At 66.9% G+C, this 56,770-nt stretch carries 49 protein-coding genes; 25 read left to right on the forward strand and 24 right to left on the reverse strand.

Features of this window, described 5'->3' with window-relative positions:
- Positions 1-123: 123 nt before the first annotated feature.
- Entirely contained in the window at positions 124-603 is a 480-nt protein-coding gene (locus tag GL279_RS05110) for an Lrp/AsnC family transcriptional regulator (protein ID WP_211371254.1), read from the reverse strand.
- A 226-nt stretch (positions 604-829) separates the two neighbouring features.
- Here GL279_RS05110 and GL279_RS05115 point away from each other — a divergent pair, with 226 nt between their 5' ends.
- The 5 genes from GL279_RS05115 to GL279_RS05135 all read left to right on the forward strand — a co-directional run bounded on the left by GL279_RS05115 (position 830) and on the right by GL279_RS05135 (position 4,654).
- On the forward strand, positions 830-1,507 hold the full coding sequence (locus GL279_RS05115; RefSeq protein WP_170293923.1) for a 4'-phosphopantetheinyl transferase family protein: 678 nt from the start codon (positions 830-832) through the stop codon (positions 1,505-1,507).
- Positions 1,508-1,761: 254 nt separating this feature from the next.
- Positions 1,762-1,974: a hypothetical protein gene (locus GL279_RS05120; protein WP_155063540.1), complete on the forward strand. Its 213-nt coding sequence runs from the start codon at positions 1,762-1,764 to the stop codon at positions 1,972-1,974.
- A 314-nt stretch (positions 1,975-2,288) separates the two neighbouring features.
- On the forward strand, positions 2,289-2,726 hold the full coding sequence (locus GL279_RS05125; protein ID WP_155063541.1) for a hypothetical protein: 438 nt from the start codon (positions 2,289-2,291) through the stop codon (positions 2,724-2,726).
- A gap of 51 nt (positions 2,727-2,777) precedes the next feature.
- Positions 2,778-3,284 (forward strand): copper chaperone PCu(A)C, encoded by a 507-nt coding sequence (locus GL279_RS05130; protein WP_155063542.1) that lies wholly within the window; start codon positions 2,778-2,780, stop codon positions 3,282-3,284.
- A gap of 23 nt (positions 3,285-3,307) precedes the next feature.
- Positions 3,308-4,654, forward strand: a complete 1,347-nt coding sequence (locus GL279_RS05135; RefSeq protein ID WP_246175177.1) for a PepSY-associated TM helix domain-containing protein — start codon at positions 3,308-3,310, stop codon at positions 4,652-4,654.
- Positions 4,655-4,706: 52 nt separating this feature from the next.
- Here the strand turns inward: GL279_RS05135 and GL279_RS05140 are convergent, their stop codons facing one another.
- Entirely contained in the window at positions 4,707-5,984 is a 1,278-nt protein-coding gene (locus tag GL279_RS05140; protein WP_155063544.1) for a solute carrier family 23 protein, read from the reverse strand.
- 410 nt (positions 5,985-6,394) lie between these two features.
- Here GL279_RS05140 and ahpC point away from each other — a divergent pair, with 410 nt between their 5' ends.
- From ahpC to GL279_RS05155, 3 genes are all read left to right on the forward strand, one after another.
- Positions 6,395-6,958, forward strand: a complete 564-nt coding sequence (gene ahpC, locus GL279_RS05145; protein WP_155063545.1) for an alkyl hydroperoxide reductase subunit C — start codon at positions 6,395-6,397, stop codon at positions 6,956-6,958.
- Positions 6,959-7,036: 78 nt separating this feature from the next.
- Positions 7,037-8,602, forward strand: a complete 1,566-nt coding sequence (ahpF, locus tag GL279_RS05150; RefSeq protein WP_155063546.1) for an alkyl hydroperoxide reductase subunit F — start codon at positions 7,037-7,039, stop codon at positions 8,600-8,602.
- 10 nt (positions 8,603-8,612) lie between these two features.
- Positions 8,613-9,536, forward strand: coding sequence for a LysR substrate-binding domain-containing protein (locus GL279_RS05155; protein WP_211371255.1), 924 nt, complete (start codon positions 8,613-8,615; stop codon positions 9,534-9,536).
- Here the strand turns inward: GL279_RS05155 and GL279_RS05160 are convergent.
- The gene (locus GL279_RS05160) at positions 9,533-10,042 is read right to left on the reverse strand and encodes an Lrp/AsnC family transcriptional regulator (RefSeq protein ID WP_155063548.1); all 510 of its coding nucleotides are present in this window, start codon (positions 10,040-10,042) and stop codon (positions 9,533-9,535) included. The two genes, GL279_RS05155 and GL279_RS05160, sit on opposite strands and share 4 nt — an antisense overlap.
- A 221-nt stretch (positions 10,043-10,263) precedes the next feature.
- On the opposite strand from GL279_RS05160, the gene GL279_RS05165 reads away from it, so the two are divergent.
- The 6 genes from GL279_RS05165 (at position 10,264) to GL279_RS05190 (ending at position 18,967) form a co-directional block, all read left to right on the forward strand.
- Positions 10,264-11,721, forward strand: a complete 1,458-nt coding sequence (locus GL279_RS05165; protein WP_155063549.1) for an amino acid permease — start codon at positions 10,264-10,266, stop codon at positions 11,719-11,721.
- Complete coding sequence (locus tag GL279_RS05170) at positions 11,721-12,599, forward strand: universal stress protein (RefSeq protein ID WP_155063550.1); 879 nt, start codon at positions 11,721-11,723, stop codon at positions 12,597-12,599. The genes GL279_RS05165 and GL279_RS05170 overlap by 1 nt, the downstream gene beginning before the upstream one ends.
- Positions 12,600-12,668: 69 nt before the next feature.
- The gene (gene cphA / locus GL279_RS05175) at positions 12,669-15,395 is read left to right on the forward strand and encodes a cyanophycin synthetase (RefSeq protein WP_155063551.1); all 2,727 of its coding nucleotides are present in this window, start codon (positions 12,669-12,671) and stop codon (positions 15,393-15,395) included.
- A gap of 2 nt (positions 15,396-15,397) precedes the next feature.
- Entirely contained in the window at positions 15,398-17,572 is a 2,175-nt protein-coding gene (locus GL279_RS05180; protein ID WP_155063552.1) for a cyanophycinase, read from the forward strand.
- A gap of 17 nt (positions 17,573-17,589) precedes the next feature.
- A complete protein-coding gene (locus GL279_RS05185) occupies positions 17,590-17,880 on the forward strand; it encodes a hypothetical protein (RefSeq protein WP_155063553.1) in 291 nt (96 codons plus the stop codon).
- 1 nt (position 17,881) lies between these two features.
- On the forward strand, positions 17,882-18,967 hold the full coding sequence (locus GL279_RS05190; RefSeq protein WP_155063554.1) for a succinylglutamate desuccinylase/aspartoacylase domain-containing protein: 1,086 nt from the start codon (positions 17,882-17,884) through the stop codon (positions 18,965-18,967).
- Between the two features lie 99 nt (positions 18,968-19,066).
- Here the strand turns inward: GL279_RS05190 and GL279_RS05195 are convergent, their stop codons facing one another.
- Positions 19,067-19,492, reverse strand: a complete 426-nt coding sequence (locus GL279_RS05195) for an Lrp/AsnC family transcriptional regulator (RefSeq protein ID WP_343039710.1) — start codon at positions 19,490-19,492, stop codon at positions 19,067-19,069.
- 110 nt (positions 19,493-19,602) lie between these two features.
- Between GL279_RS05195 and rocF the strand changes: the two genes are divergently transcribed.
- Both rocF and GL279_RS05205 read left to right on the forward strand, forming a co-directional pair.
- Positions 19,603-20,526, forward strand: a complete 924-nt coding sequence (gene rocF / locus GL279_RS05200; protein ID WP_170293929.1) for an arginase — start codon at positions 19,603-19,605, stop codon at positions 20,524-20,526.
- Positions 20,526-21,569, forward strand: a complete 1,044-nt coding sequence (locus GL279_RS05205; protein ID WP_155063556.1) for an ornithine cyclodeaminase — start codon at positions 20,526-20,528, stop codon at positions 21,567-21,569. Before rocF ends, GL279_RS05205 begins: the two co-directional genes overlap by 1 nt.
- A 240-nt stretch (positions 21,570-21,809) precedes the next feature.
- On the opposite strand, the gene GL279_RS05210 is transcribed toward GL279_RS05205, so the two are convergent.
- The 18 genes from GL279_RS05210 to GL279_RS05295 all read right to left on the reverse strand — a co-directional run bounded on the left by GL279_RS05210 (position 21,810) and on the right by GL279_RS05295 (position 46,600).
- Positions 21,810-22,100 carry a hypothetical protein gene (locus GL279_RS05210; RefSeq protein WP_155063557.1) on the reverse strand — a complete coding sequence of 97 codons (291 nt, stop codon included), beginning with the start codon at positions 22,098-22,100 and terminating at the stop codon, positions 21,810-21,812.
- Positions 22,101-22,337: 237 nt separating this feature from the next.
- Complete coding sequence (locus GL279_RS05215) at positions 22,338-23,690, reverse strand: calcium-binding protein (RefSeq protein WP_246175178.1); 1,353 nt, start codon at positions 23,688-23,690, stop codon at positions 22,338-22,340.
- A gap of 91 nt (positions 23,691-23,781) precedes the next feature.
- Complete coding sequence (locus GL279_RS05220; RefSeq protein ID WP_155063559.1) at positions 23,782-25,116, reverse strand: GGDEF domain-containing response regulator; 1,335 nt, start codon at positions 25,114-25,116, stop codon at positions 23,782-23,784.
- The gene (locus GL279_RS05225; RefSeq protein ID WP_155063560.1) at positions 25,113-25,973 is read right to left on the reverse strand and encodes a CheR family methyltransferase; all 861 of its coding nucleotides are present in this window, start codon (positions 25,971-25,973) and stop codon (positions 25,113-25,115) included. The genes GL279_RS05220 and GL279_RS05225 overlap by 4 nt, the downstream gene beginning before the upstream one ends.
- Entirely contained in the window at positions 25,963-29,013 is a 3,051-nt protein-coding gene (locus tag GL279_RS05230; RefSeq protein ID WP_170293924.1) for a response regulator, read from the reverse strand. Before GL279_RS05230 ends, GL279_RS05225 begins: the two co-directional genes overlap by 11 nt.
- 82 nt (positions 29,014-29,095) lie before the next feature.
- Positions 29,096-30,484 carry a tetratricopeptide repeat protein gene (locus GL279_RS05235; RefSeq protein WP_155063562.1) on the reverse strand — a complete coding sequence of 463 codons (1,389 nt, stop codon included), beginning with the start codon at positions 30,482-30,484 and terminating at the stop codon, positions 29,096-29,098.
- Positions 30,481-31,560: a family 8 glycosyl hydrolase gene (locus GL279_RS05240; protein WP_155063563.1), complete on the reverse strand. Its 1,080-nt coding sequence runs from the start codon at positions 31,558-31,560 to the stop codon at positions 30,481-30,483. Before GL279_RS05240 ends, GL279_RS05235 begins: the two co-directional genes overlap by 4 nt.
- Positions 31,560-33,806 (reverse strand): cellulose biosynthesis cyclic di-GMP-binding regulatory protein BcsB, encoded by a 2,247-nt coding sequence (locus tag GL279_RS05245; protein ID WP_155063564.1) that lies wholly within the window; start codon positions 33,804-33,806, stop codon positions 31,560-31,562. The genes GL279_RS05240 and GL279_RS05245 overlap by 1 nt, the downstream gene beginning before the upstream one ends.
- The gene (gene bcsA, locus GL279_RS05250; protein WP_155063565.1) at positions 33,803-36,139 is read right to left on the reverse strand and encodes a UDP-forming cellulose synthase catalytic subunit; all 2,337 of its coding nucleotides are present in this window, start codon (positions 36,137-36,139) and stop codon (positions 33,803-33,805) included. The genes GL279_RS05245 and bcsA overlap by 4 nt, the downstream gene beginning before the upstream one ends.
- Positions 36,136-36,858 carry a hypothetical protein gene (locus GL279_RS05255; protein WP_155063566.1) on the reverse strand — a complete coding sequence of 241 codons (723 nt, stop codon included), beginning with the start codon at positions 36,856-36,858 and terminating at the stop codon, positions 36,136-36,138. Before GL279_RS05255 ends, bcsA begins: the two co-directional genes overlap by 4 nt.
- A gap of 442 nt (positions 36,859-37,300) precedes the next feature.
- Entirely contained in the window at positions 37,301-38,107 is an 807-nt protein-coding gene (gene iolB / locus GL279_RS05260) for a 5-deoxy-glucuronate isomerase (RefSeq protein WP_155063567.1), read from the reverse strand.
- Positions 38,108-38,129: 22 nt separating this feature from the next.
- The gene (gene iolE, locus GL279_RS05265) at positions 38,130-39,026 is read right to left on the reverse strand and encodes a myo-inosose-2 dehydratase (RefSeq protein ID WP_155063568.1); all 897 of its coding nucleotides are present in this window, start codon (positions 39,024-39,026) and stop codon (positions 38,130-38,132) included.
- 3 nt (positions 39,027-39,029) lie between these two features.
- On the reverse strand, positions 39,030-40,850 hold the full coding sequence (gene iolD, locus GL279_RS05270) for a 3D-(3,5/4)-trihydroxycyclohexane-1,2-dione acylhydrolase (decyclizing) (RefSeq protein WP_155063569.1): 1,821 nt from the start codon (positions 40,848-40,850) through the stop codon (positions 39,030-39,032).
- The gene (locus tag GL279_RS05275; RefSeq protein WP_343039711.1) at positions 40,847-42,757 is read right to left on the reverse strand and encodes a bifunctional 5-dehydro-2-deoxygluconokinase/5-dehydro-2-deoxyphosphogluconate aldolase; all 1,911 of its coding nucleotides are present in this window, start codon (positions 42,755-42,757) and stop codon (positions 40,847-40,849) included. Before GL279_RS05275 ends, iolD begins: the two co-directional genes overlap by 4 nt.
- Entirely contained in the window at positions 42,754-43,545 is a 792-nt protein-coding gene (locus GL279_RS05280) for an ATP-binding cassette domain-containing protein (protein ID WP_155063570.1), read from the reverse strand. Before GL279_RS05280 ends, GL279_RS05275 begins: the two co-directional genes overlap by 4 nt.
- Entirely contained in the window at positions 43,545-44,642 is a 1,098-nt protein-coding gene (locus GL279_RS05285; RefSeq protein WP_155063571.1) for an ABC transporter permease, read from the reverse strand. The genes GL279_RS05280 and GL279_RS05285 overlap by 1 nt, the downstream gene beginning before the upstream one ends.
- Before the next feature lie 77 nt (positions 44,643-44,719).
- A complete protein-coding gene (locus GL279_RS05290) occupies positions 44,720-45,655 on the reverse strand; it encodes a sugar ABC transporter substrate-binding protein (protein WP_155063572.1) in 936 nt (311 codons plus the stop codon).
- Positions 45,656-45,778: 123 nt separating this feature from the next.
- Positions 45,779-46,600 (reverse strand): MurR/RpiR family transcriptional regulator, encoded by an 822-nt coding sequence (locus GL279_RS05295; protein ID WP_155063573.1) that lies wholly within the window; start codon positions 46,598-46,600, stop codon positions 45,779-45,781.
- 102 nt (positions 46,601-46,702) lie between these two features.
- Between GL279_RS05295 and GL279_RS05300 the strand changes: the two genes are divergently transcribed.
- The 5 genes from GL279_RS05300 to GL279_RS05320 all read left to right on the forward strand — a co-directional run bounded on the left by GL279_RS05300 (position 46,703) and on the right by GL279_RS05320 (position 51,619).
- Positions 46,703-47,821 (forward strand): Gfo/Idh/MocA family protein, encoded by a 1,119-nt coding sequence (locus GL279_RS05300; RefSeq protein WP_155063574.1) that lies wholly within the window; start codon positions 46,703-46,705, stop codon positions 47,819-47,821.
- Between the two features lie 11 nt (positions 47,822-47,832).
- On the forward strand, positions 47,833-48,822 hold the full coding sequence (iolG, locus tag GL279_RS05305) for an inositol 2-dehydrogenase (RefSeq protein ID WP_155063575.1): 990 nt from the start codon (positions 47,833-47,835) through the stop codon (positions 48,820-48,822).
- Between the two features lie 80 nt (positions 48,823-48,902).
- The gene (locus GL279_RS05310; protein ID WP_155063576.1) at positions 48,903-49,763 is read left to right on the forward strand and encodes a MurR/RpiR family transcriptional regulator; all 861 of its coding nucleotides are present in this window, start codon (positions 48,903-48,905) and stop codon (positions 49,761-49,763) included.
- A 39-nt stretch (positions 49,764-49,802) separates the two neighbouring features.
- Positions 49,803-50,927: an o-succinylbenzoate synthase gene (menC, locus tag GL279_RS05315; protein WP_155063577.1), complete on the forward strand. Its 1,125-nt coding sequence runs from the start codon at positions 49,803-49,805 to the stop codon at positions 50,925-50,927.
- The gene (locus tag GL279_RS05320) at positions 50,924-51,619 is read left to right on the forward strand and encodes a GNAT family N-acetyltransferase (protein ID WP_155063578.1); all 696 of its coding nucleotides are present in this window, start codon (positions 50,924-50,926) and stop codon (positions 51,617-51,619) included. Before menC ends, GL279_RS05320 begins: the two co-directional genes overlap by 4 nt.
- 37 nt (positions 51,620-51,656) lie before the next feature.
- Here GL279_RS05320 and GL279_RS05325 read toward each other — a convergent pair whose 3' ends face one another.
- Positions 51,657-52,265, reverse strand: a complete 609-nt coding sequence (locus GL279_RS05325) for a calcium-binding protein (protein WP_155063579.1) — start codon at positions 52,263-52,265, stop codon at positions 51,657-51,659.
- A 141-nt stretch (positions 52,266-52,406) separates the two neighbouring features.
- Here GL279_RS05325 and GL279_RS05330 point away from each other — a divergent pair, with 141 nt between their 5' ends.
- From GL279_RS05330 to GL279_RS05340, 3 genes are read left to right on the forward strand one after another with little or no spacing between them, the layout of a single operon-like run.
- Positions 52,407-52,739, forward strand: a complete 333-nt coding sequence (locus GL279_RS05330; protein ID WP_246175179.1) for a PepSY domain-containing protein — start codon at positions 52,407-52,409, stop codon at positions 52,737-52,739.
- Between the two features lie 5 nt (positions 52,740-52,744).
- Positions 52,745-53,407, forward strand: a complete 663-nt coding sequence (locus GL279_RS05335) for a response regulator transcription factor (protein WP_155063580.1) — start codon at positions 52,745-52,747, stop codon at positions 53,405-53,407.
- 2 nt (positions 53,408-53,409) lie between these two features.
- Positions 53,410-54,753, forward strand: coding sequence for a sensor histidine kinase (locus GL279_RS05340; RefSeq protein WP_343039712.1), 1,344 nt, complete (start codon positions 53,410-53,412; stop codon positions 54,751-54,753).
- Here GL279_RS05340 and GL279_RS05345 read toward each other — a convergent pair.
- A complete protein-coding gene (locus GL279_RS05345; protein WP_155063581.1) occupies positions 54,723-55,631 on the reverse strand; it encodes a LysR substrate-binding domain-containing protein in 909 nt (302 codons plus the stop codon). The two genes, GL279_RS05340 and GL279_RS05345, sit on opposite strands and share 31 nt — an antisense overlap.
- 93 nt (positions 55,632-55,724) lie before the next feature.
- On the opposite strand from GL279_RS05345, the gene GL279_RS05350 reads away from it, so the two are divergent.
- Positions 55,725-56,741 carry a YeiH family protein gene (locus GL279_RS05350; protein WP_343039713.1) on the forward strand — a complete coding sequence of 339 codons (1,017 nt, stop codon included), beginning with the start codon at positions 55,725-55,727 and terminating at the stop codon, positions 56,739-56,741.
- The last annotated feature ends 29 nt before the right edge of the window (positions 56,742-56,770 follow it).

Genomic DNA, 56,770 nt, shown 5'->3' on the forward strand with positions numbered 1-56,770 from the left:
GAAGCCCTCGAAGAAGGCCCACTCATCGTCGGATATCAGGTTGCGCGCCAAGCCCATCTCCCAAGCAGAGATGAGCTTGAATCATAGGACGACTGCCAACGGAACCCCTTTTGTCAACACGGCCTAGACCTGAAAGATCGTCTTCAGCGGCAGATGGGTTTTCACAAAGGGCGATTTCATCACCACGAAGCTGAAATACTTGTCGATGCCGATCTCGCGGTCGATCAGCCATTCCATGATCGCCTGATATTCGGTGATCCCCGCGGTGACGAACTTCAAGAGATAGTCGTAACCACCTGAAATCAGGTGGCATTCGATACATTCCTCGACCTTTCCCAGCACCTCCTGGAAACGGGCAAAGTCGATCTGGCGGTGGTTCTTCAGCGTGACTTCGGTAAAGACGGTCAGCGTCGGGCCCAGCTTGGCCACGTCGATCTGGGCCGAATAGCCGGTGATGAACCCCGCCTGCTGCAGCTTCTTGACCCGCATCAGGCAGGGGCTGGGCGACAGATGCACCAGCTCGGCCAGCTCGACATTGGTGATGCGCCCGTTGCGTTGCAGCTCGTGCAGGATGCGGATGTCGATACGGTCGAGTTTCAGCATGGAATGGGCCCCCGGATTGCGGCACAAGCTACGCAGAAAATGCCGCGCCGGCAAGGTTGGGACGGCTCGGCCCGGCCAATCTTGCCGGCATGCCCTGAAATTACGCGCCAGGGCGGCATTGACGCTGCAGCATAAAATTTTGCCCGCCCCCATCCGGCGGCGACTGCATCGCGGTGCGCCCAAGGCGGGGCTTGCGTCACAGGCCGGATCTGCCGCAGATTTGGTCATGCGCCGCCCCGCCGAGACCACGATCCTTGCCGCCCCCCTGCCCGCCGTCATGGCCGCCGGGGCCAGTCCGGCTGCGCTGTCGCCCGAGGAACGGCAGCGGTTGCATGATTTCCTGCGCCCCGCCGACCGCCAACGCAGTCTGGCGGCGCATTGGCTGAAGCGACAGGCCTTGGCGCGGATGACCAAAGAGGCGCCAACCGCGCTGCGCTTTCGCACCGATGACCGGGGCAAGCCGCATCTTTGTGCCGAACCCGGCGGGCTGGGGATCGGCTTCAACATCAGCCATGCCGGGGATTGGGTGGCGCTGGCCGTCAGCCGCGGCGGTGCCGTCGGTGTCGATGTCGAACAGTCCCGGCCCGAGGCGCTGTGGAACGAGGTGCTGCCCGCGATCTCGGCACCGGGGGACGAGGCGCTGGCCGGCCTGTGGCTTTGGACCGCGAAAGAGGCGGTGCTGAAACAGCGCGGCTCGGGCTTTCTGGGCGATCCGCAGGGCGTCGGCATCCGGGCGCGGCATGCGGCGGGCTTTGTCGCCGATCTGCCCGAGGGGCGGTTGCGCGGGGCATGGCGCGCGGCCGATGCCGGCCATCTGCTGGCCGTGGCCAGCGAATCGCCCTGTCGCTGGCGAATCTGTCGCGATGGTGCGATGCTGCGGCAGGCGCTGGCCGCACTGGTCTGAGGGCATCGATCCGGCCAAATTCGCGGCCCGGTTGATGCAGAGCGGCCAGCAAAATCACGAACAAGACATTTTGTTGCATAATTCTAGGTGCAGCTTGCCGAATGTTCTGCATTATCGACATATCGGCGGCCGCTCAGCCGCAGGCAGAACGCAGACAGGGGGGTCAACCGTGACCGATCACCACCTTGCCCTGATCCGGGACCCGATGCGGCGCCTGCCGTATGCCTGTCTGCGCTTCGGCGGGGGGTGGTGACATGACGCTGAGCCTTGATCCCGATGGGCTGACGCGGCTGCTGTGCGGCCTGATCTGGTTTACAATGTCACTGGCCTTCAGTGTCGAGGTCTGCGCCCTGCTGGGCTGGCTGATCGGCGAGGCCGAGCGCGGCGGTTATGTCGGCGCCGTGCTGAACATGATCTTCTGGTGCTGGATCCTGCGGCAGCAATGCCAGCACCCGCGCGATGAATGAGGCGTGATCGCTGCTCCGATTGCGGCGCCGGCCCCCGCGCCCCGGCCGGGGACACTACAACCGGTCGGGGGTCATCACCTGGGCAAATGACGACTTATGGGGTCTATCGGCATGATAGCGCCGTCAGTATTGCGCAGAGCCGGCAGCGAAGCAAACGATTTCAAGTGCATGGCGCAGCACCTTTCGCGCCCCGCCCACGGCCGCGCGCGTTCGCAAATTGAAGGCCAGCGGTCCCGGACCGTCCTTGGGCAGAATTGTCGCAGCCTCTTGCCGGGATCTGGCCGGGCTTGGCCCGTCGCGCTATGGCTGACGGCATGAGCGCACGCCGACCGGCCAGATTCGCTTCGCAGTTCCCGGCGCCGCTGCGCCGGGCGATGGCGCTGGTTCTGGCCCTGCCCTTCGTGCTGCTGTCGCTGCTGGCGCAGGGCACCATGGTGGCCGCCGGGCCGACGCCCGACAGTTTCATGGTCGTGCTTTGCGGCGATCACCGCCCGGTCGAGATGGTGCTGGACGACAGCGGCGATCTTGTGCCCATCGACGAATATCGCGGCACGCATCCGTCCACCCCGCCGCAGGGGGCGCCGGTCTGTGACTGGGCGCTGCATGCCCAGCCGGTGCTGGACGCCGCACCACCGCCGGTCCTGCCGGGGCAGAGGCTTGCCCGCCCCCTTTCCCGCCTGACGGCGCTCCCGCAGCGCGCCGCGCTGGCCGAGACGCCGGCGGCTCTGGCGCGCGGGCCGCCGCTGCTCTGAACCCTGCCGCCGTCCGCCCGGACGAACCCAGCTTCAGAGACGAGAGATATCATGTTTGCATTCCGACCCGCTGCGCCGCTGTTCAGCGCGCTTTTCCTTGGGCTTGCGCTGGCCGCGCCCGCCGTGGCCGATCCCGTGCATCAGGGCGATCTGACCCTTTCCGATGCCTATATGCGCGCCATGCCGCCGCATGCGCCGGTGGCCGGCGCCTATGTCACGATCGCCAATGCCGGCAGCGCACCCGACCGGCTGATCTCGGCCAGCTCGCCGCGCGCCGGGCAGGTCCGCATCGACGAGATGATCATGCAGGGCGAGGTGATGAAGATGCGCGCGCTGCCCGATGGCCTGCCGATCCCGGCGGGCGAAACGGTGACGCTGCAACCGGGCGGCTATCACCTCATGTTCCTTGAGGTGCCGCAATCATTCACCGAGGGTGATACGGTCGAGGCGACGCTGGTCTTTGAACGGGCCGGTCGCGTCACCCTGCCCTTCGAGGTGCGTGCCCGTGCCGCCACCTCCGCCGGCCATGGCGCCGAAACCGGGCATTCGGGTCACTGACGCCCCTTCCCATGCGAGGACATATGTCGGTTTCTGCGAAATCCGCGCCGCCTGCGGTCGGCGATCTTTACCGTGCCGTCTGGCGCTGGCACTTCTATGCCGGGCTGCTGGTGCTGCCCTTCATGATCACGCTGGCGCTGACCGGCGGGTTGTATCTGTTCCATAATGAACTGGACGATTGGTATCACGCCGATCTCAGGCGGGTGCAGGTCCGGCAGGCGCCGCATCTGCCGCCGACCGCGCTGGTCGCCTCGGCTCAGGATGCGGTGCCGGGCACGGCGCTGAAATATCTGGACCCGGTCGATGCCGGCGCCTCGGCCGAAATCACCATCGGCACAGATCGCGGCAAGACCGTGGTCTATGTCGATCCCTATGACGGCACGGTGCTGGGCGCCATGCCCGACCGATCGACGCTGATGTGGACGGTGCGCAAGCTGCACAGCTTCAAGTATTTTGGCACATATGCACGATACCTGATTGAAATAACGGCTGGATGGGCGATCATTCTGGTTGCAAGCGGCATCTGGCTGTGGTGGCCGCGCGGCCAGCAGGGCGGCGTGATCTCCGTCCGGGGCACGCCGCAGCGGCGGGTGTTCTGGCGCGACCTGCATGCGGTGACGGGGCTCTTTGCCGGCGCCTTCATCCTGTTTCTGGCGGTCACCGGCATGCCGTGGTCGGGCGTCTGGGGCGCCAAGGTCAACGAATGGGCCAATGGCACCAATTTCGGCTATCCCGATGGGCTGCGGGTCAACCTGCCGATGTCGGGGCAAAAGCTGAACGATGTCTCGAAAACCACATGGTCGCTGGAGCAGGCGCAGATCCCCGAAAGCACCGGCACCGGGCAGCCGATCTCGCTGGACGAGGCGGTGGCGATCTTTGACCGGCTGGGCCTGCACCGGGGCTATGCCGTGGCCCTGCCCGGCACGCCGCAGGGGGTGTTCACCGGCTCGGTCTATCCCGATGATCTGAGCCAGCAGCGCGTCGTGCATCTGGACCAATACAGCGGCCAGCCGCTTCTGGACATGAGCTATGCCGATTACGGGCCGCTGGGCCGGGCGCTGGAATGGGGCATCAACACGCATATGGGCCAGACCTTTGGCCTGACGAACCAGTTGGTGCTGCTGGCGGTCTGTGCCGCGATCGTGCTGATCGCGGTCTCGGGTGCGGTGATGTGGTGGAAGCGGCGTCCCTCCGGCGCGCTGGGGGTGCCGCCGCTGCCGCAGGACCGCCGGGTGTTTCGCGGCCTGCTGGCAATCCTCGCCATCGGCGGGGTGCTGTTCCCGCTGGTCGGGGTATCGCTTTTGGTGATGCTGGCGCTGGACATGATCTGGATCCGCAGCGCCGGCCGGGTGCAGCCGAGCAAGGCTTAGGCTTGCCCCGGTCCCGGCGTCCGCGCGGGGCGCCGGGGTTCGTCAGCCGGCCTTAGCCGCGCCGGCCAAGGCCCAGCAGCTGATACAGCACCAGCGCGGCCAGCGTCGCCGTGCCGATCCCGCCCATGGCAAAGCTGCCCAGCGTGACCGAGAAATTGCCCGCCCCAAAGATCAGCGTCACGCCGACGGTAAAGAGGTTGCGCGGATCCGAGAAATCGACCTTGTTGTCGACCCACAGCCGGATCATCGCCGCCGCGATCAGGCCAAAGACCGCAATCGCCAGCCCGCCCAGCACCGGCGCCGGGATGGTGCGCAAAAGCGCGCCGAACTTGGGCGAGAACCCCAGCGCGATCGCCACCAGCGCCGCGATGACGAAAACCAGCGTCGAGAACACCCGCGTCACCGCCATCACGCCCATGTTCTCGACATAGGTGGTGACGCCGGTGCCGCCGCCCGCCCCCGATACCATGGTGGCGATGCCGTCGCCCAGAAAACCCCGGCCGATATAGCGGTTCATGTCCTGCCCGGTCATACCGCTGATCGCCTTGATATGGCCAAGGTTTTCGGCCACGAGGATCAGCGCCACCGGCGCGATCAGCGCCATGGCCGAGGCGTGGAACTCGGGCCCGTGCAGCACCGGCACCCCGAACCAGGGCGCGGCGGCCAGCGCGGCAAAGTCGATGCCCGGCAGCAGGCCCAGACCATTGCCCAGCACCAGCACGGCGACATAGCCGATAACGATGCCGATCAGGATCGACACCCGCCGCGTCGCGACCGAGCCATAGGTCGACAGTAGCGCCACCGACAGCAGCGTCAGCAGCGCCACCACCATATGCGGGGTGCTGCCCTGAATGCCCTGCACGCCCACCGGCGCAAGGTTCAGCCCGATGGCCGCGCCGACCGCGCCGGTGACGGCGGGCGGCATCAGCCGCTCAATCCAGCCGGTGCCGGTGGCCATGACGATCAGCCCGATCAGCGCATAAAGCGCGCCGGCCGCAATGATGCCGCCAAGCGCCGACCCGATATTGGCGTTGACGCCGCTGCCGGAATAATCGCTGGCCGCGATCACCACTGCGATAAAGGCAAAGGACGACCCCAGATAGCTGGGCACCCGCCCCGCCGTCAGCACGAAGAAGATCAGCGTGCCGATGCCCGAAAACAGGATCGCAAGGTTCGGATCAAAGCCCATCAGCAAGGGCGCAAGGATGGTCGAGCCCGACATCGCCAAAAGATGCTGCACCCCCATCGGCAGCGCCTGCGGCCATGGCAGACGCTCATCGGGCAGGACGGTGGCCGAGCGGGCGATGGGCCAGCGCGGGAAATAGGACATTCAGGGGCACTCCTTGCGCAAGTCTGGCGGGATGCCTTTTGCCCGGAACGGCCCGGAAACCATTCCGAATCAGGGACATCGGCATAACCGTGTCGCATGTGGTAAAGCCTGCCCCGTCAGCGCGCCAGTCCGCCGTTGCGCCGGTCCCGGGGGCCAGCCAGACGCGTCCTGCGCCCCTGTCTGCGGCCCGAATCCATGCGCCAGGTGCAAAGCTGCCATGCGCCAAGGGGCCAGCAGAACCACGCCCGGATCGACCGCTTTGAAAACAGAAACGATTTCAAAGCGTTCTGGCGGTGTCAGATCCGACCCCGACTCCCATAGGCTAGACCTATCGAATCCTTAGGTCGAATTGATTTCACATATGGCGCCCCGCCGCCTAGTGCTGCGGCCATAAAGCAAGGAGAGCACAGATGGCTGCAATCAACACCAAGATCCTGCCGTTCAAGGCGCAGGCGTTCCGCCAGGGCAAATTCGTCGAAGTGACGGAATCCGACGTGGTCGGGCAATGGGCGGTCTTCTTCTTCTACCCCGCCGACTTTACCTTCGTCTGCCCGACCGAGCTGGGCGATGTGGCCGACCATTACGAAGAGCTGCAAAAGCGCGGTGTGGAAGTGTTCTCGGTCTCGACCGACACGCATTTCACCCATAAGGCCTGGCACGACAGCTCGGACACCATCGGCAAGATCAAATACACCATGGTCGGCGACCCGACGCATGAGATCAGCCGCAACTTCGGCGTGCTGCGCGAAGGACAGGGTCTGGCCGACCGCGCCACTTTCATCGTCGATCCGGATGGCGTGATCCAGGCCATGGAAGTCACCGCCGAAGGCATCGGCCGCAATGCCGAAGACCTGCTGCGCAAGATCAAGGCCGCGCAATATGTCCGCGCGCATCCGGGCGAAGTCTGCCCCGCCAAATGGCAAGAGGGCGAAGAGACGCTGGCCCCCTCGCTGGACCTCGTCGGCAAGATCTGAGCCACAGGACGCGATTTCCGGGGGCGGCTGCCCTGCCCCCGGACCCAGATCCCAAGACCCGACCGGAAAGGACCCGCCATGCTTGACGCGAACATGAAGAGCCAGTTGAAATCCTATCTGCAACGCCTTGAGCGTCCGGTCGAAATTACCGCTTTTGCCGATGATGGCGCGAAATCGCGCGAGATGCTGGCGCTGCTTGACGATATCCGCAGCCTCTCGGACAAGATCACCGTCACCCGCGCCGATGGCGGCGAGCGCATCCCCTCGTTCGCGCTGACCTCGCCCGGGCATGACATCCACCTGACGTTCGCCGGCCTGCCGATGGGGCATGAGTTCACCTCGCTGGTGCTGGCGCTGCTGCAGGTGGGCGGCTACCCGCCCAAGGTCGAACAGGCGCTGCAGGACCAGATCCGCGCGCTGAAAGGCAGCTTCCGGTTCGAGACCTACTTCTCGCTGTCCTGCCAGAACTGCCCGGATGTGGTGCAGGCGCTGAACCTGATGGCGGTGCTGAACCGCGGCATCGAACATGTCGCCATCGACGGCGCGCTGTTCCAGCCCGAGGTCGAGGCGCGTCAGGTCATGTCAGTGCCGACGATCTTCCTGAACGGGGAGGTGTTCGGCGCCGGTCGCATGGGCCCCGAGGAAATTCTGGCCAAGATCGACACCGGCGCGGCGGATCGCGCGGCGCAGGCGATCAACGAACAGGCACCCTTCGAGGTGCTGGTCGTGGGCGGTGGCCCGGCCGGTGCGGCGGCGGCGGTCTATGCCGCGCGCAAGGGCATCCGCACTGGCGTGGTGGCCGAACGGTTTGGCGGTCAGGTGCTGGACACCATGGCCATTGAGAACCTGATCTCGGTTCCCCATACCGAAGGGCCGAAACTGGCCCGCGCGCTGGAAACCCATGTCCGCGAATATGACGTCGAGATCATGAACAATCAGGTCGCGACCAGGCTGGAAGAGGTCGGCGACGGCTTCCGCATCACTCTGGCCTCGGGGGCGGCGTTGAGCGCGGCTTCGGTCATCCTGTCGACCGGCGCGCGGTGGCGGCGCATGGGTGTGCCGGGCGAGGAACAGTATCTGAACAAGGGCGTGGCCTTCTGCCCCCATTGCGACGGCCCGCTGTTCAAGGGCAAGCGCATCGCGGTGATCGGCGGCGGCAATTCCGGCGTCGAGGCGGCGATCGACCTTGCCGGGCTTGCCGCGCATGTCACGCTGATCGAATTCGACAAGATCCTGCGCGCCGATGACGTGCTGCAACGCAAGCTGCGTGGCCTCTCGAACGTCACCGTGCTGACCCAGGCGCGCACCACCGAGGTCAAGGGCGACGGCGCCCGCGTCACCGGCCTTGCCTATGAGGACCGCACCAGTGGCGAGACGCGCGAGCTGGCGCTGGACGGGATCTTTGTCCAGATCGGGCTGGTGCCGAACACCGATTGGCTCAAGGGCACGCTGGCCCTGTCGCCGCGTGGCGAGATCGAGGTCGACCGCTATGGCGCGACCTCGATCCCCGGTGTCTTTGCCGCCGGCGATTGCACGGTCGCGCCTTACAAGCAGATCGTCATCGCCATGGGCGAGGGCGCCAAGGCCAGCCTTGCGGCCTTTGACCACCTGATCCGGCTGCCTGCCGCCGAAAAGGCGGCCTGAGGCGCGGCCGGTGAATCTGCGCGACCTTGCCTATCTGATCGCGCTGGCCGATCATCGCAGCTTTCGTCTGGCGGCCGAGGTCTGCAACGTCAGCCAGCCGACGCTGTCGACACAGATCCGCCGGCTGGAAGAGGAACTGGGCGTCGCGCTGTTCGAGCGCGCGCCGCGCAACCTGATCCTGACCCCGGCAGGCGAGGCGGCAGTGCGCCGCGCGCGGCGCATCCATGACGAGCTGCGCCAGATGCGCGACGAGGCTAGCGGCCATGGTGCCGAGGGCCTGACCCAGCTGCATCTGGGCGTGTTCCCGACGCTGGGCCCCTATCTGTTGCCGCATATCCTGCCGGGGCTGACCGCGCGCTTTCCCAAGCTGGCGCTGAAGCTGACCGAGGAAAAAAGCGCCGAGCTGCTGGCGCAGCTGATCGACGGCCGGCTGGACGCGGTGATCCTTGGCCAGCGGGTCGAGGATGCGCATGTCACCGGCACGCCGCTGTTTCGTGAACCGTTCCGGCTGGCCGTGCCCGCCGCGCATCCGCTGGCCGGCCAGCCCCGCGTCGCGGCCAGCGATCTGGCCGGGCAAAAGCTGATGCTGCTGGAGGAAGGCCATTGCCTGCGCGATCAGGCACTGGACCTGTGCCGCCAGTCGGGGGCCGAGGAATATGACGGGTTTCGCGGCACCAGTCTGGAAACCCTGCGCCATATGGTCATGGCCGGCATGGGGCTGACGCTGATGCCGGCTCTGGCCTGTCTGCACCCGCTGGGACAGCCGCAGATCGCGGCACCGGCCTTTGCCGAGCCGGATCTGGGCCGCGACATCGGGCTTTACTGGCGCAAATCGACGACGCATGGCGCCTTGATGCAGGACATCGCCGGGCTGATGCGGGCGCAGATCCGCGACCTGCTGGCCCCCGCCGCCCCGCCCGCCGGCAAGGCCTAGCGCACCGGCTGTTCCAGCAGCCCGTCAAGGGCAAAGCCCTGATTGGGCTTGACCGTCTTGAGCACGATATAGCTTGACAGGTTGCCGACCTTGGGCCCCATCAGCAGCAATTCGTCCGACAGCATCTGATAGGCCGAGATATCGGGACAGACGAAATGCACCAGATAGTCGATGGGGCCGCTGACCTTGGTGCATTCGGTGACGAAGCGCATGGCAATGACCATGTTCTCGAACAGTTCGAAATCCTCGGGGCCATGCGCCTTCAGCGTGACCGCCGCCACCACATCGACATGACGACAGATCCGTGACAGCGCGATCTGCGTATTATAGCCGGTGATGACGCCCGCCCGCTCCATCCGGCGCACGCGGCTAAGGCAGGGGCTGGCCGACAGCCCGACCGCATCGGCCAATTCCTGATTGGTCATCCGGCCATTGGCCTGCAGGCGTTCCAGAATTTTCAGGTCGATCCGGTCCAGGGCCACGGCGCCGCCGTCATTGTCTTTCATGCTGTTCCGTGTCCGTTGGCGAGCAGGGGTTGGCGCCAAGGGTGAGCGGTCGGCCCGGCAAGGTCAATTGTTTCCCGTTCTCCGGCAAGATCTGCCGCAAGATTTTTCAGCACCGCAGTATTTCGCGTCATGTGTGACAACTACGGCAGGACTCATGGCGGCAGGTTGCGCTAACAATTATTAAAAATCGCCGCACTGCGGCATAATGACAGGGACGTGACATGACAACACCCAGCCTGGGGCAGCGGCTGCTGCGCAAGAAACCCGTTCGGACCTATGTCGCCGAGACCTCTGCCCCCGGAACCGAAGGCGGGCTGCAACGCTCGATCACCCTGTTCCAGCTGACCATGTTCGGCGTCGGCGCCACCATCGGCACCGGGATCTTCTTCGTGCTCAGCGAACAGGTGCCGGTCGCGGGGCCGGCGGTGCTGATCTCGTTTCTGATCGCGGCCTTTGCCGCCGGGCTGACGGCGCTGTGCTATGCCGAGATGAGCTCGATGATCCCGGTCTCGGGCTCGTCCTATTCCTATGCCTATGCCACGCTGGGCGAAGGCGTGGCCTTTCTGGTCGCGGCCTGCCTGATCCTTGAATATGGCATCTCGGCGGCGGCGGTCAGCGTGGGCTGGGCGGAATATCTGCACAACCTGATCTGGAACGTCACCGGGCTGGAACTGCCAAGGCAGCTTTTGACCGCGCCTCTGGTGGCCGAGGGCTATGCCATCCGCTTTGGCGGCGAGGGCTGGATCAACCTGCCTGCCGCCTGTCTGGTGTTCCTGTGCTGCCTGCTGTTGTCGCGCGGCTCCAAGGAATCGGCCAAGGCCAATGCGATCATGGTCTGCATCAAGCTGGGCGTGCTGGCGATGTTCATCATCATCGCGATGACCGCCTTCAAATCAGACAACCTGACCCCCTTTGCCCCGCATGGCTTTACCGGCGTGTCGATGGCGGCGGGCTCGATCTTTTTCACTTTCATCGGGCTTGACGCGGTATCGACCGCCGGCGACGAGGTCGAGAACCCGCGCCGCAACCTGCCGCTGGCCATCGGACTGGCGCTGGTGATCGTCACCGGCTTTTACATCCTTGTCGCGATTGCGGCGCTGGGGGCGCAGGCGCAGGCCAGTTTCGACGGGCAAGAGGCGGGGCTGGCCACCATCTTGCAAAACATCACCGGCTCGCGCCTGCCGGCGATCATGCTGGCGGGCGGGGCGGTGATCTCGGTGTTCTCGGTGACGCTGGTGGTGCTTTACGGCCAGACCCGGATCCTGTTCGCCATGGCCCGCGACGGCATGCTGCCGCGCATCTTCGAGCGGGTGAACCCGCATACGATGACGCCCACGGCCAATACCTTCATTGTTGCGGCCTTCGTCGCCACCATCGCCGCCTTCGTGCCCTCGGGCGTGTTGTGGGATCTGACCTCGATGGGGACGCTGGTGGCCTTTACCGTGGTGTCGATCGGCGTCATCATTCTGCGCTATACCCGGCCCGATGCGCCGCGCGGGTTCAAGGTGCCGCTGTTTCCGGCAGTGCCGATCCTCAGCATCCTGCTGTGCCTTTACCTGATCTCCAGCCTGTCGGCGATCGTGTTCAAATTGACGGGGGTCTGGGTTATTCTGGCGGCGACGCTGTATTTTACCTATTCGATGCGCCACTCGCGGCTCGAAAAAGACGGGGAAGCCTGATGCGCCTGCTTGTCGGTTTCTCGGTGGACAAGGGCGGGCGCGAGGCGCTGCATCTTGCCGCCACGCTGGCGCGATCCTCGGGCGGCTCGCTCGTGGTTGCGACCATCCAGCCCGAGGGCTGGGACCATCCCTCGCCGGCCCGCGTCGATGCCGAATACGTGCAATACCTTGAACGCTTCGCCGCCAAGGCCATGGCGACAGCCAAGGCCGAACTGCCCGGCGACATCGCGGCCGAGGTGGTAATCCGCCATGCCAATTCAGCCGGGACCGGGCTTTGCCGCGCCGCCGAAGAGCTGGGCGTCGATGGCGTCGTGCTGGGCTCGGCCCGCTCGGCGCTGCTGGGGCGCTTTCACGAAGGCACCACCGCGACCGAGATCCTGCACAGCGCCCGCCAGCCGGTGATCCTTGCGCCGCGCGGCTATGTCGCGGCACCGCAGGCGCGGGTCACGCGCGTCACCTGTGCGGTGGCGGCGCAAAGCGATTGTTCGGCGGTGGCAAGCCGCGCGCGCGAATTCGCCAGCGCCCTGGGCGTGCCCTTGCGGCTGGCGACCTTTATCGTGCGCGACAAGCAGATGTATCCGACCGGCGCCGGCTATGACGTGGAAAATCTGGTGTCGAACCAGTTCCGCAGCGCCGCCCTGCAGGCGCATGAGCGCATGTTCGCGGCCCTGCCCGGCGAACGACCGCAAAGCGTGCTGGGTGACGGCCCGACCTGGAAGGCGGCCATCGACAGTCTGGAATGGATGCCCGATGAGCTGCTGGTGATCGGCTCAAGCCATCTCGGGCCGGTGCTGCAGGTCTTTCTGGGGTCGAATTCGGGCAAGATCGCCCGCTTTGCCCCGGTGCCGCGCATGATCGTGCCGCGGCCGCACGACTGATCCCCGGGGCGCATGCCCCCGCCTCTTGCTTTCCCCACATCACGGCCCAAGTGCCAACGGGAGTTCTGAATGAACATCGAATCCACCTCTGTCTATGTCGGTCCCAACGTCCACGCCAATCAGCCGCTGGTGCGGCTGGGGCTGGACGTCAAGCCCGCCTATGCCGAGGCGCTAGAGCGTCAGGGCGTCAAGGTGCTGGACCAGCTGGCCGGGGCGCTGCCGGGGCTGGCACGCGATCAGGCCGACTGGATCGCCGCGCTGCGCGACGGCGCCCCGCTTTCGGTGGGCGATCTGGTCGCCCGGCTGGCGCTTGCGCTGCAACACGCCGCTGGCGTCGACGGCGCGCTGGCATGGTCCAGCCCGACGGACGACCCGGATTTCGTCGAGGTGTTTTACAGCTACGACAATGAGGACATCGGCCTTGAGGCCGGCGAGGTCGCCTGCGACATGCTGGCCGCCATCGCCCGCGCCGAGGGCGACGCCCCGGCGCTGGCCGAGGATGTCGAGGATTTCCTGACCTATGCCGACAAACGCTCGCTGGGCCCTTCGGCGATGGAGCTGGTGCGGGCGGCGCGGGCGCGCGATATTCCGGTTTATCGCCTGAACGACGCCAGCCTGATCCAGGTCGGGCAGGGCAAGTATCAGCAGCGTATCGAGGCCGCTCTGACCTCGAAAACCCCGCATATCGCGGTCGAGATCGCCTCGGACAAGAACCTGTGCAACCAGATCCTGACCGATCTGGGCCTGCCGGTGCCGAAACAGCGGCTGGTCTATGATGCCGACGAGGCGCTGTCGGCGGCCGACCGCATCGGCTATCCCGTGGTCATCAAGCCCCTGGACGGCAATCATGGCCGTGGCGTCACCGTCAATATCACCTCCCCCGAGGGCGTGGCGCCCGCCTTTGACATCGCCGATGCCGAGGGCTCGGCCGTGGTGGTCGAAACCATGCTGCAAGGCGATGATCACCGCCTGCTGGTGGTCGATGGCAAGCTGGTCGCCGCCGCGCGCCGGGTGCCGGGCCATGTCAGGGGCGACGGGCGCCATAGCATCGCCGAACTGGTCGGCATCGTGAATCAGGACCCGCGCCGGGGCGTCGGCCATGAAAACGTGCTGACCCGGCTGGAGCTGGACGAACAGGCCCTGCGCCTTCTGGACGAACGCGGCTATACCCCCGACAGCACCCCCCCCGAGGGCGAAGAGGTCTATCTGCGCAAGACCGCCAATATCTCGACCGGCGGCACCGCAGTGGACTGCACCGATACCATCCATCCCGACAACCGGTTGATGGCCGAACGCGCGATCCGCGCCATCGGGCTGGACGTGGGCGCGGTCGATTTCCTGACCACCGACATCACCCGCAGCTATCGCGAGACCGGCGGCGGCATCTGCGAGATCAACGCCGGCCCCGGCCTGCGCATGCATATTGCCCCCTCCGAGGGCACGCCGCGCGACGTGGGCGGCGCGATCATGGACATGCTGTTCCCGCAAGGCTCGCAGGCGCGCGTGCCGATTGCGGCGCTGACCGGCACCAATGGCAAGACCACCTGCTCGCGCATGCTGGCCCATATCCTGAAGATGGCGGGCCATGTCGTCGGCCAGACCTCGACCGATGCGGTGATGATCGACGGCAATGTGACCGTGAAGGGCGACATGACCGGCCCGGTTTCCGCCCGCATGGTGCTGCGCGACCCGACCGTGGATATCGCCGTCCTTGAAACCGCGCGCGGCGGCATCGTGCGTTCGGGGCTGGGCTATAACTTCTGCGACGTGGGCGCGGTGCTGAACGTCACCTCGGACCACCTTGGGCTGGGCGGCGTCGATACGCTGGACGGGCTTGCCAAGGTCAAGCAGGTGATTGCGCAGATCACGCGCGGCACCGTGGTGCTGAATGCCGATGACGAGCACACGCTGAAGATGGCGGCGGTTTCGCCGGCGCAGCGCATCATGTATGTCACCCGCAACCCCGAACATGAGCTGGTGCGCGAACATATCCGGCTGGGCCAGCCCGCCATGGTGCTGGAACAGGGGCTGAACGGCGATCAGATCGTGATCTATGACAAGGGGCTGCAACTGCCGCTGATCTGGACGCATCTGATCCCGGCGACGCTGGAGGGCAAGGCGCTGCACAACGTGGAAAACGCCATGTTCGCCGCCGGCATGGCCTATGCGCTTGGCAAGACGCTGGACCAGATCCGTTCGGGCCTGCGCACCTTTGACAATACCTTCTTCCAGTCGCCCGGCCGGATGAACGTGTTCGACGAGCATGGCTTCCGCGTCATTCTGGATTATGGCCACAATGAGGCGGCGGTGGGCGCCATGGTCGATCTGGTCGACCGGCTGAAGCCGCGCGGCCAGCGCATCGTCTGCGTCACCTGCCCCGGCGATCGCCGCGACGAGGATGTGACCGCCATCGCCCGCAAGGTCGCCGGCCATTTCGACAGCTATATCTGTCACCGCGACGACAACCTGCGCAACCGCGCCCCCGACGAGATGCCGCGCCTGATGCGGGCCGCGCTGATCGCCGAGGGCGTCGATCCCGCCGCCATCACCATCATCGAGGAAGAGGAACTGGCCCTGGGCGCGGCGCTGGACCGGGCCGGGCGCGACGATCTGATCCTGTTCTTTTGCGAGAACATCACCCGGTCATGGAAACAGATCATCCACTTTACGCCCGCCTTCGGCGCGCCCGAACCCGAGCCGGTCTCCAGCCGGCTGGCCGCCAGCGGCTTTGACGTGCCGGCGGGCTATGTGGTCAGCGCCGATGCGCGCGGCGTCCTGATCGTGCCGCAAGCCTGATCATGGAAAACGTGACGACCCCTCGGCTGGCTGTCATCGGCGGCCGGCTCGAGGATGACAATGCCGCCATCTATGCCCAGATGCACCGCCTGTCGGGCGGGCGCATTCTGGTGTTCCCCACCGCCTCGTCCGAGCCCGTCGAGGTCGGGCAGGAAACCGTCGAGGTGTTCCGCGCCCATGGCTTTGACGCGGCGCTGTCGGCGGTGCATGGCCCGGACGCGGCCAGCGCCGCCCGCGACAAGGCGCAGGTCCAGCTGGTGCAGGACTATGGCAGCGTCTATTTCACCGGCGGCGATCAGGCGCTGATCACCGGCGCGCTGGCGCCCGGCGGTCAGGACAGCCCGGTGCTGACAGCGATCCGCGAGGCGCTGGCCCGGGGCGGGCTGGTCGCCGGCTCCAGCGCGGGGGCGGCGATCATGTCGGGGGCGATGGTTTCGGGCGGGACCTCGCTTGAGGCGGCGACCTGGGGCGTGGTCGAAACGGCCGACGATCCGGGCCTGTTGCTGGCGCGGGGTCTGGGCTTTTTCCCATGGGGCATGGTCGATCAGCATTTCATCAAGCGCGGCCGCTTTGGCCGGCTGGTGGTGGCGATGCAGGCCAGCGGCACCGCCCGCGGCTTTGGCATCGACGAGAACACCGCCCTGATCGTCGAGGGCGACAAGGCCCGCGTGGTCGGCGAATACGGCGTCTTTGTGCTGGACCTGTCGGCGGCGCATGTCGACCGCCGCCGCAAGCTGATCGAGAATATCGGCTTCAGCTATATCGACGATGGCGACGGCTATGACCTGACCACGGGCGAGGTGATCCCGGCCCCGGACAAGCGCCCGGTGCTGGCGCGCGACATCGCCTATCGCGCCCCGGCGCGGTCGCTGCGCAATGTCTTTGGCGCCTATACGCTTTACGACATGATGGCGCGGCTGGTGCTGGGCGACCCCGAGCTTTACCCCGCCGACCGCGCCCGCGCCGTCGAGCCGCGCGCGGGCTATGCCACCAGCGTCGAGATCAGCCGCCCCGGCGGCGCGGCCTTGGCCTTCATGCTGAGCCGCGACCGCGACTTTCGCATGACGGCGGTGGATTTCCGCGCCGCCATGCAGACGCGCAAGCTGAACGCGGCGCAGCTGGCCGCCAACCGCCGCACCGCCCTGTCGCGCGATTACGCGGTCCGGCCGGGCAAGCAGGCGCGGCTGATGATGCTGGGCTCGGCGCCGCTGGCACGCGACAGCCTGCTGTTGACGGAACTGGCCGGCCAATGTCAGGGCCCGGTTGGCGTGCTGGCCGCCGCCTCGTCCGAGCCGCGCCAGACCGCCGAGGATTACGTCCGCAGCCTGCGCGCTCAGGGCGTCGAGGCCATCGACCTGCGCATCACCATCGACAATGTCGACCGCCTTGCCACCGATCAGGCGCTGATCGCCCAGATCGCGGCGCTGCGCACCATCATCCTGACCGGCGGCAACCAGATCCGGCTGGTCGAGACGCTGCTGCATCGCGGCGAGGTGACGCCGATCCTGACCGCCATCGCCCATGCCCATGCTGCCGGCGCCATGCTGGTCGGGGTCAGCGGCGCGGCCTCGGCGCTGTCGGGCTTCATGATCGGCGGCGGCACCTCTTATGAGGCGCTGCGCTTTGGCATCGCCTCGGACATGGGCCGGCGCGGGCTGGTCATTCAGGAAGGTCTGGGCATTTTCGGCGCGGCCATCGTCGATCAGAACATCGCCTCGTCGCGCCGGCTGGGCCGGCTGGCCGTAGCCTGCGCCGAAGAAGGCGCGCGCTTTGGTCTGGGCCTGCTGGAAGGCAGCGGCGTCATCGCCAACCATGACAACAGCCAGCTTGACGTCATCGGTGCGCGCGGCGCAGTGCTGGTCGAGATCGATCAGGTCAAGACCGAGCTGCAGGGCGATGATTTCATCGCCCCCGGCACCCGGCTTTGCTTTGCCGGGCCGGGCGACAGGATCGACATGGCCACCGGCACCGTCACCCGCCGCGCCGATGTCGCGACCTCGGCGCAGGCGCTGGCGGCGCTGGCGGCCGAGCTGATCGGCGATTGCTGTGCCCAAACCCCGACACCCACGGGCGGCGAACTGGCCGGCCATGGGCCGCATATCGCCCTGCGCTTTACCCCCGAGGGGGATGGCACCGGGTTTCTCGACATCGAAAGCATCCGTGACCAACACGGCTGAACCAGAAAGGATATCCCATGTATTTCGACGGAAACGCCCTTGTCGCCCTGCTGGCCGACCCCGCGCTGGCCGCGCAACTGACCGGCTCGCGCCGCTTTGCCTCGCCGTTGTCGGTGCTTGAGGCGGTCAGCGCGCGCCCCGAGGCCGGGCTGGACGGCGTGACGGCGCTGCTGGAGGCGGCCGGGATCGAGCTGCGCGACATGCCGCCGGCGCATCGGCTGATCGAGGCTGCCGGCGCGGCGCCTTTGGCCGCGCTGCACGCGGCTTGCGCGGCCTATTACGAGGCCGAACCCTGGACTGCCGCCTGAGATGGCGCGCGAAAGCCATGCCATCGCGCCGGGGCTGGAGCTGAGCGTCCTGTGCTTTGGCCCCTCCGGCGGGCGCAAGGCCTATCTGCAGGCCGGGCTGCATGCCGATGAATTTCCCGGCATGCTGGTGCTGCGCGCGCTGGCGCGGCGGCTGGCCGAGGCCGAGGCGCGCGGCCTGCTGCGGGCCGAGATCGTGCTGGTGCCGCAGGCCAATCCGATCGGCCTGACCCAGACCGGGACCGGCTTTCTGTTCGGCCGGTTCGAGACCGGTTCGGGCGAGAATTTCAACCGCTGCTATCCCGATCTGTCCGATCTGGGACCGCTGGAACTGGGCGCCGATGCCGCAGCGAATGTCGCCACGATCCGCGCCGCCATGGGCCGGGCCTTGGCCGCGATGCAGCCCGAGGGCGCGCTGGACCGGCTGCGCCACCGCCTGCTGCTGTTGGCCCATGACGCCGATCTGGTTCTGGACCTGCATGCCGACAATCAGGCCGAGCCGCATATCTATGTCGGCCCGGCCCTGTGGCCCGAGGCGCAGGACATCGCCGCCGCCATCGACGCGCGCGCGGTGCTTTTGGCCGAGGTTTCGGGCGGCAACCCCTTTGACGAGGCCTGTTCGGGCCCGTGGTGGGCGCTGGCCGCGCGCCACCCCGAGGCGGTGATCCCGCCCGCCTGTCTGGCGGCAACGCTGGAAATGGGCAGCAATGATGACGTGGACCCTGCCCGTGCCGAGGATCAGGCCGCCGCCCTGCTGCGCGTGCTGGAGGGGCGCGGACTGGTCGAAGGCCCCGGCGGCCAGCCCCGGCTGGGCTGCGAGGCGACGCCACTGGAGGCGATGGCGCAGCTGAAATCGCCGGTGACCGGGCTTGTCGCCTATCATTGCCGGCTGGGCGACAGCCTGCGCGAGGGCGATCTGGTGGCCACGGTGATCGACCCGCTGGGCGAAGAAACCGAGTTGCGCGCCGAGACCTCGGGCCGGCTTTTCGCCCGCCACAGCCAGCCTTATGCCTGGCCCGGCCGCGTGATCGGCAAGATCGCCGGCGCGCACCCCCTGAGCCATCGCAAGCGGCTGCTGCTGACCGATTGAGGCTTGCCCCGGCCCTTGGGGAACAAGGGCCGGGCGCATCGTCTTTTGCAGGCGCCGGTGCCTCCGGCGGGGATATTTTTACACGAAAGAAGGCGCGGGCTAGCTGGTCATATGGGCGAGCAGCAGGCAGCTTTGGCTGCTGACCACGCCGGGGATCTCGCGGATTTCGCGCAGGACGCGGTCGAAACCTGCCAGGGTGTCGGTGCGGATCTCGACCACCAGATCCCAGACACCGCTGGTGGCATAGACCGCCGCCACATCCGGGATGCGGTTCAGCTGCCGGATCACCGCCCGCGACATGCTGCCCTGCAATTCGACCATGGTGATGGCGCGGATCTCATTTTCCCAGGCAACGTCGGTTTCGATGGTGAACCGCCGGATCCGCCCCGAGGCGACCAGCGCATCCATGCGCTGACGCACCGTCGTGCGCGAGATGCCCAGACTATGCGCCAGTTCGGTCACCGACATCCGGGCGTCGCCGCGCAGGGCCGTCAGCAGGCGGCGATCGGTGTCGTCCTGGGTCACTATGACTTTTTCCTTGATCAGAATGGCCAATTAATCCGGCATTTTGGCCAAAATTTCAAGCGACTTGACCAGCACGTCCCGGCATTCTGGGGGAGAAGAGGACAATGATGATGAAGACCACTTGCATTCTGGGCGCACCGATCCAGACCGGCGCCTCGCAACCCGGCTGCGTGATGGGGCCGCAATCGCTGCGCACCGCCGGCCTGCCGCAGATCCTGACCGAGCTGGGCTGGCAGGTCGAGGATCGCGGCGATCTGTCGATCCCGTCGCAGGCGCCGCAGAGCTATCCCAATCCGGCGATCCACGATCTGGCCGAGACCTGCGCCTGGATCGGATTGCTGAGCCGGCACGCCTATGAGGCGGCACGCGATTTTACCTTGCCGATCTTTATCGGTGGCGATCACTCCATGTCGGCGGGCACCATTGCCGGCGTCGCGCGGCGCGCGGCCGAGCTGGGGCGGCCGCTGTTCGTGCTGTGGCTGGACGCGCATCCCGACCTGCACCGGCTGGACACCACCACCAGCGGCAACCTGCATGGCACGCCGATGGCCTATGCCTGCGGGTTGGGCGATTTCCTGCCCTATCCGCCGAATGCGCATCCGCTGGATCCGCGCCATGTCTGCATGATGGGCATCCGCTCGGTCGATCGGGCCGAGGCTGCGCGCATCCTTGAGACCGGGATCGAGGTCAATGACATGCGCGTGCTGGACGAGACCGGCGTTCTGGCGCCGCTGAAGGCGTTTCTGGCGCGGGTCGAGGCGGCAAACGGGCTGCTGCATGTCAGCTTTGACGTCGATTTTCTGGACCCCGGCATCGCGCCTGCGGTCGGCACCACCGTGCCCGGCGGCGCCACATTCCGCGAGGCGCATCTGATCATGGAGACGCTGGGCGATTCCGGCCTTGTCCGCTCGCTCGATCTGGTCGAGCTGAACCCATTCCTTGACGAACGCGGGCGCACGGCGCGCCTGATTTCGGACCTGACCGCCAGCCTGTTCGGCCGGCGCGTCCTTGACCGCATGACCCGGAGCCTGTGATGTCGCAACCTTCCGAACTTGCCCTTGTGCCCTTTGTCTCGGTGGCCAACATGATGCGGCTGGTGATGTCGCTCGGACCCGAGCAGGTGCTGGCCGATCTGGCGCGCTATATCGAAGATGATTTCCGCCGCTGGCCGGAATTCGACAAGACGCCGCGCGTCGCCAGTCATTCGCGCGATGGCGTAATCGAGCTGATGCCGACCGCCGATGCCGAGAATTACGGCTTCAAATACGTCAACGGCCATCCCAAGAACACGCATTCGGGCTATCAGACGGTGACGGCCTTCGGGGTGCTGTCCTCGGTCGCGACGGGCTATCCGATCCTGCTCACGGAAATGACCATCCTGACGGCGCTGCGCACGGCGGCGACCTCGGGCCTGGTCGGGCGCTATCTGGCCCCCGAGGGCGCCGAGGTGATGGCGATGATCGGCAATGGCGCGCAATGCGAGTTTCAGGCGCTGGCTTTTCGCGTGCTCTGCGGCATCAACCGGCTGCGGCTGCACGACATCGACCCGGCGGCGACGGCCAAGGCGGCGCGCAACCTGCGGGCGCAGGGCTTCGAGGTGGTGGAATGCGCCAGCGCGCAGACCGCGGTCGAGGGCGCGCAGATCATCACCACCTGCACCGCCGACAAGCAGAACGCGACGGTGCTGTCGGACAACATGGTCGGCGCCGGCGTGCATATCAACGCCATCGGCGGCGACTGCCCCGGCAAGACCGAGCTGCAGTGCGACATCCTGAGCCGCGCCAGCGTCTTTGTCGAATACCCGCCCCAGACCCGGATCGAGGGCGAGATCCAGCAGATGCCCGAGGATTTCCCGGTGACCGAACTGTGGCAGGTGATGCTGGGTGCCGTGCCGGGCCGCACCGATCCGCGCCAGATCACCCTGTTCGATTCCGTGGGCTTTGCGATCGAGGATTTCTCGGCGCTGCGCTATGTCCATGACGCGATCAAGGACGGCGATTGCTATGAGCTGCTGGACATCCTTGCCGATCCCGACGATCCGCGTGACCTGTTCGGCATGTTGACGCGCAGCGCCTGAGCGGTCGGCATGGAGGCCGGGTGTCGCCATGCCCCTTGCCCAAAACAAGTGAACCCCTCCTTGACGGAAGGGCTCGTTCTTGGGGTCGCGCCTGCGGGAATGTCTTGGTGCGAAAAAAATGCCGGACTGCGACGTGGAACAGGTGCAGATAAATACGTCTGGGGAAAAGGTCTTGGTATGGCCCGATCCTGCACGTCCGGGTGAATTCTGGCAAGTTTAAAATACGGCCAGAGGCGGTTTTTACAAAAACTTCAGCTCGTCTTGATAAAACTCGCGGCCGAGAAACACCATGATGCCACCGCAAATCGGAAAGATCAGGAAGAGCAGCGCCGCGACGCCGAAAATATTCGAGAACCCCTGCGAGGTCCGGGCCAGATCGGCCATATCCTGACCGGCAAAACGGACAAAATCCTCGGCATAGCGCAAATGCAGTTTATAGAAGAAGGCCGAGAATGCCGGCATGACGAGGATGAAGAAAACGCCCCACCATCCCATTTCCGTCAAACGCTGACGATATTTCCCTTTGCTCATTTGCCTTACTCCTTAACCAACATGCACCCCTTCTAGAATCAACCTGACCTTGTGACAACTTGGCCGTTTAGACAGGTTGTCATTACAACCGTTAGTTTAGTCATATTCGGCATATATCCAAGCCGCCCGCGAATATGGCAAAGCACGGCATGGGCCTGCGGAAAAACTGGCAGGAAATCCAAGATATTTCGGGCCTTCCGTGGTTCGGCCCGGCTGCGGGACCGGGCCGGGATGGCGTCACAGCAGGAAGTCCCCGACGGCCAGATCAATCGATTTGCCAATCATGATGGCAAAATCGGCGGTGCCGTCGCCATCCAGATCCGCCTGCACATAGGTGGCATTGGCGGTGCGCAGCCAGCGCAATTCGCCCGCCGTGCCGCTGAAGGCCTGTTTGCCGATATAGGTGAAATCCTGCGCGCCCTGCAATTTGCTATTGGCGTCGATGGCTGAAAGGTCGATACGGTCGCCATCGGCCCGCGAAAAATCGTCGATGTAATCACGCGCCTGCGGCGTCGAATCGGATGGGGCCAGAAAGACGAACATATCCGCGCCCGCGCCGCCATAAAGGCTGTCTGCCCCGGTATTGCCGTAAATGCGGTCATTGCCGGCGCCGCCGAATATCCGGTCATTGCCCAATCCGCCCGACAAAAGGTCGTCTCCGTCCTCGCCAAACAGCTGATCATTTCCCGGCCCGCCAAAAAGGCTGTCATTGCCGGTGCCACCGCCCAGCCAATCGTCGCCAAAACCGCCATAAAGCAGGTCGTCGCCCGCCTCGCCATAAAGCGTGTCATTGTTCAGCCCGCCGTCCAGCGTGTCATTGCCGGTGCCACCATACAGCGTGTCATTGCCGAGGTCGCCGAACAGGCGGTCATTGCCGGCCTCGCCATAAAGGCGGTCGGCGCCGGCGCTGCCAAAGGCAAGGTCATGACCATTGCCGCCATAAAGCGTGTCATCGCCCAGCCCGCCCAGCAGCCGGTCATTGCCGTCGCCGCCGTAAAGCGCATCATTACCGGCATCACCCGACAGCGTGTCATCACCGATGTCGCCATAAAGCACGTCATGGCCAAGGCCGCCGGACAAGAGGTCATTGCCCGCCTCGCCCAGCAGCGTGTCATTGCCCGCGCCGCCCAGCAGCCAGTCGTTGCCGGTGCCGCCAAAGATCTTGTCATGGCCGCCCAGACCCAGCAGCGTGTCATTGCCCGCGTAGCCGGTCAGCGTATCGGCCAGATCGGTGCCCTGCACCCGGTCATGCCCGGCCAGCAGCAACCGCGTCAGGGCGTTGTCGTCGGATCGGGCATAGGCCCCGGCCAGCGGTGCCAACGACACGGCCAGACCCGAGGCCTCGAACACCGTCTGCGTGCCCTGCGCGATGCGCAGGCCTTGCAGGGTGCCGCCGCTTAGCCCGCCCGGACCCGCGCCGCCATAAAGCAGCCCGGTTCCGGTCAGCAATGCGACATGGCCGGCGCTGTCCGACAGCCGCAGCCGTGTGGCCGAGCGGCTGGCCTCGGGCAGATCCAGAAAGACGGACCAGTCGATCAGCGTCATGTCGCGAAGCGCGCCTGCGCCGGGGCGAAAAACAATCGCTGCCATATCTACACCTTTTGGTTGTTTCTGACAGATGGGCATCGCCCACAGGCAATGCAATGGTTTTGGCGGGGGCCTTGGTTCTGCGTGGGGCCGGTCATCGCGCCACCTCGGCGATCCGACCATCGCGGGCGCGCTGCGCCTTTTTGGCGTAAAGCAGCCGGTCAGCTTCGTCCAACATGGCGGCGTGGTCCCAACCTGCCGCGCTGGCCATCGAGATGCCGATGCTGATGCCCACCGAAACCGCGATCCCGGCCTTGCCGATGGCGATGGGCTCGCGCAGGGCCTCGGTCAGGCGGGCGGCCAGCTGCTGCGCCTCGCCCAGTTCGTCGCAGGGCATGAGAACGGCAAACTCATCGCCGGCCCAGCGGGCGGCCACATCGACCTCGCGCATGCAGCGGCCCATGCGGGTGGCAATCTCGCGCAACACCATGTCGCCTGCGGCATGGCCAAAGCCATCGTTCACCGGCTTGAACTTGTCGAGATCGCCGAAAAGCAGCGCCAGATCACGCCGGTTGCCACCTCGCGCCGCCAGCATCGCCTGCAGCCGGCGGTTAAAGCCGGCGCGGTTCAAAAGACCGGTCAGCGGGTCGGTCTCGGCCTTGTCCTGCAGGGCGAGCTGGCGGGCATAGGCCTGCGAGGCGTCGCGGAACACCACCACGCCGCCAATCGGCTGCTCGTCGGTGTCAAGCACCGCCGAGGCGGTGCAGCTGACCGGCAGGCAGCGATCCTCGCGCCGGCGCAGCATCAGATAGGGCGGCATGTCCGGGGCGGGCGCCGCGAACAGCGCGTCGCCCAGATCGCGGCCCTCGGGGGTTTCCAGCGGCAGCACCTGACGCAGCGGCCGGCCCGCGGCGGCGCTCCAGCCGGTCATGCGCTCGGCCGCAGGGTTCATCCATGTGACGGCCCCGTGGATGTCGGTGGCGATGATGCCGTCGCCCACCGCATCAAAGGTGGCGCGCAGGATCTGGCGCTGCTGGTGGACCTGCGCCAGCGCCTGCATCAACTGCTGCCGGCTGCGCCACAGGTCCAGAAACAGCCCGACCTTGGACAGCAGGATGCGTTCGTTGATCGGCTTGCCGATATAGTCGATGGCCCCGGAATCGTAGCCCTTGAGCTGGTTGAACTCATCCGCGTTCGAGGCGGTCATGAAGATCAGCGGCGTGTCGGCCGAAAACGGGTTGTCGCGCAGAAAGCCCGCGACCTCGAACCCGTCCATCTCGGGCATCTGCACATCCAGCAGCACCAGCGCGAACTGGTGGTCCAGTGCCAAGGACAGCGCCTCATTGCCGGATTGGGCGGTGATCAGTTCGGCGTCCACATGGCGCAGCAAGACGCGCATTGCCGTCAGATTGGCGGCGATGTCATCGACGATCAGGATCCGGGGACGCGCAAGCTCGGCAGTCTGATCGGGGGCCAGGGTCTGGGTCATTGCATCCTTTCATCTGGAACGGGGCCCAGCCCATCCGGGCAGGGCACGGGCCAGGCCTTGGGCTGCGGGCAAAGGATCCAGGCGCTGCCGGGCATAAGCTCGTAGCGGTGCGCGGCGGCCAGCGCCATCTCGTGCCGGCCAAGGCAAAGCCGGCCGCCCCGGACAAGGGAATCGGCAAACAGCTGCATGGCCCGCGCCTGCAGCGCGCGCTGGAAATAGATCAGCACATTGCAGCACAGGATCAGGTTCGCCTCGCAGAACACGGCATCGGTGGCGAGGTTGTGGCGCACGAAGCTGATATGCGACATCAAGCCCGGCGCCAGCCGCATCTGGTCGCCCGCCGGCAGGAAATGCCGCGCCAGCGCCCCCTCGCCGCCCGCCGCCGCATAGCGCGGCTGCGCCGCCGCCAGATCCGAACCCGCGATCAGCCCCTGCCCCGCCCGTGCCAGCGCCCCGGCCGAAATGTCGCTGGCAAAGATCCGGCTGCGCGGCAACAGCCCGGCCTCATGCAGCAGGATCGCCATGGAATAGGCCTCTTGGCCGGCAGCGCATCCGGCGTGCCAGACCGTGATCGTGGGAAAGCTGCGCAGCTGCGGAAACACCAGCCGGCGCAGTTCGTCCAAGGCGCGGGGCTCGCGAAAGATCTCGCTGACCGGCACACAGATGCGGTCCACGACCTCGTCGATCCGCTCGGGGTGCTGCGTCAGCCAGTCGCGCAGCGCCGCCGCGCCCTCCAGTTGCAGCCGCGCGCACAGCTGGCGCAGCCGGCTGGCCAGCGTCGCCGGGCGATACTGCCGGAAATCATGGCCAAAACGCCAGCACACCCAATCCGCGAATTCGCCGATCTCATTTTCCATGCTGCAACTGCTCGCGGATCTTGGCCAAGAGTTGCGGCGTGTCGATGGGCTTGGTCATGTAGTCCGAGGCCCCGGCCTCGATGCAGCGGTCGCGGTCCTCCTTCATGGCCTTGGCGGTCAGGGCGATGATCGGCAGATCCCGCCAATCGCCGCCGCGCGCGCGGATTTCGCGCATGGCCTCATAGCCGTCCATATTGGGCATCATCATGTCCATCAGCACGATCTGCACATCGGGATGGGCCTCCAGCTCGGCCAGCGCCTTCAGCCCGTCCTGCGCCAGCACCACCTCGCAGCCGCGCGCGCGCAGCACCTTGGCCAAGGCATAGATATTGCGCATGTCGTCATCGACCAGCAGCAGCTTGCATTGCAGCGGCGCGGTATCGGCGGGCGCTGCGGCAGGTGCGGGCGCCGGGCTGGCGGGCGCGGCCTGCGCCGGATGCAGAAAGGCCGAAACCTCGTCCAGCAGCCGGCGTTCGGAATGCTCGCCCTTCAGCACGATGCTGTCGGTATGGCCGCGCAGGCGCAGCAGCTCGTCGGGCTGGATGTCGCGGGCGGAATAGACCACCACCGGCACCGAACAGCCCAGCCCGGCCAGCCGGTCCAGAAACTCAAAGCCCGACAGGTCGGGCAGGCCGATGTCAAGGATCAGGCAGTCAAAGCGCTGGCTGCGCAGCAGGGCCAGCGCCTCTTCGGCCGTCAGCGCGCCCGTCACCTCGATCCCGGCCCGCGCCATCAGATGCGAGACCGCCTTTTGCGTGCCGCCGTCATCCTCGACCACAAGCACCGAACGTCCCACCCCCTCGCGCCGCACGGCGGCGGCCGGAGCGGGCAAGGGCAGCGGCGCAGGCACCGAGGCCGCCGGCAGGCCCGCACCCGCGCCGATCGGAATGACCAGCCGGAACACCGAACCCTGCCCCAGCACGCTGTCCACCTCCAGCGTGCCGCCCATCAGCACCGCCAGCTGGCGCGAGATGGTCAGCCCCAGCCCGGTGCCGCCATATTGGCGATGGGTGCTGTCATCGACCTGTTCGAAGGGCTGAAAGATCGCCGTCAGCTTTTCGGTCGGGATGCCGATACCGCTGTCGCGCACGATCAGCGCCAGCCGGTCACCGCCCTCGGGGGCCAGCGTGACCTGCACCCCACCCTGAGCGGTGAATTTCAGCGCATTGCCGATCAGGTTGTTGGCGATCTGCTCCAGCCGGCCGGGATCGGTCAGGATCAGCTCGGGCAGGCCCAAGGCGCAGGTGATGCGAAAATCCACGCGCTTTTGTTCGGCGATGGGACGGAAGCTGTGCTCCAGCGTCAGCACCAGCTGGCGCAGGGCCAGCGGCTCGCGCCGGACCTCGATCTTGCCGGCCTCGATCTTGGACAGGTCAAGGATCTCGTTGATCAGGCGCAACAGGCTGATGCCGCTGGTGTGGATGACCTGCGCTGCCTCGACCTGATCGGGTTGCAGGTTGCGTTCGCTGTTGCTGGCCAGATCCTGCGCCAGGATCAGCATGCTGTTGAGCGGCGTGCGCAGCTCATGCGACATATTGGCCAGAAAGCGCGACTTGTATTGGCTGGTGCGCTGCAATTCCTCGGCCCGGGTGATCGCCTCTTTCTGCGAGGCCTCCAGCTGGCTGGTGCGGCAGGCCAGCTCGTCATTGGTGGCCTGCAAAGCCTCTTGCTGGGCGCGCAATTCCTCTTCGGCGGCCTGCAGCTCTTCGGTCTGGCGCCGGCTCTGGGCCAGCAGCGCCCGGGTCTCCAGCGCGCGTTCCAGATTTTCCAGCGGCAGCGAGACGGCGTGAATCGCCTCGTCGAGGATGCGCTGGCGCGTCGCATTCATGGGCGCCATCAGCGCAAATTCCATCACCCCGATCAGCCGGTCGCGCAGCAAGACCGGCGTCAGCAGGATCATCTGCGGCGCGCCATGCCCGGTGCCCGATTGCAGCCGAAGATAGTTTTCCGGCACCGGCGACAGCACGCGCAGCTTGCGGTCGCGCGCCACCTGCCCGATCAGCCCCTCGCCCATGGCATAGGATTTCGGCATGTCCTCGGACAGCCGGTAGCCATAGGCCGAAAACAGCCACAGCCGATGCTGTTCGGGATCGTAGGAAAAGAACACCGCCACCTCGGCGCCCAGCTCCTGCGCCATCGCGGTCAGCGCGGTATGGCCAAAGTCACGCAGGCTGTCTTGCGCCTGCACCATGTCCGACAGCCGGGTCAGCGCGCCCTTGACGTCCAGATCCTCGGCCCGCGCCACGGCAAGGTTGCGAAAGATCAAGAGCGCCCGGCCCATGGCGCCGATCTCGTCCGAGCGGTCCTGATAGGGGATGTCCACGGTGCGGTCGTCGCGCGCCAGCCGCGCCATCGCCAGTGCCAGCCGGCTGATCGGGCGACTGATGCGGTGGTGCAGGACGGCGAATGCCATCAGCGCCGCCAGCATGACCACGGCGGCGGTAATGCCGTTCGAATCGTGGATCCATGCCAGCGCCGCGTCGCGCTGGCTGCGGCTGTCCAGCGTCCGCCGCACGGCCGTGCTGCGCAGGCGGGCAAAGGATTCGGGTGCGATCTGGGCCAAGGGGCCGGTCAGGGTCTGGGCCATATATTCGGCCAGCAGCCGGGCATGGCCGGTGTCGTCCTTGACCGTGGCATTGCGGGCCAGAAACGGCAGCGCCACCTCCTGCACCCATTCCTGACTGGCGGTGTGGATCGCGGCGGCATCGGCCAGCGTCTGCGCATCCGGCGCCGGCAAGGCGGTCAGCCGGTCCAGTGCCTCGGACGCGCTGCGGTTGGCCTGCACGAATTGCGACCGCGCCTGCGGCGTGTCGGTGGCCAGCGCCCGGATCAACGCGATCTCACGCGCCAGAAAGGCGCTTTCGGCCTGTTCGATCACGCCCATGGCATCGCCAAGCACGCGCACCCGATCCTGCGCGCGGCTCAGCGCGCTGGCGCCCTGATATCCGACCCAGCTGACACCGCCGACAAGCAGCACAAAGCTGAGCATCACCAAGGCGAATTGCACGCTGAGCGACAAGGTTCGGCGGCGCCTGTCCAATCTGTTCGTTCTCCAAAGGGCATCGGGGTGCCGGGTCGGGATCAGCCTTGGGGGCAAGGCGGTGGGGTGGCGCGGGATGCGCCTATCCGCCGGACGCGGCCTGCAGTCCGCGGCGGGTTTCGGTAGTGGAAAGCTCGGCGTTCAGGCGGCGGAACTCGGCCAGCGCGCGGGGCTGGTTGCCGGCGTTCAGATAGGCATAGGCGCGCAGGATCGCGAGATCGCGGCGGATCGAGCCGGTGACCTGTTCGATCGCATCGAAATAGCGAATGGCATCGCGAAAGCGGCGCTGCTTGTAGGCGGCAACGCCGCGCTGATCCAGAATCTGGCGCTCGATATCAAGGCGCTGGCGGTGGTCGAAATCGGCGGTGGCGGCCAGCTGCGCGGCGGGTTCGGACATGCCGAGTTTCAGATAGACCAGCGCAAGGCCATATTGCGCGTCGCGCCGCTGCTGGGCATTCGGGCGCCCGGCCAGCACCGTCTTGAAATCGGCCATCGCGTCCATGCTGCGATCAAGGTTATAGACGCACCACGCGCGTTCCAGAACGGACCCGGTGGCCCGTGCCCCGGCGGTGCGCGCCGCGCATTGGGCCGGGGTTTCGCCCCGGCGCGCGGGCGGCGCCGCCGGTTCGGCCCGCGCGCTGCGGCGAGGGCTGGATTGCGCACCGGATTGTGGCGCGGCCTTTTTCGCGGCTTTGGAACCCTCGTTGGGGCTGGCCGGTTTCTCGGCCTTGCTCGCCGGTGTCGGGGCCGCCGTCACCACGCCCCGCCCCGCCAGCAAGCGCTGCAAGATAGCGTCAAAGCGCGCGGCCTGCGCCGGAAAACGGCTGGCAAGCCCGGCGGCCATGCCGCGCAGCTCGGCCTCGCTGGCCACGCCATCGGCCTTTTCCAGCGTCGAGGCCAGATCACCCGGATCGGTGCAGGTGCCAAGGACGGCGCGATAGGTCGCCAGCGCATCGGCGCGGGCGCCGGCATCGCGCTGACCTTCGGCAATGCGCCAGGCGTTGTTGATGCGGTCGCAGCGCAGCAGGCCGGGCGTGCGCGCGGCCACGCCCCGCGCCGTCGCGACATCGCCGCCTGACAGCGCATCGTCCAATGTGCGCTGCCCCTCGGCGGTTTCCAGCTGCGCGGCCATGTCGGCGGGCGGCACCCAGCCGGGGAAATCGCGCCGCGTCTGCGCCAGCGTCTCGCGCGCCTGATCGGTCTGGCCGGCGGCAAGCTGGCTGTAAAAGCGGTCGATCTCGGCCTGCGGGTCGCGGCTGGTGGCCACCAGCCCGGCCGGATCGGCGGGCGCCGCCCATTGCGGGTATTTCAGTTGCAGGCGGCGCAGCTCGGCGCGGGCGGCGGTGTCCTCGCCCTGCTGGACATACATGCGCAGCGCCAGCAGCTCATCGGCGGGCGGCGCGCTTTGCGCCAGCGCCGGGACGGTCGGCAGCGCCAGAAACAGGGTGGCAAGAACGACGGATTTCATCATATCGGCACACATTTCGGAAAACGGGACACCTGCGCGACCAGCGCCATCAGATGCAGGGTGGCCGGGTAATAGGGCTGGGCCGCGACAAAGGGCTGCATGGCCGAGCCAAGCCCCGACGCCCCGGCACATTCGGCCAGCGCCTCGACCGCGCCATAGCCGGCATGGGCGCTACGCTCGACCACGGCGCCGGTGGCGGGATCAAAGACGACCGGGAAATCGGCCCCTGCGGGCGCCGCAGCCGCCGTCCGCGCAAAGGCCGTCACCGCCGCCGAAGTGGCATGCCCCGACCATAGCGCAAACAGCGGCACCCGGATCGCCTCATAGCCCGATTGCTGCGAAAATCGCGCCGGCGGCGGCACCGGGCCGGTGGCGGTCAGACAGACCCAATCCGGCACCGGCCCGGCCAAGGCCAAGGCATCGATCAGCCGCACCCCGTCATCGGCCAATTGCCGCAGCCGGGGCTGATCGGTCGCCTGCGCCAGATCGCGCATCGCCAGCGGCATATAATAGGATGGGTTGATCACCACCTGATCGGCGCTGCGGAACCCCTCGGCGCCGGGCAGGAACAGCAGCGCGCCGCTGCCGTCGGGATGGGGCACGACGCAAAGCCGCAGCAGATCCTGCACGATGGCCGCCGCGCGCTCGGCCAGTTCGGGGCGCTGCTGGCGGCTGGCGGCCATGCTCAGCGCCCATGCGTGAAACAGATCGCCATCGGCGGCATTGTTGCGGTCCTGAACCGGCGGGTCGGCCTCGGGCTGCCAGCGCCATGCCAGCAGCGCGTCGCCGCGCACTGCAAGGTTGCGGGTGGTCCAGTCCAGCATGGCATCAAAGGCCGGGCGATCATCCATGATCGCCGCCAGTGCCAGACCATAGCCCTGCCCCTCGGAATGGCTGGCCGCATTCTGAAAGCCGTCGACGACGCGGCCATCCTGCGCCAGACAGACCGATTTCCACGCCTGCCAGGCCGGCAGCAGCGGCTGGACCTCGGGCGCGGGCCCGCTTTGGGCGCGGGCACGCGACAGGGGCGCGGCCATGGCCAGCGCCGCAAGGCCTGCGATCAACATGCGGCGGTTCATCAGCGCAGCCTCCATTTGCGGAAAACGATCACGACGATCAGCGCCGGCACCACCGAAAGCAGCCCCAGCCCCAGCAGCGCCCCGGCAAACAGCAGCGGCGACCACGAGGCGTAATTGCCAAGGATCGGGAACAGATTGGCCAGCGTCACCGGCTCTTGCAGGCGCGGCGGCACCACCGGCGCCCAGACCTGCCAGCTGCCATCATTGGACAACAGGGCGGCGGCGCCATTGCCCTGCCGGCTGCTTTGCAACCCGTCCAGCGTCCGGCTGATGCCGCGCGGATCGGCCTGCGGGCCAAGGATCAGCTGCAAGGCCTGCGGCCGCTCGGTTTCGGCCGCGATCAGCAGCGCATCGCCGCGCCGGCCCTGCAACCAGTCCGACAGGTCCTGATCCGAGGCAAGGAAGGCCGAGGCAAGGATCCGGTCCCGGCTGCGCGCGGCCCAGGCCAGCGGCGACCACGCCCGGTCCTTGGCCGGGGCGGTCGCGGCGGGCGCATCGCCGGCGCCAAGGTCGAATTGCGGCGCCGGGGCAGCCACGCCCGCATCCGCAGGCGGCGTTTGCGCGAAAAGCGCCCCTTGCAGCGCGCGCAGCGATACATCGGCCAGCGAGGCCGGCAGGGTGCTGAAATCCGTCACCAGCAGCGACACCGCCGGATTGGCGCCCTCGGGTGGCGGCATGGCGGCGGCCAGCTGCGCGGCAGCGCGGTCGATCCGCTGGGGCTCGGTCGCCTTGGGGTCGGGGGTAACGCCGGCCGGGTCCAGCCACGCCAGCACCGAAGCCAGCCCGCTCAGCTGCATCGCCGGCGAAACCGGCACGGTCAGGGCGCTGTCCTGCGCCACCACCAGCATGTCGAATTGGCGCGGCGGGCAGGCCATGTCGGGCGGATTGCCCGGCACCATCATTTCAAAGCTCAGCCGGTTCGCGCCCGAATGCAGCAGCCTTGCGGCAAAGCCGATGTCCAGAGGCGGCAAAAGCCTGCCGCCGTCGCGGTCCAGCGGCAGCAGCCGCACCGTCTGGCCATTGACCTTGACCAGCAGGTTCGCGCCCGCAGGCAGGTTCTCGGCATGGCCGTAATGCAGCTGCAACCGCGCCTTTTGATTGGCAAGCAGCAGCCAGTCGTCGGGCAGGCGAAAGCCGACATCCTGCTGGAAATAGCGGGTATTGCCGATGATGTCGCCCTGACCCAGCTCGGCCAGCGTCCGGGCCTTGCCGGGGTGCAGCAGCGGCAGCGGCGGCGCGGGCGGCAGCGCCACGGCCTGCAAGCCCTCGGCCAGACCGGGCAGCTCGGCGCCGCGCGCGGCCACCACCATCACCGGCGCGCCCGTCGCATCGCGCCGATAGGCGACGGACGGGGTCTGGGCGTCCACCGCCGGCGCCAGCAGCACCGAAACCGCCGGGCGCGGGCCCATGTCATAGGGGCTGGCAAAGTCGATCCAGCCCCGGCCCTGCATGGCCGCACCCAGAACCAGCGCCAGCTGGCGCATCGCAGCCGGATCGACGCCGGGCGCGACCCGCACCGTCAGCGCCGCGCCGCTGCCGATCTGCTGCGACAACGCCTGCGCAAATCCCTGCGCCGAGGCCGCCGCCACCCCCTGCGACATCAGCGCGCCGCTGCGCGTCAGATCCAGCTCGGTCCAGACGCCGAAACTGGCCTCGGGGCCGCAGAACACCCGATGCGGCTGGCGCACCGCCAGCCGGATGCGGTTGCTGCCCGCGACCAGCGCCGGCGTCGGCAGCTCGGCCAGCTGAAAGCCGTCAAAGCTGTGCAACGGCAACGCGACCGGCGGCGCGTCATTGACTGCGACCTCGATCGCGGCGCTGTCGGGCAGCACGTTGATGGCCGAGCGCAGCGCCAGTTGCAGCCCCTGCGGCACCGGCTGATCGGCGGGCAGCTCCAGCGCCAGCATGATCCCGGCCACCTCGCCGGTCAGGCGCAGGATGCCGGGCCGCGGCAGGCTGGCGCCCATCACCACCTCGTCCGGCAGGGCCAGCAGCGGCGCAAGACGGGCCAATGGCGGCGCGGCGGCGGCGGCGGCCGGGGCGGCATCGCGGATCGCGGGGGCGGCATCGATCCGGGCCGCAGGCGCGGGCGCGGGCGCGGCCTGCCCCGGTTCGGGGGCGGTCACAGGCTCGGGCAGCACGATGTCCTGCGCGAGCGCACCACCGGCCAGCAACAGACCGGGCAGCAGCGGCGCCAGCAGCCGGGGCAGGAATGCGGGCAACAGCGATTTCGGCATCCGCGTCATCGGCCGGCCTCGATCTCGATGAAATCCTCGATCGGGGCGGGCATCGATTCGCGCCGGTGCTCGTCGGTGTCGAAATCCGCGCCAAAGGCCAGCAGATGCACCGGCCGCGCACCCCGGTTCGCGCCAAGCGCCGCGCGTTGGCGCCGGGCGGGCTCGCGCAGGAAATCGCCCAAGGTGCGCGGGATCGAGGTCAGCATCAGCCCAAGGATATAGACCAGCCCCGCGATCAGCCCCTTGCCCTGCCGGGTCGCCTCGCGCTGCATGCGCCAGACCTCGCTGTCGCCAAAGATCATCTGCGCCACCGCCTCTTGCACGGCGACGGGCTGATCGCCGACCAGCCGCAGGCCCAGCGTCGTGCCCTCGCCCGCCGCGGTCGAGATCGCCAGCACCACGGCGCGCACCTCCTGCTCCAGATGCGGAGCATTGGCAAAGCTGGGGCGGAAACAGATTTCCTCGCCCTGACGCACCATGACGGCGCCGACGCCGCGTGGCGCATGTTCCAGCCGCAGGCTGGCGCCGCTGGTCGAGACATCCAGCACCGTCGCCTTGACCGGCGCCCGGCCCGCGCCATCCCAGCTGGCCGTCGCCGGCAGGTGCAGCGTCACGCGCGGCGCGGCGCGGCGTTGCTGCTTTTCCGAAACCGCGCGCAGCGACAGCGACACCATCAGCAGGTTGATGACCGCCCAGACCCCCACCACCGACAGCACGCTGCGGTCACCGGGAAAGGCGATCCAGCGGATCACCAGCGCCACCACGCCGGCCAGCGTCAGCAGGAACAGCCCCGCCAGCGGACCATAGATCGGCGAGATGTAATCCTCGGACAACGTCTCGTCCTTGGCGGTGACGTTGAACTTGGCCCCGCGCGGGCGCAGCAGCGTGCGAAAGATCGAGGTGGCCAGATAGGGCGCCTGAGCGATCTCGTAGATCTCGGAAATCAGCGGCCAGCGATAGCGCGAGAACAGCGCGCTTTGCACCAGCATGACCACGGCCATGTAGCTCAGCACATAGGCCATCGCCTCCTGGAAGGTGGTGACGACGATTTCAAGGCCGAAGAACAGATAGGTCAGCGGCGCAAGGATATAGACCAGCCGGATCAGCGGAAAGAACCAGAAGGACATCGAGTTGATGTAGCACAGCCGCTGCAAGGGCTTCAGTCCGCGCCGGAACAGCGGGTTCTTCAAGACCAGCATCTGCACCATGCCCGAGGCCCAGCGGCCGCGCTGCTGGATGAACGAGACGAAGGTCTCGGGCTGCAAGCCGGCGATCATGGCGCGGTCCAGATAAAGGCTGCGCCAGCCCTGCGAATGGATCTCCAGCGCGGTTTCGGCATCCTCGGTGATGGTCTCGCCGGCAAAGCCGCCGACGCTGTCCAGCGCCTTCCTGCGGATCACCGCAGCCGAGCCGCAAAAGAACGCCCCGCCCCAGCGATCCAGCCCGCGGTGGATCATGCCGTAGAACATCTCGTTCTCGGGCGGGGATTTCAGGCCAAGGTTGCGCTGGATCGGATCGGGGTTGATGAAATGATGCGGGGTCTGGACCAGAAACAGCTTGGGGTCTTGCGTGAAATAGCCGACCGTCCGGGCCAGGAAATCGCGCGACGGCACGTGATCGGCGTCAAATACCACGACCAGATCGCCGTCCAGACGCGCCAAGGCCGCGCTCATATTGCCGGCTTTCGCGTGTTCGTTCTTGGCCCGCGTCGAATAGATCACGCCCAGATCGGCACAAAGCGCCTGCAATTGCGCGCGCCGCGCCCGCGCCCGGGCGGCCAGCTCGGGGTCGGGGGAATCGCAGCGCTGATCGGTGCCGCCATCGTCGCACAGCACCACCCGGCGCTTCGAGGCCGGATAGATCATGTTCTTGGCCGCCGACAGCGTGATGCTGAGCATCTCGACTGGCTCGTTATAGGACGGCACGAGGATATCGACGGTGGGCAGGTTCTCCAGCTCGACGCGGGGTGGCAGGCCACGGTCCAGCGGGTCGGCAGTGATGAAATCGCCCAGAAAGAACACGAGGATCGAATAGGTCTCAAAGACCAGCAGGATCACGGCACAGATGAACGAGGCGTTCAGCCCCGGATCGGGCAGCGTCGCCGTGACGCGCCAGAACCAGTAGCGCAGCACCACGATGCTGGCGATGGCCACCAGCACCATGCGCGGCACGATATTGCGCGAAAGCGGCTTGAGCAGGATGACCAGCAGCACCGCGCCCAGCCCCAGCATCGCCTGCGCTGCATCCGAAACCGGGATCGCGCACAGCACAAAGACCGGCACCAGCAGCAGTGCCCAAAGCCATAGCAGCGCCGCGCTTTGCATGTTGCGACCGCGGCTCATCGGGCAGCCCCTGGCACGGCGACCAACGCGGCCGAGGGCGCAGCCAAAGGCGACAGCAGCCGGCTGTTGCCCTGTCCGTCGCGCGCAATCGGGGCGATGCCGATGCTTTCGGCCAGAATCGGCGCCAGCGCCTGTTGCGCAGTGCCGCGCAGGCAATTGCGCAGGACGACATCCATCACCCCGCCATCGCCCGGCAATTGCCGCATCCCCGAGTTCAGCCGCCGCATCCCCAGCACGCAGGTGGTGTCGCCAAAATCGCGGCTGACCCACAGATAGGGGCCAAGCGCGTCCTCGGCCGCGATCAGATCGCCCGAAGAGACGGCACCAAAGGGCTGCGGCATGCCGCCAAAGCTGGCCAGCAGGCTTTCAAAGCGCAGCCGGCCAAAGCCCGAGACGCCGTTGCGTGTGCGCAGCATCATGACATTATCGCCCGGCACAGCGCTGTCATTGACCAGACCGATGCGCTGTTCCAGCCCGGTGCGGATGTTGCGTTGCAGCACGCTGCGGATGCCGGGCGCGTTCACCCAGGCCTGCGCCGGCGCGACGCTGACAAAGGCCGTGCGCTCGTCGATCTGGCCTTGGGTCAGGATCAGGTCCTGCGCATCGGGCACACAGGCCCCGGCCAGAATCGGGCCAGCCAGCGCCATGGCCAGCGCCGCGATGCGGGCCGGTCCGCGACGGCGCCGCGAAAGGGGGGGACGACGAAGCTCAGCCTCCATGACAAATCCTCAGCAGGACAGGTCACCGACCCAGCCCATGCGACCGCGTAAAAGCGAAGGGAAATTGTTAACCAAGCACGTTATTCGCGCTGTGATTGTGATAGAATCGACGCCGCTGGCAATCGTCTTTCTGCACCTGCAGTAAGATTTATTACAAAATGCTCACGCACAGGGTGTAGCGTTCGCCTATAATTTGGATGAATTTATCAGTTTAATATATTGTTTTTATACCAATATTTTAGATATTTTGTTCGACGCCTTCAGAACGGGATTCGCTTTATACGTTAACATTCCTGCCACGGCCCGCCGCCCGCCCTCGGACTGTCATTTGTTCGTTAAAACTGAACGGTTCAGGCTGACACCCCCGCAAGCCAGGCCAGAAAAGGAAGCCGGCCCCGCCCTTGCGGGCAGAACCGGGGGGGGTCGACTTGCGATCCGGCACTCAGTCAGCGTCGCGCTGCGCGATCCAATCGTGGTCGGGATGGTTCTTGAAGCGCCATTTGCGCAAGGGCCCGGCCATAACGTTCAGATAATACATCTCATAGCCATAGGGCACGCCGCAGGGATGATGGCCGCGCGGCACCAGCACGACGTCATGGCTCGACACGCTCATCGTCTCATCAAGGCTGCCGTCCTCGGTGAAAACGCGCTGGTGGCCGTAGCCCTGCGCCGGGTTCAGCCGGTGGTAATAGGTCTCCTCCAGATAGGTCATGGCGGGGAAGTTATCCTCGTCATGGCGATGTGGCGGATAGCTGGACCAATGCCCCGGGGGGGTAAAGACCTCGGTCACCAGCAGGCTGTCGGCCACGTCGCGGCCTTCCATGGCGATGTTGTTGATATAGCGGGTATTCGTGCCCTTGCCGCGCGGGGTCAGCTCGATCCCGTCCGGGCCGAGGCGCTGCGCCGGATGGCCGCCATGGCCGGGGGCCGAGCAGACCGCCAGCGTGCAATCGGTCAGCGCCCGCGCCCGCCAGCTCTCGCCGTTCGGGACATAGGCGCAATGCGGCGGCGCCTTTTCAAAGACATTCATGCGTTGGCCCATCTCGCCGAAATCCATCGTGTCACAGGACAGCGCCGCCTTGCCCTCGACCAGCACAAGGATCACCTCGCGGTCGCCGGTCGCCTCGGTGACTTCCTCGCCGGGTTTCAGACGATAAAGGCCAAAGCCGACATAGCCCCAACCGGCGCTTTCGGGGGTGATGTCATGCACCTTGCCGGTGATGCCCGTGGGTTTGCGCAACAGCGTCATGCGGTCTCTCCCTGCGCGGCCATCATTTCAGCCCGATCCCGGCCGCGATGGTTTTCAAGGTTTTCAGCCCAAGGCTTTGATACTGCATCGGCTCGCGAACCGAAGGGTCCTGTTCGGCCTCGATCACGATCCAGCCGTCATAGCCCGCGTCCTTCAGGATCCCCAGCAGCGGTGCGAAATCGACGCCGCCCTCGGGGTCGCCCGGCACGGTAAAGACGCCCGCCCTCACCCCGTCCATGAAGGACAGACCCTGTTCACGCACCTGCACCATCACGGCGGGGCGCACGTTCTTGGCGTGGAAATGCGCCAGCCGGCCGATATGGCGGCGCAGCGCCGGGGCCGGGTCCTGCCCGTTCGAGCCGAAATAGTAATGCCCGGCATCGAACAGCAGCCGCGTCGCCGGCCCGGTCGCCGCCATGAAAGCGTCGATTTCGTCGGGCGTTTCCACCACCGTGCCCATATGGTGATGATAGGCCAGCGCGATGCCCTCGGCAGCGGTATAGGTGGCCAGTTCCTCGACCCTGGCGCCAAAATCGCGCATCTCGGCGGCGGAGAGAACCGGGGCGTCATTCACCGGCCGGTCCAGCCCCTGCACCGAATTCGAGGTCTCGCAGGCAATGCAGACCTTGCAGCCATTGTATTTCAGCTTGTCCAGATGCGCCCGGATCGCGCGCTTTTCATCCTCGACCGAATGGGTCAGCAGGTTCAGCGAATGCCAGCCCGAGATGAACTGCAGCCCATGCCCGCCCAAGAGCGCCTTCAGCGCCGCCGGATCGCTGGGCCAGCGGTGGCCGTTCTCGATGCCGTCAAAGCCGATCTGCGCGGCCTCGCTCAGGATCTGCTCGGTCGGGATATGCGCGCCAAGGGTCTGGTCGTCGTCATTGGCCCAGGCGATGGGATTGGTGCCGAATTGGATCATCTGTCAGTTCCGGTGTTGAAGCGCGGTCAGATAGGCGGCGCGGGCGGTGTTCACCTGCGCGCGGGTGCTGGTTTCGGGAACGGCCACATCCCACCAATGCCCGCCATGCGGGGTCGAGGGATAGGGGTCGGTGTCGATCACCACCACATAGGGGCCAGCGGCGTCGCGGGCGCGGATCAGCGCCGCCTCAAGCTCGGCGATCGAGCTGACATGTTCGGTCTCGGCCCCCATGGCCCGGGCATGGGCGGCGAAGTCGATGGCCGAGGGGTTCACATGCCACGCGTCTTTCAGCAGGTTGTTGAACTCGGCCCCGCCGGTCGCGCGTTGCAGCCGGTTGATGCAGCCGTAACCCCCGTTGTCGGTCAGCACGATGGTGATCTTGATCCCCATCATCGCCGCCGTCGCCAGTTCCGAGTTCGCCATCATGTAGCTGCCGTCGCCGATCATGCAGATCACGTCACGCTCGGGTTGGGCCATCTTGATGCCCATGGCGCCGGCGATCTCATAGCCCATGCAGGAAAAGCCGTATTCCATGTGATAGGCACCGGGGCGCGGCGCTTTCCACAGCTTGTGCAGCTCGCCCGGCATGGTGCCGGCCGCGCACATGACCACGGTATCGGGGCCGCCGCTGCGCTGGACCGCGCCAATGACCTGTTGATCGGTCGGCAGGATGTTGGTGTCGGTGGGCGCATCGGTCAGCGGATCGACCAGTGCGAACCATGCGGCCTTCAGCCCCTTGGGCGGCGGTGGCGCGACGTGATCGCCCAGTGCTGCGTCCAGCGCCTGCAAGGCGACCAGGGCATCGGCGCAGAGCGGGGCCGCGCCGTGCTTCATCGCGTCATAGGCCGCGACATTGACCGAGACGAGCTGCGCGCCGGACCCGAACAGCGTCCATGAGCCAGTGGTGAAGTCCTGAAACCGGGTGCCGACGCCCAGCACCAGATCGGCCTTGGCGCAGATCTTATTGGCCGAGGCAGCGCCTGTCACGCCGACCGGGCCATAGTTCCACGCGTCATCCCAGGGCAGCGCGGATTTGCCGGCCTGGCTTTCCACCACCGGAATGCCGTGGCGGGCGGCAAAGCGCTGCAACTCCGCCGCAGCGCCCGAGTAATGCACGCCGCCGCCCGCCACGATCACCGGACGCTGGGCGTCCCGGATCATCGCGGTGACGTCTGCAAGCTCGACCCGGTCCGGCTCGGGCCGGCGGATGCGCCAGATGCGGGGCGCGAAGAAGGCTTCGGGCCAGTCATGGGCCTCGGCCTGCACGTCCTGACAAAAGGCCAGCGTCACCGGGCCGCAATCGGCGGGATCGGTGAGGACACGCATCGAATGGGGCAGCGCGGTCAGCAGCTGTTCGGGCCGGGTGATGCGGTCGAAATAGCGGCTGACCGGGCGGAAACAATCGTTGACGGTGGCAGTGCCGTCGTTGAAATCCTCAAGCTGTTGCAGCACCGGATCGGGGCCACGCCCGGCAAAGACATCGCCGGGGATCAGGAGCAGCGGCAGCCGGTTCACATGCGCCAGCGCGGCCGCTGTCACCATGTTCGCAGCCCCGGGCCCGATAGAGCTGGTGACAGCCATTGCCCGCCGGCGGCCGGATTGCTTGGCATAGGCGATGGCAGCATGGGCCATGGTCTGTTCGTTATGTCCGCGCCATGTTCGCAGCCGGTCACGTTCGGCGTAAAGCGCCTCGCCGATGCCGGCGACATTGCCATGACCAAAGATTGCCCAGACCCCGGCGATAAAGGGCTCGCCCTCTTCGGTCATCTGGGCGGAAAGCCAGCGCATCATGGCCTGCGCAGCGGTCAGCCGGATCGTGGTCATGCCTTGTCCTCCGTCGCGGCATCGCGGGCCGCGTCCCATATGGCGCAGAGCCGGGCGTAATTGTCAGCCATCATCGCAACGGCCCCCGCATCGTCGATCCGGCCTGCCAGCCAGCGCTCGGCCACCGCGCCAAAGATGGTGCGCCCGACAGCAAAGCCCTTGACCAGCGGATAGCGCGCCGCCACCTGAAAACTGTCGGCCAGATCCGCCTCTTCGGCGGCCAGCCCCAGCACGACGATGCCGCGGGTGTGCGGATCGTTGCGGCTGATCGTGGCGCAGGCCATGTCCCAGGCCGCATCCGAGGTCATCGGTTCCAGCTTCCACCAGTCGGGATAGATGCCCAGATCATAGAAGCGCTGGATGGCGCGCGCGGCGGTGTCGTCCTGAACCGGCCCGGCCTTGGAGGCGATGATTTCCAGCAGGAACTCCAGCCGGTTGCGACGGGCGGCGGCATAAAGCCGGGCCACGGTCGCCTCTTGCTCGGCACGCATCGCGGCATCGTCGTCGGGGTGATAAAAGCACAGCACCTTGACGACATGATCCAACGGCCATTCGGCCAGCGCACCGCAATCGGGGCCAAGCTCGGGCTCCAGCTGCAAGGGGCGAGAGCCCGGCCATTCCGCCGGCCTGCCGATCCAAAGCCCGCGGCCAGCGGCGGCCTGCAAGGCCTCCTGCCCCAGACGGTTGTCGCAAAGCAGACCGTAGCCCGGCCGCCCCTCGGCCACCTTTTCGACCGCCTGCAAGGCCAAGAGCTTGAAGGCGCCGATCTTTTCGGGCGTGGCGCCGGGCAGTTCCTCAAGCTGCATGCGGTGGTCAAAGGCAAAGACCCGCATCACTGGCCAGTCGCCATGCCGGTTGGTGGACCAGTGCAACTGCTCGAGTTCGGCATCCTTGCGCAGGGCGGGGGTTGTCACGCCGCGCTGCAGAAAGAATTGCAGCTCGGTCCAGCTGGGATAGGCGGGGGTGCAGCCATGGCGGCTGACGGCAAAGGCCCCGCAGGCATTGGCATAGGTCAGCGCCGTGACCCAGCCGGCATCGTCCAGCCAGCCCTTGAGCAGGCCCGCCATGAAGCCATCGCCCGCGCCTAGGACGTTGAACACCTCGATCGGGAAACCGGGGCCGCTTTCGCCCGCGTCCAAGTCGTCGGGAATGGCGCCGGCAAAGGCCACCGCCCCCATCGGACCCCGCTTGCAGACCAGCACCGCATCCGAGACGGCGCGCACGGCGCGCAGGGCTGCGATGGTGTCGGTGGTGCCGCCAGCGATGTGGAACTCCTCTTCGGTGCCGACGATCAGGTCGAACAGATGCAGCGTTGATTGCAGTTTGGCGGTCACGGCACCGCTTTCGATAAAGCGGTTCTCGCCATCGCCATGGCCCGACAGCCCCCAGAGGTTCGGGCGGTAGTCGATGTCGAGCGCGGTGCGCGCACCGTTTTCACGCGCCAGCCGCAGGGCCTTCAGCACGGCGGCCTCGGTCTGCGGGTGGCTCAGATGGGTGCCGGTGGCGACGACAGCGCGGCTGCGGGCGATAAAATCCGGGTCGATATCGGCCTCGGTCAGGCCCATGTCGGCGCAGTTCTCGCGGTAAAAGATCAGCGGGAATTGCGATTTGTCGCGGATGCCCAGCAGGACCAGCGCCGTCAGCCGCTCGGGGTCGGTGATGACGCCGGTGGTGTCGACGCCCTCGCGCGCCAGTTCCTCGCGGATGAAGCGGCCCATATGTTCGTCGCCGACACGGGTGATCAGACCGGCGCGCAGGCCCAGCCGGGCAGCCCCGGCGGCAATATTGGTCGGGCTGCCGCCGATGTATTTCTGGAATGAGCCCATATCCTCAAGCCGGCCACCGACCTGCGCGCCGTAAAGATCGACCGACGAGCGGCCGATGGTGATGACATCCAGATCTTTCACACCGTTCCTCCCAGGCTGCCTTCCAATGCGGCCAGTTCCTGGCCCCCCGCCATCAGGTCCTGCAACTCTTCGGGCGTGATCTGGCCGCGCACGGCGGTGCCCAGCGTGCGGCCCCGGTTCAGCACGGTAAAGCGGTCACCGACCGCCAAGGCGTGGCGCACGTTATGGGTGATGAAAACGACGCCGATGCCGTTCTTGCGCACCTTGTCGATGGTGGCGAGCACGTTGGCCGTCTGACGCACGCCCAAAGCCGAGGTGGGCTCATCAAGGATCAGCACCTTGGCCCCGAAATAGACCGCGCGGGCGATGGCCACCGTCTGGCGTTCGCCGCCCGACAGGGTGCCGACGGCCTGACCCGGCTCGCGCAGGTTGATGCCCATGCGCCGCATCTCGGCCATGGTGACCTCATTGGCCTGTTTCATGTCCATGAAGCGCAGCGGGCCGACGCGGCGCTGCGGTTCGCGCCCCATCCAGAAATTGCGCGCCACCGACATTAGCGGGATCATCGCCAGATCCTGATAGACGGTGGCGATGCCGGCCTCCATCGAGTCGCGGGGGCTGGCAAAGCTCATCGGCTGGCCCAGAAAGCGGATCTCGCCGCTGGTGGGTTTGTGCACCCCCGCCATGGTCTTGATGAAGGTGGATTTGCCCGCACCGTTATCGCCCAGCAGGCAGTGGCATTCGCCGGGCCGCACGTCGAAGCTGACCCCGTTCAGCGCGATGACCGGGCCGAACTGCTTGCGGATATCGACCATCTCGATGATCGGCGCGTTGTCAGAAGCAGACATCAGCGTTCCCCCGTGATCATGCGGCGAATATAGGTGTTCAGGATGACGGCAAGGATCAGGATCGTGCCCAGGAACACCCGGAAGAGCGAGCTTTCCGCCCCGGAAAAGAACAGCCCCTGCTGGACCACGCCAAAGATCAGCGCGCCAAGCGCCGCCCCGATGACCGAGCCATAGCCGCCGGTCAGAAGTGCACCACCGATGACGACACAGATGATCGCCTCGAATTCCTTCAATAGCCCCCGGTCGGCCGCGGCCGAGCCGAATTCCATCACCTGACAGGTGGCAAAGACACAGGCGCAGAAGGCGGTGAACATGAACATCAGCACCTTGACCCGGTTCACCGGCACGCCGACATAGCGCGCGGCCTGCGCATCGCCGCCGGCGGCAAAGATCCAGTTGCCGAATTTGGTGCGCGTCAGCAGCACATGGCCAAAGACGATCAGCGCCAGCGCCCAGACCACCAGCATCGAGACACCTGCGACCACCGGCTGGCCCGCCTTGGGCCCCTGGGCAAAGGTCGCGATCCAGCCGTGCTGACCCATCCAGGTGAACAGCCCGGTCAGGATCTTGCCGCCAAAGACCGGTGCCAGCCAGTCGCCCGCCGCAGCCTCCTTGACGCCGCCGATGATGGTCTGGCGCGTGGTGCGGATCGACAGCCAGATGGTCAGGCCGCGCAGGATGTAAAGCGAGGCCAGCGTCACGATGAAGCTGGGCAGGCCGGTGCGGATCACCAGAAAGCCGTTCAGCGCCCCGATGGCGATGCAGATCGCGAATGAGCTGATGATGGCCAGCCAGACCGGCCAGCCCAGCTGCACCGACAGGATGGCGATGATGGTGCCGGCAAAGCCGATCATCGAGCCGACCGACAGGTCGAACTCGCCTGCGATCATCAACAGGCAGGCGCCGACTGCGATGACGGCGAATTGCGCCGAAACGACGGTCCAGTTCTCGATGCCCTGCAGGGCGAACATGCCGCTGTTCCCGGCGATCACCAGAAAAAAGCCAAAGACCAGGATTGCGCCCGCCGTCGCGCCCAGTTCGGGGCGGATCAGGGCACGGCGAAATTTCGAGACTTGCTGAAGGCGCTCGTCCGTCATCACGTTCTCACTTGTGGGAAGGGTGTCCGGGGGGCCCGGGCGGGCGGCATTGGGCCGTGCCTGCCCGGGCGGCGGCGTCAGCGGTAAGTGCCCGCCTGCGCCTCGACTTGTTCGATATTGGCCTTGGTGATGAAGCCCGGGCCCGAGTTGACCGAATTGGGCGGGATCACCCCGTAACGGGCATAGTTGGTCAGAAAGACCACCGGCAGATAGCCTTGCAGGAAGGGCTGCTGGTCGATGGCAAAATCGATGGTGCCATCCTTGATCGCCTTGGAAATCTCGCCATCCAGATCGAAGGTGGCGAAATGGATCTGGCCGGCCTTGCCCATGTCATTCAGGGCAGAGATGGTCGGATCGGCGGCGTTCGGGCCCAGCGTGATGATGCCGTTGGTATCAGGATTGGCAGTCAGATAGGCCGCAACCTTGTTCTTGACCTCGGCCGGGTCCATGCCGCTGTCGATCATCTGATTGCCCAAGGGAACGCCCACGCCATCGGCATAGCCCTGGCAGCGTTCGACCGAGGCCGGGTTGGTGATGTAATGGTTGACGCAGGCGAATTTGGTCACGCCTTCGGCCTTGGCGCGTTCGCCCGCAGCCTTGCCGGCATCATATTCGGGCTGGCCGACATGCAGCAGCGCGCCCAGTTTCTTGGATTGCCCAATGGTGCCCGAGTTGACGGTGATGACCGGGATGCCCTGCCCCACGGCGGCGCTGATCGGCCCCGACAGCACGTTGTAATCGGCGATGGTGACGATGATCCCGTTCGGGTTCGAGGCCGCCGCCTGCTCGACGATCCGCGCCATGTCGGCCAGATCGCCCGTCGGCGGGTTGCGATATTCCACGGTCACGCCCATCTGCTTGCCGGCGACTTCCAGCGAGTTCTTGATGACGTTCCACCAGCTGTCGCTGTCGGGGGCGTGGCTGACAAAGACGAAACGTTCGCCATCGGCAAAGGCCGGCTGCGCCGCGACCAGCAGGGCGGCCGCGCTGACGGCGGTAAGCAGTTTCTTCATGTGATCCTCCCTAGACCTGCCGCCACGGCTCCTCCCGGGCGGATGCCGGGGGAATCAGGTCCCGCGCGGCAATGGTGGAATTATTATTCCATTTTGATCACAATGCAAGCGCGCAGTTCCATTTCATTTCGCCGCATTGCGGCGACTGCCGACCGACACCGCCAGCGTGATTGCCAGCGACAGCGTCGCCGACAGCGCGCGGAACTCGCCGAAATCGACCTCGGCCACCAGCAGCGGCACCACGCCCGGCAGGCGCAGCGGACTCATGGCATTGTCGGTGATGGCGACGACCGGCAGGCCGCGATCACTGGCCGCCTGCGCCAGATCCACGGTTTCTTGCCGATAGGGCGCAAAGGTGATGGCGATCAGCGCGTCGCCCTCGCGCAGGGCGTGGCGGTGATCCATCTGCCCGGTCATATCGTGCAGCATCGAGGATATACCCATCTTCTCAAAGGCATATGACAGGTATGACGCAATCGGGAACGACCGGCGCAGCCCGATCAGATGGATGGTATGCGCCTGCGCCAGCTTGGCCACCGCCTCGTCCAGCGACCGCGCATCGACGGTCGCCGCCAGCCGTTCCAGCGACAGCCGCCCGGCATCGACGAACTCCGCCAGCAGCGCCGAGGGGCTGTCGGCGCCGCGGTCGCGCAGATTGCTCAGCCGGTCCGAATAATCCGGCAAGCTGACGGCATAGACGCTGCGAAACAGCCGCTGCATCTCGGAAAAGCCGGAAAACCCCAGCATCTGACAGAACCGCATCATCGCCGAGGGTTGCACCTCCGCCCCCGCCGCCAGTTCTGCCACGGTGGAAACCGCGATTCTGTCCATGTTTTCTGACAGATATTCGGCGCATTGTCGCATCCGGCGCGGCAGATCCGCCGAAACCGCCTGCAGCCGGTCGTTGAATTCCTCGATGTCGCGGGGTGCGGCAGGGCTGTTCATCTGGGTTCTCGCTTTTCCTTTGACAGCAACCATTGCACCACGCTAGCCGGAATGGAATAAATATTCTATCTCTAACTGCGCATCGATTCGAAGGAGGAGCGAATGGAGCGTCTGCGCGTGGGGCTTATCGGAACCGGATTCATGGGCAAGACCCATGCCTTGGCCTGGCGCAATCTGCGCGCGGTCATGGGCGACGGTCCCGAAGTCCTGCTGGAAACACTATGCGATCAGCCCGCCGACAAGGCCGCCCGGCTTGCCGAGCAGTTCGGCTTTGCCCGCGCCACGGGGGATTGGCGCGCGATGATGGCCGATCCGGGTATCGACGTGGTCTCGATCACCACGCCCAACAACCTGCACCGCGACATGGCGCTGGCAGCCATTGCCGCCGGAAAACATGTCTGGTGCGAAAAGCCGATGGCGCTGACGCTGGAGCAGGCGCAGGAAATGGAGGCCGCCGCCCGCGCCAAGGGCGTGGTGACCATGGTTGGCTACAACTACATCCACAACCCCGCCTTTGCCCATGCCGTGCGGCTGGTGAATGAGGGTGCAATCGGTCGCATCGTGCATTTCCGTGGCTGGGTCGATGAGGATTATCAGGCCGATGGCGAGCTGGCATGGACATGGCGCGCGCGGCTGGCCGATGCGGGGCTTGGCGCGCTTGGCGACATGGGCTGCCATCTGGTGTCGATGACGCTGGCGCTATGCGGTCCCGTCGCTTCGCTGGTGGCCGACATGCAGACCGTGCACGACACCCGTCCCCTGCCCGATGGCAGCGGCCGCGCCCCGGTGGAAAACGAGGATACCGCGACCGCGCTTCTGCGCTTTGCCAATGGTGCGCATGGCTCGATCTCGACCTCGCGCACGGCATGGGGTCGCAAGAACAAGCTGGCATGGGAGGTGCATGGCACCAAGGGCATGATCGCCTTTGACCAGGAACGGCTGAACGAATTGCAGCTGTTCGTGAACGAAGGCCCCAAGGCCACGCAGGGCTTTCGCACCATCCTGACCGGGCCCGAGCACCCGCCCTATGGCCAGTTCGTGCCCGCCGCCGGTCATCAACTGGGCTTCAACGATCTGAAGATCATCGAGGCCGCCGCCTTTACCCGCGCCATCGCCGACGGCAGCCGCCCGCACCCGGATTTCACCGCCGCGCTGGACTTTGAAACCCTGATCCACGCCATCGCCACCTCGGCCCGCGAAGGCCGCCGCGTCGAACTGTAAAGGAACATCCCATGACGAATATCGCCCTTCTGGGCTGCGGCCGCATCGGCCAAGTCCATGCCAAGGCCATTGGCCGCACCCCCGGCGCGCTGCTGGTCGCGGTCGCCGATGCCATGCCCGCCGCAGCCGAGGCCGTGGCCCGGCAATATGGCGCCGAAACCCGCAGCATCGAGGCCATCGAGGCGGCCGGCGACATCGACGCCGTGGTGATCTGCACCCCCACCGACACCCATGCCGACCTGATCGAGCGTTTCGCCCGCGCCGGCAAGGCGATCTTTTGCGAAAAGCCGGTGGATCTGTCCGAGGCCCGCGTCCGCGCCTGCCTGCAGGTGGTCGAGGATACCGGCGCGCGGCTGATGATCGGCTTCAACCGCCGGTTCGACCCACATTTCGTGGCGCTGAAGGCGGCAGTCGATCAGGGCCGCATCGGCACTGTTGAGCAGGTCACCATCACCAGCCGCGACCCCGGCCTGCCGCCGGCGGCCTATATCAAGGTCTCGGGCGGAATTTTCCGCGACATGACCATCCATGATTTCGACATGGCCCGGCATCTTCTGGGCGAGGACGTGACCAGCGTCTATGCAACCGCCGCCGCCTTGGCCGATCCCGCCATCCGCGATCTGGGCGATTTCGACACCGCGACCGTGGTGCTGACCACCGCCTCGGGCCGGCAGGCCACCATCATCAACTCGCGCCGCGCCAGCTATGGCTATGATCAGCGCATCGAGGTGCATGGCTCGAAAGGCATGGTCAGCGCCGAAAACCAGCGCGCCGCCGATATCGAGATCGCTACCGCCGAGGGCTTCCTGAAGCCGCCGCTGCTGGATTTCTTCATGACCCGCTACACCGCCGCCTATGAGGCCGAGCTGACGGCGTTCCTTACGGCGCTGGCCGGAGGCACCGCCATGTCGCCTTCGGGTGCGGATGGGCTGGCGGCGCTGCAACTGGCCGAGGCGGCACTGGAATCGGTGCGCAGCGGGGCTGCCGTCACCCTGTCCTGACATCGGGCCGGGGCGCAGAAAGCAAGTGACAGAAACCTGTCAATATGGCATATATTGCAAACAACCTTGCACGATATGCCATGAACCTGCGCGAAAAACTGACCCAAGCGGCCCAAGGCAGCGGCGCGGCCCCTGCCTTGGCCCGCTATATGCTGAACGCCTTTGCCGAGCTGCCCTTCGTTTCGGCGGCGGAACTGGGCCGCGCCGTCGGCGTCAGCGAGGCGACGGTCGGACGTTTTTGCCGCCAGCTTGGCTATGCCAATCTGCGCGCGCTCAAGGATGAGCTGCGCCATGACATCGGCGATGCGCCCTGGCTCTTGCGCGACCGGCTGGAAGAGCTGCGCGGCGAGGATGGCGAAACCGCGCTGGCCCGTGGGCTGGAGCTGGAAATCGCCGGCCTTGCCCGCATCTATGAACAGGCGCGCAGCCCCGATTGGGCGCGCACCGCCGCCCGTCTGGCCGGCGCCCGGCAGGTCTGGGTCGCGGGCTTTCAGACCGAGGCGGGGCTGGCGCAATATTTCGCCGCGCAGCTGGGTTATCTGCGTCCGGGCGTGCGGCTGGTCGATACGGCGGCGGGCAATTTCGCCGATGTGCTGCTGGCGGGCGAAACCGACGCCTGCCTCGTCCTCTTCGAGGCGCGGCGCTATTCCCGGCTGGCCCGGCTGCTGGCGGCCGAGGCGCAGGCGCGCGCGATCCCGGTCGTGCTGATCACCGACGAACATTGCAGCTGGGACGCCGGCCTGACCGATGCCACCTTGCGCGTCAGCACGGCGACCGGACAGTTCTGGGACGGCACCGCACAGATGGCCAGTCTGGGCAACCTGCTTTTGAACAGCACCTTTCGCGAACTCGGCCCCGGCGTGCGCGACCGGATGGAGGCGATCGCCAGCCTTTACGGCAGCGTCACCGGCCATGTCGGCGGCCCGCCCCCGAAATCCTGACGCCCGATCCCAGATCCAGACATTCCGATGGAGACCCCGATGCCCCCCCTGTTCCCCGGCCTCAAGATCGAATCGGCCGAGCTGCGCCTGATCCGCCTGCCGCTGATCACGCCCTTTGTCATCTCGACCGGCACGATGACCGACAAGCATATCCTGCTGCTGACCCTGCGCGCCGAAGGGCTGGAGGGTTACGCCGAAGGTGTGATGGACCCCTATCCCGACTATCTTGAGGAAACCGTGGCCGGCGCCCGGCCCTTTCTGCGCGAGGTGATCCTGCCCCGCATCACCGGCCAGCGCTTTGCCCATCCCGCCGAGCTCGCTGCCATCCTTGACCCTTGGCGCGGCCATCGCATGTCCAAGGCCATGGTCGAAATGGCGCTGTGGGATCTGTGGGCCAAGGCGCTGAACCTGCCGCTGGCAAAGGCGCTTGGCGGCGTGCGCGACAGCGTCGAAAGCGGCGTCAGCCTTGGCATCGCCGATATTCCCACCACCTTGCAACGCGCGGGCGAGGCCATTGATGCCGGCTACAAGCGCATCAAGCTGAAGATCAAGCGCGGCCACGATCTGGCGATGATCGCCGAGCTGCGGCGGACCTTCCCCGAGGCCAAGCTGACGGTCGATGCCAATACCGATTACCGGCTGAACGACCTGCCGCTGTTTCATGCCATGGATCAGTTCGGGCTGGACTATATCGAGCAGCCGCTGGCATTCGACGACATCCACGACCATGCCCGCCTGCAGGAACGCCTGATCACCGCGCTGTGCCTTGACGAAAGCATCCGCTCGGCCACCGATGCGCGCCATGCGCTGGTCGCCGGCGCCTGCCGGGTCATCAACATCAAGGTGGGTCGCGTCGGCGGCCATGCCTCGGCCCGCGCCATCCATGATCTGTGCGCCGCCTTCGACGTGCCGGTGTGGTGTGGTGGCATGCTTGAGGCCGGGATTGGCCGGGCGCATAACATCCATCTGTCGACGTTGGCGAATTTCACCAAGCCGGGCGATGTCGCCTCGGCCAGCCGCTATTTCCACCGCGACCTGATCAATGAGCCGCTTGAGGTCGTGCAGGGCCGCATGGCGGTGCCGGCGAACGGGCCCGGCATCGGCGTGACGCTGAACCGCGACTTTGTCGAGACCGTCACCGCCGAGCGCGAGGTGCTGCGATGAGCGTCGAGATCCGCGAACTGGCCGGCATCGCCGAGCTCAAGGCCGCCGAGGATCTGCAACGCGCCGTCTGGGGGGCTGCGGACCCGCCCGATGCCTCGGATCTGCTGCTGGTCGTCCAGCACGAGGGCGGGCTGGTCGCCGGCGCCTTTGCCAAAGGGCGGATGCTGGCATTCCTTTTTGCGCTGCCAACGGCGACGCCGGGCGTGCAGCATTCGCACCGTCTGGCCGTGCTGCCCGAGGCGCGCGGGCTGCGGCTGGGCGCGCGGATGAAATGGTTCCAGCGCGACTGGGGGCTGGCGCATGGCGTCGAACTGGTGCGCTGGACCTATGATCCCTTGCGCGCGATCAATGCCGGGCTGAACATCGCAAGCCTTGGCGCGCAGGCGCGGATCTATCACCGCGACTATTACGGCGAGATGGCGGGCATCAACGCGGGCCTGCCCTCGGACCGGATCGTGGCGGAATGGCATCTGGCAGCACCCCATGTCGCGGCCCGCGCGGCGGGCGAACGCCCGGCGCAGACTGGGCGGCGCCTGCCGATCCCGCAAGATATCGACGCGCTGGTCACAGCCGCCCCCGAGGCCGCGCTGCGCGAACGCCTGCGCCTGCGCGCCGCGCTGGAAACCGCCTTTGCCGCCGGCGAGGCGATCACCGGCTTTGACCGTGCCCGCGCGGAATACCTGCTGAGCTGAAGCTGGTGGGGCGCGCTCCAGCGCCCCACCCGACGGGTCAAAGCAGGAAATCGCTGGCGTCCAGCTGCGACTTGCTGAAACTCTCCAGCACGATGCTGCTGTCTGCCGACAGCGTCAGCACCAGATCGCCCCCCTGCTGCCGGGCCGAGGCGATCACCCCGTTCAGCTGCGCGCGGCTGAAATCATCCAGCGCGATCCGATCGAGGCCGTTCTGGAAATCCATGATCCGGTCGCGCCCGTCGCCACGCTCGAATTCAAACACATCGGCGCCCGATCCGCCATAAAGCCTGTCCCGGCCCAGACCACCGTCCAGCGTGTCATTGCCAATCCCGCCCTGCAGCAGATCATCGCCCGCGCCGCCGTCCAGCTCGTCATGACCCAGCCCGCCCAGCAGCCGGTCATTGCCGGCACCGCCGTCCAGTTCGTCATTGCCGCGGCCGCCGTCCAGCAGGTCGTTGCCGGCCCCGCCTTCGATGTCGTCATCGCCGGCCGCGCCGAACAGGCTGTCATGACCCGCGCCGCCATGAATGCTGTCATGGCCGCCCTGCCCATTGATCCAGTCATTGCCCTCGCGCCCGGCAATCCAATCGGCAAAATCGTAACCGCTGATCCGGTCGGCAAGCGAGGTTCCGTTGATCTGTGCCATATGCGTTTCCTTTCCGAAACGGTCTATCCGCGCCGGCGCCCGCTGCGCCGATCCATGGCGCGGTTCTGGCACACGCCCGCTGACAGCGATCTGATTGCGCCTGTCAGGCAATTGTCAGCGCACCCGGGCTATGGCACCGGCATGAGAATGCGACCCTGCCTTGTCCTTGCGCTGATGCTTGCCCTGCCGGCTATGGCCGACGGTCAGGGCGCGCCGGTCGTGCCCGTGGCCCCGGGCCCGGATGTCGAGCTGGCCCGCGATCTGGTCGAGCGCGGCCAGATCCTGCCGCTGGCCAAGGTGCTGGCCCTGCTGCAGGCGCGCCACCCCGGGCAGGTGGTCGAGGTCGAACTGGAATACAGCTACGGCAAACTGGTCTATGAGGTGGACATGATCACCCGCGACGGCCGGCTGATCGAGGTCGATCTGGACGCCGCCACCGGTGCCATCCTTGATCTGGACGAAGAGGACGACTAGCCCCGATGCGCGCCCTGCTGGCAGAAGACGACCCCCGCATCGCCGCCGATGTCGAGCGCGCGCTTGGCGTTTCCGGCTTTCGGGTCGAGCGGGTGTCGGATGGCGAAACCGCATGGTTCCGCGGCGGCACGGAAAGCTATGACCTGATCGTGCTGGACCTGAACCTGCCCCGCCTTGACGGGCTGACGGTGCTGAAACGCTGGCGCGCCGAGGGCTGCGAAAACCCGGTGCTGATCCTGACCGCGCGCGGCGCCTGGACCGAGCGGGTCGAGGGCATCGACGCCGGCGCCGACGATTACCTGCCCAAGCCCTTTCGCATGGAGGAACTGATCGCCCGCGCCCGTGCGCTGGTGCGCCGCGCCGGCGGGCGGGGCACCGGACAACAGCAGTTCGGGCGGCTGGCGGTGGATCTGAACCGGATGACCGCCAGTCTGGACGGCATCCCGGTGCAAGTCACGCCGCTGGAATTCCGGCTGATCGCCTATCTGGCGCTGAACCGCGACCGGGTGATCTCTCCGCCCGAGCTGCTGGAGCATCTTTATGGCGATGACGACGCGCGCGAGGCGAATGCCTTGGAGGCGGTGATCGCCCGGCTGCGGCGCAAGCTGGGGCCGGGGGTGATCGCGACCCGGCGCGGCTTTGGCTATCATCTGGATGAGGCGGGCTAGGGGTGCGGCGCGGCTCGATCCGCTGGCGGATGATGCTGGCCGGCGGCCTCGCGATCCTGACGGCGCTGGCGCTGGCGGCGGCCGGGCTGGCGCTGCTTTTCGATCGCCATGTCCAGCGTCTGGCGCGCGAGGATCTGCAAAACCGCGCCCGCGCCATCGCCGGTCTGGTCGAGCCGGGCCGTGCGCCCAGCCTGCGCGAGGTGCCGCTGGATCCGGCCTATGAGCAGGTGTTTTCCGGGCATTACTGGCAATTGCGGCTGGGCGACCGGCTGCTGCATTCGCGCTCGCTCTGGGACTATTCGCTGCCGATGTCGGACGGGCCGCCGGCACCGGGGACGACGCGCAGCCTGACCCTGCCCGGCCCGCAGGGCGAACCGCTGCTGGTCTTTGAACAGGGCCTGCTGGTCGGGCGCGGCGCCGAGGCCGTGCCGCTGCAAATTCTGGTCGCCCGCGACCGGCGCGAGCTGGACGCCGCGCGGGCCGAGTTTCTGGGCGATCTGCTGCCCTATCTGTCGTTGCTGGGCGCGCTGCTGCTGGCGGCCTCTTATGTGCAGGTGACGGTCGGGCTGCGGCCGCTGGCGCAGGTCGGCGCGCGCGTGGCGCAGCTGGGCTCGGGGGCGCGGCCGCGCATTGGCACCGACATGCCGGCCGAGGTGATCCCGCTGGCGCGCGAAATCGACACGCTGCTGGATGCCCGCGACGACGAATTGGCCCGCGCCCGCCACCGCGCCGCCGATCTGGCGCATGGCTTCAAGACGCCCTTGCAGGCGCTGATGGGCGATGCCCGGTTGCTGCGCGAGAGCGGTCAGGCCGATGTCGCCGGCAGCATCGAAACCATCGCCCTTGCCATGCGCCGCCATGTCGACCGCGAACTGGCCCGCGCCCGGCTGCAGACCGAAACCGGCAACAGCAGCGCCGATCCCGGCCCGATCATCCTCAAGCTGGTCGAGGTGCTCAAGCGCACCCCCTTGGGTGCCATGATCGACTGGCAGATCGACTGCCCGCCCGGATTGCGCGCCAGTGTCGATCCCGACGATCTGACCGAGGCGCTGGGGGCGCTGATGGAAAACGCCATGCGCCACGCCCGGGAACGGGTCGGCGTCTCGGCCCGGCCGACCGGGCGTCGGGTGCTGATCACGCTGCGCGACGATGGCCCCGGCGTGCCCGAGGCCGGTCTGGACCAGCTGACCCGGCGCGGTCTCAGCCTTGACCCGCAGGGGGACGGCCAAGGCATCGGGCTGGCGGTGGCGGCGGGCGTCATCGACGCCGCCCATGGCCGCATGACGATGCGCAATGCCCATCCGGGGCTGGAGGTTCAGTTGGAATTCCCCGCCGCCGGGCCCTGATCCGCGGTCACGATTTCCAGCAGCGCCGCCATGGCGCGGGTGCGGTGGCGGCGCGGATCGCTCAGCACCGAAAACGTGCGCTGCGCCCCGGGCAGGGCGCGGGTGCGCACCCAACCGGCCTGCGCCGCGCTGGCGATGGTGCGATGCGACAGCGCCGCCAGATAACGGCCATGCGTCACCGCGCTCAGCACCGCCTCGTTCGAGGGCAGCGCGATCGCCACCTGCAGATCGGCCAGCGACAGGCCCTGCGTGACCAGCCAGCCCTCGAATTCGGCGCGGGTGCCCGATCCCGGCTCGCGCAGCACCCAGCGCTCGGCCATCAGATCCTCATGCGAGATGCTGTCCTTATGCGCCAGCGGGTGGTCGACGCTGGCGACCAGAACCAGCCAGTCGCGCGCCACGCTTTGGCGCAGCAGGTCGCCCTGACTGACCTCGCCCTCGACAAAGCCCAGATCGGCGGCGCCCAGAGCCACCGCCTCGGCCACGCCGGCGGTATTGCCGGTGGCAAGGCTCAGCTCGATGCCCGGATGGCGCTCGTGCAGCGTCATCAGGCGCTGGGGCAGCCAATGGCTGGCGACGGTCTGGCTGGCATGGACGCGTAGCCGCCCGCGCGGCTCGCGCGCCAGATCCAGCAGCAGCGCCTCGGCGGTTTCGGCCTGATCCAGCACCTTGCGCGCCTCGGCCATGAAAGTGCGGCCGTCGTCGGTCAAAAGGATGCGCCGGCCCAGACGGTCGAACAGCCGCACGCCGTGCCGCGCCTCCAGCCCCGAGATCGCGGCGCTGACCGCCGATTGCGTCAGATGCAGCGCCTCGGCGGCGCGGGTCATGTGCTCGCGTTCGGCCACGGCCAGAAAGATGCGCAATTGTTCCAGCGTCATTGATCACCAAAAGCGAACGATATGATCGTCATAATGCGTTGGATCGATCAAGACGCAAGCGCCATCCTGTGCCCGACAGACAGGAGAGACGCCGTGACCAGCCTGCAATCCCCCGCCCTTGCCGCCGCGCCCAGCCCCGGCTGGCTGGGCCGCCACCTGCCGGGTCTGGGGCTGACCTTTGGCATTGCCGCGCTGGCCATGGCGGCGCAGCGCCTGTCAGGCATCGCGGGGCTCAGCCCGCTGGCACTGGCCATGGTGCTGGGCATCGCTTGGCGCAATGTGATCGGCCTGCCCGCAGCGGCCCGCGCCGGCATCGGCTTTTCACTGCGCCGCATCCTGCGGCTGGCCATCGTGCTTTTGGGGTTCCAGCTGACGCTGGCGCAGCTGCGCACGGTGGGCCTGCCGGGGGTGGCGGTGATCGCGCTGACGCTTGCGGCCACCTTCGTCTTTACCACCTGGACCGGACGCGCCTTGGGCGTGGCGCCGCGCCTGACGCAACTGATCGCCGCCGGCACCTCGGTCTGCGGCGCCTCGGCGGTGATCGCGACCAATACCGTGACGCGCGGCAGCGATGAGGACGTGGCCTATGCCATTGCCATCGTGACGGTTTTCGGCTCGCTTTCCATGCTTGCCATGCCGGGGATCGGCAGCCTGCTGGCACTGGATGCCGCGCATTACGGCATCTGGGTCGGCGCAACGGTGCATGAGGTGGCGCAGGTCGTGGGCGCGGGATTCCAGCATGGCGCCGAGGCCGGACAGGCGGCAGCGGTCGCCAAGCTCAGCCGCGTGATCCTGCTGGCGCCGCTGATCCTGTGCCTTGGCGCGCTGGCCCGCCGGCGGGGCGGCGCCGGGGGCCGGGCGCCGACCCCGTGGTTCGTGCTGGGTTTCGTCGCCGTGGTGCTGGTCAACAGCATCGCCCCCCTGCCCGCCGCCTTGCAGAATGCGGTGGTGCTGGTGACGGGATTCCTGCTGACCGTGGCGCTGGCGGCGATGGGGCTTGAAACCGATATCCGCAAGCTGCGCGCCCAAGGCATGCGGCCGCTGGCACTGGGGGCGCTGGCATGGGTCTTTATCTCGGGGCTGGGTCTGGCGCTGGTCGAACTGATCTGACGTTGAGCCGCGCGGCAGGGCACCCCATA

It is taken from the genome of Paracoccus limosus (assembly GCF_009711185.1).
Lineage (GTDB): Bacteria > Pseudomonadota > Alphaproteobacteria > Rhodobacterales > Rhodobacteraceae > Paracoccus > Paracoccus limosus.

What these genes read in the sequence shown, in the direction of transcription:
- GL279_RS05190 (WP_155063554.1), top strand. Translation starts at nt 17,882, where the DNA reads ATGGCGCGCGAAAGCCATGCCATCGCGCCGGGGCTGGAGCTGAGCGTC.
- iolD (WP_155063569.1), bottom strand. Translation starts at nt 40,850, where the DNA reads ATGACCACGATCCGGCTGACCGCTGCGCAGGCCATGATGCGCTGGCTT.
- cphA (WP_155063551.1), top strand. Translation starts at nt 12,669, where the DNA reads ATGAACATCGAATCCACCTCTGTCTATGTCGGTCCCAACGTCCACGCC.
- GL279_RS05130 (WP_155063542.1), top strand. Translation starts at nt 2,778, where the DNA reads ATGTTTGCATTCCGACCCGCTGCGCCGCTGTTCAGCGCGCTTTTCCTT.
- iolG (WP_155063575.1), top strand. Translation starts at nt 47,833, where the DNA reads ATGACGAATATCGCCCTTCTGGGCTGCGGCCGCATCGGCCAAGTCCAT.
- GL279_RS05220 (WP_155063559.1), bottom strand. Translation starts at nt 25,116, where the DNA reads ATGACCCAGACCCTGGCCCCCGATCAGACTGCCGAGCTTGCGCGTCCC.
- GL279_RS05245 (WP_155063564.1), bottom strand. Translation starts at nt 33,806, where the DNA reads ATGACGCGGATGCCGAAATCGCTGTTGCCCGCATTCCTGCCCCGGCTG.
- ahpF (WP_155063546.1), top strand. Translation starts at nt 7,037, where the DNA reads ATGCTTGACGCGAACATGAAGAGCCAGTTGAAATCCTATCTGCAACGC.
- GL279_RS05330 (WP_246175179.1), top strand. Translation starts at nt 52,407, where the DNA reads ATGAGAATGCGACCCTGCCTTGTCCTTGCGCTGATGCTTGCCCTGCCG.
- GL279_RS05310 (WP_155063576.1), top strand. Translation starts at nt 48,903, where the DNA reads ATGAACCTGCGCGAAAAACTGACCCAAGCGGCCCAAGGCAGCGGCGCG.
- GL279_RS05120 (WP_155063540.1), top strand. Translation starts at nt 1,762, where the DNA reads ATGACGCTGAGCCTTGATCCCGATGGGCTGACGCGGCTGCTGTGCGGC.
- GL279_RS05320 (WP_155063578.1), top strand. Translation starts at nt 50,924, where the DNA reads ATGAGCGTCGAGATCCGCGAACTGGCCGGCATCGCCGAGCTCAAGGCC.
- iolB (WP_155063567.1), bottom strand. Translation starts at nt 38,107, where the DNA reads ATGACGCTGTTGCGCAAACCCACGGGCATCACCGGCAAGGTGCATGAC.
- GL279_RS05210 (WP_155063557.1), bottom strand. Translation starts at nt 22,100, where the DNA reads ATGAGCAAAGGGAAATATCGTCAGCGTTTGACGGAAATGGGATGGTGG.
- GL279_RS05140 (WP_155063544.1), bottom strand. Translation starts at nt 5,984, where the DNA reads ATGTCCTATTTCCCGCGCTGGCCCATCGCCCGCTCGGCCACCGTCCTG.
- GL279_RS05255 (WP_155063566.1), bottom strand. Translation starts at nt 36,858, where the DNA reads ATGGAGGCTGAGCTTCGTCGTCCCCCCCTTTCGCGGCGCCGTCGCGGA.
- GL279_RS05115 (WP_170293923.1), top strand. Translation starts at nt 830, where the DNA reads ATGCGCCGCCCCGCCGAGACCACGATCCTTGCCGCCCCCCTGCCCGCC.
- GL279_RS05300 (WP_155063574.1), top strand. Translation starts at nt 46,703, where the DNA reads ATGGAGCGTCTGCGCGTGGGGCTTATCGGAACCGGATTCATGGGCAAG.
- GL279_RS05135 (WP_246175177.1), top strand. Translation starts at nt 3,308, where the DNA reads ATGTCGGTTTCTGCGAAATCCGCGCCGCCTGCGGTCGGCGATCTTTAC.
- GL279_RS05180 (WP_155063552.1), top strand. Translation starts at nt 15,398, where the DNA reads ATGGAAAACGTGACGACCCCTCGGCTGGCTGTCATCGGCGGCCGGCTC.
- iolE (WP_155063568.1), bottom strand. Translation starts at nt 39,026, where the DNA reads ATGATCCAATTCGGCACCAATCCCATCGCCTGGGCCAATGACGACGAC.
- ahpC (WP_155063545.1), top strand. Translation starts at nt 6,395, where the DNA reads ATGGCTGCAATCAACACCAAGATCCTGCCGTTCAAGGCGCAGGCGTTC.
- menC (WP_155063577.1), top strand. Translation starts at nt 49,803, where the DNA reads ATGCCCCCCCTGTTCCCCGGCCTCAAGATCGAATCGGCCGAGCTGCGC.
- bcsA (WP_155063565.1), bottom strand. Translation starts at nt 36,139, where the DNA reads ATGAGCCGCGGTCGCAACATGCAAAGCGCGGCGCTGCTATGGCTTTGG.
- GL279_RS05285 (WP_155063571.1), bottom strand. Translation starts at nt 44,642, where the DNA reads ATGACGGACGAGCGCCTTCAGCAAGTCTCGAAATTTCGCCGTGCCCTG.
- GL279_RS05240 (WP_155063563.1), bottom strand. Translation starts at nt 31,560, where the DNA reads ATGAACCGCCGCATGTTGATCGCAGGCCTTGCGGCGCTGGCCATGGCC.
- GL279_RS05235 (WP_155063562.1), bottom strand. Translation starts at nt 30,484, where the DNA reads ATGATGAAATCCGTCGTTCTTGCCACCCTGTTTCTGGCGCTGCCGACC.
- GL279_RS05125 (WP_155063541.1), top strand. Translation starts at nt 2,289, where the DNA reads ATGAGCGCACGCCGACCGGCCAGATTCGCTTCGCAGTTCCCGGCGCCG.
- GL279_RS05335 (WP_155063580.1), top strand. Translation starts at nt 52,745, where the DNA reads ATGCGCGCCCTGCTGGCAGAAGACGACCCCCGCATCGCCGCCGATGTC.
- GL279_RS05165 (WP_155063549.1), top strand. Translation starts at nt 10,264, where the DNA reads ATGACAACACCCAGCCTGGGGCAGCGGCTGCTGCGCAAGAAACCCGTT.
- GL279_RS05290 (WP_155063572.1), bottom strand. Translation starts at nt 45,655, where the DNA reads ATGAAGAAACTGCTTACCGCCGTCAGCGCGGCCGCCCTGCTGGTCGCG.
- GL279_RS05170 (WP_155063550.1), top strand. Translation starts at nt 11,721, where the DNA reads ATGCGCCTGCTTGTCGGTTTCTCGGTGGACAAGGGCGGGCGCGAGGCG.
- GL279_RS05205 (WP_155063556.1), top strand. Translation starts at nt 20,526, where the DNA reads ATGTCGCAACCTTCCGAACTTGCCCTTGTGCCCTTTGTCTCGGTGGCC.
- GL279_RS05295 (WP_155063573.1), bottom strand. Translation starts at nt 46,600, where the DNA reads ATGAACAGCCCTGCCGCACCCCGCGACATCGAGGAATTCAACGACCGG.
- GL279_RS05110 (WP_211371254.1), bottom strand. Translation starts at nt 603, where the DNA reads ATGCTGAAACTCGACCGTATCGACATCCGCATCCTGCACGAGCTGCAA.
- GL279_RS05325 (WP_155063579.1), bottom strand. Translation starts at nt 52,265, where the DNA reads ATGGCACAGATCAACGGAACCTCGCTTGCCGACCGGATCAGCGGTTAC.
- GL279_RS05185 (WP_155063553.1), top strand. Translation starts at nt 17,590, where the DNA reads ATGTATTTCGACGGAAACGCCCTTGTCGCCCTGCTGGCCGACCCCGCG.
- GL279_RS05215 (WP_246175178.1), bottom strand. Translation starts at nt 23,690, where the DNA reads ATGGCAGCGATTGTTTTTCGCCCCGGCGCAGGCGCGCTTCGCGACATG.
- GL279_RS05160 (WP_155063548.1), bottom strand. Translation starts at nt 10,042, where the DNA reads ATGAAAGACAATGACGGCGGCGCCGTGGCCCTGGACCGGATCGACCTG.
- GL279_RS05225 (WP_155063560.1), bottom strand. Translation starts at nt 25,973, where the DNA reads ATGGAAAATGAGATCGGCGAATTCGCGGATTGGGTGTGCTGGCGTTTT.
- rocF (WP_170293929.1), top strand. Translation starts at nt 19,603, where the DNA reads ATGAAGACCACTTGCATTCTGGGCGCACCGATCCAGACCGGCGCCTCG.
- GL279_RS05345 (WP_155063581.1), bottom strand. Translation starts at nt 55,631, where the DNA reads ATGACGCTGGAACAATTGCGCATCTTTCTGGCCGTGGCCGAACGCGAG.
- GL279_RS05280 (WP_155063570.1), bottom strand. Translation starts at nt 43,545, where the DNA reads ATGTCTGCTTCTGACAACGCGCCGATCATCGAGATGGTCGATATCCGC.